The following is a 57,671-nucleotide window of genomic DNA, read 5'->3' as shown; positions in this document are numbered from 1 at the left end:
CGGTGGCGGCGCCGCCTCGGTGGATGCGCGCAAATGCCGGCGCCTGGCGCATGCCGCATTGTTATACCTGCAGGACAATCCTGCGCTGGCCGATGCGCCCTGCCGCTTCGACGTGGTCGAAGCCAGTGGCGAACCACCGCAGCTGCACTGGCTGCGGGATGCATTCCGGCTGGATGACTGCTGATGGTTTCCGTCCGCTCTGGTAGTGGCCGACCTTGGTCGGCGCTTCTGTGCCAACCAAGGTTGGCACCTACCAGAGCGCAGCTTGGCCGGCACTACCACGGTGCGTGACTGATGCCTTCGATCATCACCCATGCCGCTGTACCGCTGGCGCTGTGGTGCGCCGCTGATCGTGGCCGCATCCGGCCGCGCCTGCTCGTGGCCGGCGTGATCGCGGCGATGCTGCCCGATGCCGATGTGCTGGCCTTTGCCCTGCACATTCCCTACGCCGATGCCTTCGGCCATCGCGGTGCCAGCCATTCGTTGCTGTTTGCGTGCGTGCTGGCGGCGGTGGCCGCGGTGTTGGCGTTCCTTGGTAGCCGCCGACCTTGGTCGGCGGTTTCGTGCCAACCAAGGTTGGCACCTACCAGGGCGCGGCCAACGGTGGCATCGACCGTACAAGCGGCGGTGTTCGTCTTCGTCTGTGCCGCCAGCCATCCACTGCTCGATGCGATGACCTCCGGCGGCCTCGGCGTCGCCCTGGCCTGGCCGTGGAGCGAACACCGCTTCTTCGCACCGTGGCGACCCATCCGCGTTTCACCGTTCGCGCCGCAGTTCTTCAGCGCGCGCGGCCTGGCCACCCTGCTCTCTGAACTGCGCTGGGTGTGGCTGCCGCTGGCCACAGCCGTCGTCGCCTGGAAACTGATCCAACCCGCTCCTGCTGCCCCACGAGATCCGTCATGAGTCCTGCCCTGCCCGCCCCCCTGGTTGCCGAACTGTCCGCCCTGCTGGGCGCGGAGGGCTGGCGCATGGATGACAGCGCGCTGGAGGCCAACGCGCAGGACAACTCATGGCGCCGCCAGCGTCCGGCGGCGGTGGCGCTGCCAGCCGACATCGAACAGGTGCAGGCATTGGTGCGTGCCTGCCGCGCACACGGCGTAGCACTGGTCGCGCGCGGTGCCGGTACCGGCACTACCGGTGCCGCCGTCCCACAACCGGGCAGCATCGTGCTGTCGTTCACCCGCATGGACCGCATCGTCGAGATCCGCGCCGGTGATCGTTGCGCGGTCGTGCAGCCGGGTGTGCTCAATGGCACCCTGCAGCAGGCGCTGGCCCCGCATGGCCTGTTCTGGGCACCGGACCCTTCCAGCGCCGAGATCTGCAGCATCGGCGGCAACCTTGCCTGCAATGCCGGTGGCCCACGCGCGGTGAAGTACGGCACCAGCCGCGACAACGTGCTGGGCCTGGTGGCGGTGACCGGCACCGGAGACGTGATCCGCTGCGGTGGCGCCTACACCAAGGACGCCACCGGCTATGACCTCACGCATCTGCTGGTGGGCAGCGAAGGCACGCTGGCACTGATCGTGGAAGCTACCTTGAAACTGACCCCGCTGCCGGTCAGCCAGGCCGGCCTGCGCGTGCTGTACCGCGATGCCGATGCCGCCGCTGCGGCGGTATCGCGATTGATGTCGCAGCCGGTGGTGCCGACCCGCCTGGAGTTCATGGACGCACGCAGCCTGGAGCTGCTGCGGCTGAATGGTGCCGACGTGCCGGAGGCAGGCGCGATGCTGCTGGTCGAAGCCGATGGTGACCACGACACCCTGCCCTACCTGCTGCAGGCACTGGCCAGCGCCGCCGAAGGCGACGGCATGATCGAGCTGGACGTAGCGATGGAAGGCCGTGCACGCGACCAGCTGTGGGCGGCGCGCAAGGCACTGTCGCCTGCGCTGCGCAGTGTGGCGCCAGGCAAGATCAATGAAGACGTGGTGGTGCCGGTGTCGCGCATTCCAGACCTGGTGGCCGGCGTGCAGGCGCTGGCACGCGACTACACGCTGACCATCGTCACCTTCGGCCATGCTGGCAATGGCAACCTGCACGTCAACATCCTCTACCATCCGGACGATGCCGACGAGAACGCACGCGCGCATGCCGCGCTGCCGAAGATCTTCGAGCTGACGCTGGCGCTGGGTGGCACGTTGTCCGGCGAACACGGCATTGGCCTGGCCAAGCGCGATTTCATGGCGCAGGCGTTTACACCGGCTACGCTGGCGACGATGCGCGCGATCAAGGCCGCACTGGACCCGGACGGCATCCTCAACCCGGGCAAGGTGCTGCCGCCGGCATAGGCGCGCGCCTACCTGTAGAGCCGAGCCATGCTCGGCTCACCGCGCGCAGCGCGGGCTTCCTGCCTGCGGAACGCAGAGCAGCCGAGCATGGGCTCGGCTCTACACCGGCCTGTCGCTCGCGATATCTATCAAGGTCTGCCGGAAGCTGGGCAACAGCACGCGGTTGCCATACCCGCTCAGGTGATCGTTGTCGAAGAACAGCGGTTCACCGTCTTCCACCGCAGAACAGGTCTGCGGCCCGCACAGCAGCGGCAGCGGATCCCACACGGTCAGTGACGGGTAGCGTGCCGCCAGATCAGTCAGCAGTGCCATCTGCGGCACGCGCAGCATTTCCAGATCCGCACGCGGCATGCTCAGGCCGCCGGCACACGCTGGATTGCGGCGGTTGAACCAATCCGAACAGCGGTACGCACCCGCCTTGAACAACGGCAGCGGTGCATCCACAACCACGTGCACGCCCAGCTTCTGCAAACGCCCAAGAACACGATCAGCCTCATCGCGTGCCGCCTGCGCATGGGCCGGCGTACGCTCGGCCAGTAGTTGCTGATAGATCTGCTGTGCGTCCTGCTGCTGCCAATCGAACCCACGCAGCTCCGGCATGCGCAATGCCGCCAGCAGCACGATGTCACCCGGGCGCGCCTCGCGCTCGATGGTCGACAGCGCCTCTTCGATGAAGCCCTGGCAATCGGCCGGGCTGGCCCGCAGCAGGTTGACGAAGCTGCAGCCGCCGCGATCCTGCTGGTGCACCGCCATGCCGGTCTGCCGCGCCACCATGCTGGTCAGCGTGCGGTAGGCCGCCGCGTGCGAATCGCCCACCACGAACAGGCGCCGCCCCTCCAATGCCGGTGCACTCACCGGCTCCAGCGGGCGCCACGCCGGGTAGCGACGCGCCTGCCATGCATAGCCATCACCGGTGACGCTGAGCGAGACCTGCTCGTGGTATTCCACCGTAGCCCACGCACCCGCACCGCACAGCGCCACCACCGGCAACGCCATCGCCAGCACCTTGGCCGGCGCCAGGCGCAGCAGCGGCGCCGCACTGCGCAGCGGGCGTTCGATGAAGTGATACGACGCAGCGGATACCGCCAGCAGCAGCACCGGATACAGCCACAGCGCGGCGCCGTGCAGGCCGTAGGTCCAGCGCAGCAGCACCAGCAACGGCCAGTGCCACAGATACAGCGAATAGGACAGCCGGCCCAGATACGCCAACGGCGTGCACCCCAATGCGCGGCCAATGCGTGATGTACCCGGCGCCGACACGCTCGCCAGCAACATCAACGTGCCGGCCACGGTGGCCAATACACCCGGCACCGGCATCGCCAGCTGAGGTGCGATCACCACGCCTGAAACCAGCAACGCCAGACCGGCGCCTGCAACCGCGTCACCCCGCTGGCCGGGCACGCGCGTACGCATCCATTGGTACAGCAGCGCGCCCGCAGCCAGCTCCCAGAACCGCGCCGGCAGCAGATAGAACGCTGCCGCCGGTGCTGCCTGCGCCTGCCAGCCAGCCCACGCCAACGACAGCACGGTGAGCACCGGCAACAGCCAACGCGACCACGGCCAGCGCTCACGCCCACGCAGCCACACGAAGAACAGCAGCGGGAAGACCAGATAGAACTGTTCCTCCACGCCCAGCGTCCAGGTGTGCAGGAACGGGTTGAGTTCCGCGCCGGGCGAGAAGTAGTCGTCCTGCTGGCCAGCCAGCACGATGTTGCTGAAGCCGACCAGCGCGGCCCAGCCAGTCTGGTCGAACTGTTCATTGCGCCACGCGCGGGGAATGAACAACGCCGACAGCACGAAGGTGGCCATCAGCATCACCAGCAACGCCGGCAACAGGCGCAGCACGCGGCGGCGATAGAAGTCGAGCAGCAGCGCGCCCAGTGACGCATGGGTGCGCGAGGCCAGCGACTGGCTGATCACGAAGCCGGACACCACGAAGAACAGGTCAACGCCGGTGAAGCCACCGGGCAGCCAGGTGGCGTTGGTGTGGAAGAGGATGACCGCCAGCACCGCCAAGGCACGCAGGCCATCGATGGCGGCGTTGTGGGAGCGTTCGGAAGGGGACATGCGGGCGACCGGCAGCAGGCAATCCGGCAGCATCGCCAGCGCTTGCGCAGTCATTCAATGGACAATCGCGACAGACATAGACATCGTTCAGGTCCGGTCCCTGCTCGTCGCAGTTGTAGAGCCGAGCCATGCTCGGCTGCTCTTCGTTCAGATCGCGATGAGCCGAGCGCAGGCTCGGCTCTACAGCAGCAGCCAGGGGTCAGAGCCCATTGCCGTGGCAATGGGATCCGACCCCGCTGCACGCCCGCTTACCAAGCCATGCGCAGGCCCAGCTGGCCACCCATGTTGCGGAAGCCGTGGTCACCGCGCTGCACGCTCACGCCACCCCACGCGCCCCAGCGCTGGCCCAGCTTCAACTCAGCACCGGCCTGTACCTCATAACGGTTGCGCGGCACGTCCGCACCCAGCGTGTCACCGTTGAACTGCAACGTACTCGTGCCACTGCCGCGCAGCCAGTTCACGCCCATGTAGGGCTGCACGGTGTTACCAGCCACAGTGCCGTGACCGAACACACGCACACCGATGCGTCCGCTCAGGCCGCCGGCATCGGCGTGGTCGATCACCGTGCCGTTGGCTTCCACATGGCGGTCGGCGCGGAAATCGACATACGACAGCTGCAGCTGCGGCTGCACATACAACGCGCTGGTGGTGCCCTGCCACGCGTTGAAGGTGTAGCCGGTCTCCAGCGACGCACTGGCCATGCGCGAGTCGTAGTGCTCCGGCTCCAGGCCGATGCCCTGCACGCGGCTGTCGAAGCGGCCGTACTGAAGAGCTGCGTCCACGTACGCGCCTCGCGTGCCGTCGTCCTCCTGCAACCGGGTACCGTACACACCCAACGCGCTACCGCGCACCCGCCCCTTGGCGCTGTAACCGGTCAGCCCGGACACCACGCTGCTATCGGTGCGACCACTGCCGAGCATCACGCCGAACGCGGCATTGCCGCGGCGGAGCAGGTCGCTGCCGATCTGCAACACCGAGGTAGTGCCGTCCACCGACAGCTGACCGCCAACAGCACTGAAGTCGGCATTGCTGCGGCCCACGCGCGCCCAGGCGCTGCGGCCGTCACCCCTCGACATTGCACCGCTGCGCTCCTGCAGGCGATGGGCAAACATGTTGATGGCTGCCGACTGGTTGGCCAGGTACGCACCGGCTTCCGGGCGTAGTACCGGCGGCGGCGTGACCGGATTGCCCGGATCAAGCGGGCCGCCTTCGTCACCTTCACCCGGGTCCGGATCCGGCCCCGGATTGACCGCGCAGCCAGGGGCCGCCGGATCATCCGCACAGCGATCAAACCACTGCGAGCGCAGATACCAGTTGCCATCGGTGGGATCGGCCAGCCCGCCCTGGAACAGGAAGTACTCGTACGATCCCCCCACCGCGCGGCCCACCAGCGCGTAGCTCGCCAGTGATGCACCCTCGACCTCGATCAACGGGATGCCATCCACCGTAGGGGCGCCCACGCCACCGATGTTCTTCACCGCCACCAGCGCATCACCGGAGGTATCACCGCGTACGTGCAGGCGATCCATGCCGCTGTCATCGCCACCCAATGCGCCCTGGAACAGCAACGTCGCGCCCTCGCTGTGCAGGTCACCGTCCACGGTGAGCGTATTGAAGCGGCCACTGCCATCGGACAGCGCCACGCGGCTGTTGAGCACCCGCAGTTCGCCCACGCTGGCGTCACCGGTCAACGTCCACTGGCTGCCGCTTTCAATTGCCATCGTCTGCACCAGATTCGACGAACCCCGCCACAGCGACCCATCCGCCAGGCGCACATGCACGTCCGACTGCGGCGGCAATCCCGCATCCTCGTCTTCCGGGGTGATGACGATGTCACCCACCATCTGCGAGCGCCCTTCCAGCAGCACGTCGAAACGCCCGGCCACCGCCGCATCCAACGCCAGCGCGATGCCGTTGCCGCCGGATACCAGAGCGCCGTTGGACAAGGTCAGGCCCGGATCACGACTGCTGCGCAGCCACACACCGCCATGCTGCGCGCTGACCAGCGAGCCGCCGTCGATGCTCATCCGACCGTTGTCATTGATCACCGCCGCCCACGCGCCATCACCTTCTGTTCGCACCTGGGTGTTGGTCAACACCATCTGGCCAGCGCCACCGGCGATGACACCATGGGAGGATAGGCCCAGGGTCTGTAGACGACTGTCGGTCAACGTGACCGTGCCGCCGGTGCGCGCGATCGCTGCAGCGGATCCGTCACCTTCGGTCAACACCTGGATGTCTGCGGCGTCAATCTGCGGTCGGCGCCCCATGTCGCCCTGCGCATACACGCCATGGGCCGAACTGCCATTGGTGGAAAGACGCGTGCCAACAACCTGTGCGTGTCCACCTCGCACGTCCAGACCGAGTGCACGATCGCCCCGCGCCGCCACTGACGAATCGCGCAGCACCAACAAGGAGTCGTTGGGCATCCAGATGGCGGTGCCGTCAGAGGTTGCAAGCGTGCTCCGCTCCACCGTCACTGCGTTGCCCCGCCCATTTATATCCAGGGCAATCCGCTCGCTGCGGACGCTGCTGTCGCGCAGGACGGTTACGCCATTTTCCATGAGGCTCAGTCCCGAGTCCCCGGACAGCTCACTGCTCTGCACGGTAAGCGCACCACCGGACTGATCCACTGCACGGCTGTTCGCACCCTGCACCACGATCCGGCTATCAGAGAGATAGACGGTCCCGCCCAGCGCCACCCCTGTAGCCGATTGCCCCTGAAGGTGGACGTCCACCTGGTGCATTGCCAGCGTTGCGCCACGGTGCGCTGTCGCGGCGACTCCTGAATGCCCCACGCGGCTGATGCTCGAGTTCTGCAGCACCACATCAGCCGTTCCGGTGACCAGCACGCCATCCCTCGCATCGTCCAGGATGTCGATGTGGACGGCATCGAGCGTTGCAGTACCCGCGTTCGCGTACAGGCCGGACGTACCTGAGCGGCTCACCTGCAGCTGGCCACCCTGCATCTGCAGGCTGCCGCCGGTCAGCCGCAGGGCGTCCCCTCCGCTGCTGCGGACCTGCACGTTCCTCAACACGGCATCGGCATCCTGCACCTGCACACCGTGTGCGCTGTTGCCGGTTGTCTCGATCACAACGTCGGTGGCCTGCAGATGGGCACCTGCAGCAACCGATGCGCCGGCAGCGGATACACCGGCGGTAGTTACCATTCCGCCATCCAGCCTGATAACGCTGCCGGTCCCTTCGGCGTTCGCCGCATGCGCTGCACGTCCAATCGTAGAAAGGTTCACCGGTCCCGTGGGCAGGATGCGGCCACCGTTGATGGCGTAGAAGGCGTGCCCGGAGGGGTCGCCCGGCAGTACCGGCTCGGTGGTGTGATAGTCGCCTTCGGGGGGCGTCTGATCGTCCCCGTCGGCCACGATCTGCTGGGCGGACGCGGGAATGCCGGCAAGCAGGGCCGCCGCGAGGGCGGAAGCCAGGACATGGTGACGCAGGATGGAATTCTGCATGGGGTCGCTCCTGAAAAGAGGCGACATGCTCGATCCGCGCTTCCGGCTGCACCATCGAATGCCTTGCAACCCGCCTGCGACAGGTTGTCGCAGTGCTGGCTGGCAGCTGAAGGCACTGCAGGTGTCCAGCGCGCTTTACAACTATTTGCATGGGACGGTCGGCCCCCCTCGCAGAGACTGCCGCCAGTGGAGACACAAGGCTTCGTATTTGACCCATTTCCTCACTGCAGCTTCACATGGACGCAGCGTATAGGGCTCGATCTGAATGCGGTCGTGTGGTGTCACGTGTCTCTCCCCCCTTTTCGACACAAGGACTTCCCCATGAAACACGCCGCCGTCACCACCGCCCGCCGCCCTCCGGCGCCCCGCGTGCTGTGCCGCAGCTTGCTGCTGGCCTTGGCCTCGCTCCACACCGGTGCTGCCCTTGCCGGCAATCTGGATGGGCAGACCGCCGATGTAGGCGCCGCTGACCCGACCGAAGCGTGGACGTTGAAGAACGGATCGCTGTTGACAGTGAACGGTGGCGCGTCGCTGTACATTGAAGCTGATAACTCCACGGTCATACTCTCCAATGCTACGGTCGATGCAGGGAGCAGACAGAGTGCCGTCACTCTCTCCGGCGGCTCAACGCTGGCCGCACGATCAACCCGGTTCGCGGCGGGCATCCTTGTCACCGACAGCAGCACTGCATGGATCGAGGACAGTGAGATCATCGTGACTGCGGCAGGCTTGAGTCCCGGTGCAGCCAGCGTTGGCATCGGCCTGTCTGGGACTGCCAGCACGCTTCCCGGGGATTCCCTGACGGTGGTGCGCAATACCTACCTGCGCGTCGAGGACGTGCCGGGAACGCGGGATATCAACAGCGGCCTGGGCGTGCGCCTGATGGGCGGGGAAATCCAGCTGCAGAACTCGCGGATCGATGCAGACAACATGGCGGCATTGCTCGCAACCGCCAACGCCGGCCAGCCGCCGATTACCCTGCGCATCGACAACTCCGCGCTACGATCCCGCCGCGGTGCTGCCATCCGGGTCGCGCCACGCGAGCTTGATGCAGAGTACCGAGTCATCGTCACGAACGGCTCGCAGCTACAAGCGGGCGACGGCAATCTGCTGTTGATGCAGTCATGGAGCGGCAGCCCTGTCGCTTCTGCAATCCACACAGACTTCACCGTGGATAACGCGCGCCTGATTGGCAACGTCAACCTGGATACGACGACCGTGGCCAATGGCGTCCTCGACGTGCTCCTGCGCAACAAGGCGCAGATCGACGGCCGCTTCATCAACGTCACCTCGGCCAGCATCGACAGCGACAGCACCTGGCTGATGACCGGCGACAGCAACGTCGGCCACCTGGCGCTGGGCAGCACCGGCACCGTGGCGCTGGGCAATGGCAGCACGTTCAACACGCTCAGCGTGGACACCTTCGACGGCGCCGGCGGAACCCTGCTGTTCAACACCCAGCTGGGCGACGACGCATCGGCTACCGACAAGCTGATCATCAAGGGCGATGCCAACGGCCAGGCCAACGTGCGCGTGCTTAACGCTGGTGGTGCCGGTGCGAAGACCGACAAGGGCATCGAGTTGATCCGCGTGGGCGGCGCATCGAATGCACAGTTCGACCTGCAGGGCCGTGCGGTGGGCGGGCAATACGAGTACTTCCTGTTCAAGGATGCGACCAACGGCGGTTGGTACCTGCGTTCGGAACTGGCCGGTGCGCCGGACCCGTGTGTGATCGATCCGTCGCTGCCGGAGTGCCATCCGGTCGATCCGGTGGACCCGGTCGATCCGATCGACCCCACCCCGGTGCTGCGCCCGGAAGCTGGCGCCTACCTGGCCAACCAGTTCGCGATGGACCAGCTGCTGCGCCACGGTTGGCGCGACCGCCAGGGCGGCAGCACCTCCGCCGTTGATGGCGTGCGTGGCTGGGCACGTGTGGATGCCACGCAGAGCAAGCTGTCTGCTGTGCAGGACCAGCTGGACCTGCGCGTGGACCGCTCGCGCCTGCAGCTGGGTGCGGACATCGGCGTGTTCGACAACGGCCAGGGCCGCGTGGGCGTGATGGGCACGCTGGCCAAGTCCGATGCCACTTCGCGCTCGCAGCTGACCGGCTACAGCGCACGTGGCAAGGTCAACGGCGGCGCGCTGGGCGTGTACGGCAACTGGAGCACCGATGCACTGTATGTGGATGCCAGCGTGCAGCGCGGCCAGTTCCGCAACCGCGTGCAGGGCGAAGGCCTGGCCGGGGAACGCTACGACTCGGACATCTGGCAGAGCTCGCTGGAAGCCGGCTACCGCTTCGGCATCGGCCAGATCGGCAGCACCGCGCTGAGCCTGCAGCCGGAACTCCAGCTGGTCTACACCGACGCCAACACCGACCGTCATGAGGAAGCCAACGGCACGGTGGTGCGCAGCCTGGGCGACAGCGGCCTGTCCGGTCGCATGGGCCTGCGCCTGCGGGGTGAAGGCCGCAGTGCAGCCGGCGCATCGGTCAGCCCGTATGTGGTGGCCAACTGGTACCGCGACGGTGCCAGCAACGGCATGGCGTTCGACGATGAAGCGCTGACGGCCAGCGTGCCGCGCAACCGCTACGAGTTGAATGCCGGTGCGCGCGTAGACTTCCGTTCCGGGCTGAGTGCCTGGGGTGGGTTTGGTGTGATGCGCGGTGACCATGGGTATCGCGAAGCGACGGCCAATGTAAGTGTTGCCTATCGCTGGTAAAGGCTCACCGCGGCGGAGCCCCTTTCGCAGGAAATGGGTTCCGTCTCCATGAATACCCCGTTCCGGCCCGGTAACTGTCTCATGAAGAACACGCCAGTACTCCTGGCGGGTGCGCGTGTCCGCGCCCGCCCCACGCTTCTTGCCTGCCACCTGCTGGCGGTGCTTGTCTGCAACCCCAGCACCGCTGTTGCAAGGGAGCTGGTTGGCGAATCCGTAGAGCTGCTTCCCGGCGATCGGGTGGAAGCCTGGCAACTGCGGCGGGGTTCGCAGTTGAACGTCACTGGTGCAGAAACACTCGCCATCCAAGCATTCGACAATTCCACCATTCTCCTGTCGGACGCAACAGTGCGCCTGCCTCCATCGACCATGGAGGCCACTATATGGGTGGCGGACAATGCCTCACTCACGGCGTACCGGTCGTCGATCGTTGGCAACGGTCTATTGCTGACGGGCGAGGCGTCGGCGCGTCTGTTCAGCAGCAACGTGCAGGTCACTCGTGCCACAGGCCTGGATCCATTCAGCCCCACCTCCATCGGCATCGATCTGGAGCATCGCGCGGGCCTTATCCCGGGTGTCGAAGTTGAAATCGACGCAACCCAGGTGCGCGTCGAGCAGCCTGATCGTCCTCGCCCAGGCTACACCGGGGTCGGGGTACGCTTGGCACAGGGGCAGGTGGCGATACGCAATGGCTCCCGCATCGATGCCGACGACATCGGCATGCTTCTGTACAGTACCGGAGATGACCTGCACAGCAGCGTCGTCATTGATGATTCAACCGTCATCGGTGGTAGCGGTTCGGCGATCCGTATCGCTACGATCGGCCACGCCCCCACATTCGATATCACGGTATCGAACGGATCGCGGCTCCGGGGCGGCGATGGCCACCTCCTGCGCGTTGGCTCCTTCGTCGCAGGCGCAAGCGGCGCATCCAAGGTACGGTTCAGTGTCGACAACGCGCGCCTTTCGGGCCACGTTGCCAGCGACGATGCGAGCGCGCACCTGGGCTCGCTGGATGTGATCCTGCGCAACAAAGCGCAGATCGACGGCCGCTTCATCAACGTCACCTCGGCCAGCATCGACAGCGACAGCACCTGGCTGATGACCGGCGACAGCAATGTCGGCCACCTGGCGCTGGGCGACACCGGCACCGTGGCGCTGGGCAATGGCAGCACCTTCAACACGCTCAGCGTGGACACCTTCGACGGCGCTGGCGGCACCCTGCTGTTCAACACCCAGCTGGGCGACGACGCGTCGGCTACCGACAAGCTGATCATCAAGGGCGATGCCAACGGCCAGGCCAACGTGCGCGTGCTCAATGCCGGCGGCGCAGGCGCCAAGACCGACAAGGGCATCGAGTTGATCCGCGTCGGCGGCGCATCGAATGCACAGTTCGACCTGCAGGGCCGCGCGGTGGGTGGGCAGTACGAGTACTTCCTGTTCAAGGACGCGACCAACGGCGGTTGGTACCTTCGCTCGGAGGTTCCGGCAGGTCCGGATCCGTGCAGCACCGATCCCGCGCTGCCGGAATGCGCACCCGTGGACCCAATTGATCCGGTGGACCCGGTCGATCCCATTGACCCGATCGACCCCACGCCGGTGCTGCGCCCGGAAGCTGGCGCCTACCTGGCCAACCAGTTCGCGATGGACCAGCTGCTGCGCCACGGCGGGCGCGATCGCCAGGGCGGCAGCACCTCCGCCGTTGATGGCGTGCGTGGCTGGGCACGTGTGGATGCCACGCAGAGCAAGCTGTCGGCGGTGGAAGACCAGCTGGACCTGCGCGTGGACCGCTCGCGCCTGCAGCTGGGTGCGGACATCGGCGTGTTCGACAACGGCCAGGGCCGCGTGGGCGTGATGGGCACGCTGGCCAAGTCCGATGCCACTTCGCGCTCGCAGCTGACCGGCTACAGCGCACGCGGCAAGGTCAACGGTGGCGCGCTGGGCGTGTATGGCAACTGGAGCAATGATGCACTGTATGTGGATGCCAGCGTGCAGCGCGGCCAGTTCCGCAACCGCGTGCAGGGCGAAGGCCTGGCCGAGGAACGCTACGACTCGGACATCTGGCAGAGCTCGCTGGAAGCGGGCTACCGCATCGGCCTCGGCCAGATCGGCAGCACCGCGCTGAGCCTGCAGCCGGAACTGCAGCTGGTCTACACCGACGCCAACACCGACCGTCATGAGGAAACCAATGGCACGGTGGTGCGCAGCCTGGGCGACAGCGGCCTGTCCGGTCGTATGGGCCTGCGCCTGCAGGGCGAAGGCCGCAGTGCAGCCGGTGCGTCGGTCAGCCCGTATGTGGCGGCCAACTGGTACCGCGATGGCGCCAGCAACGGCATGGCGTTCGATGATGAAGCGCTGAAGGCCAGTGTGCCGCGCGACCGTTATGAGTTGAATGCCGGTGCGCGTGTGGACTTCCGTTCCGGGCTGAGTGCCTGGGGTGGGTTTGGCGTGATGCGCGGTGACCATGGGTATCGCGAAGCCACCGCCAATCTGAGCATGTCGTACAAGTGGTGAGGTAGTTCAAAGAGCGGCGCCGGAGAGATCCGGCGCCGTTCTGCTGTCTGTAGAGTCGAGCCATGCTCGACTGGCTCTTCTCAACGGTGGCCAACAACAGTCGAGCATGGCTCGACGCTACAGGGAATGTCGCATTCGGCACGCAACGCCATCTGCTGCCTGCCAGCGACGAAATTGCAACGTTTTCGAAGTTTCCAACAATTCTCATTGGCAGCATTGGCGCTTCATGCAAATCATGTGGCGCCACCGACAACGGGTGGCACGGGCTTCCAATCCCGTTAGGTTGATGTGTTGGTTACGCTTGCCTGTCGGCGTCGCTCTTTCCTTGTTGGGTGGCGTCGGCAGGCATTCTGTCCGCGTTTACATGGCGGGCGGTGCGTGGGGGCCTCGTGCCCGCCGGCGCTTCTACATCGACCTCCGGTATTGGAACCACACACCGTCCGCCACCCTCGCTGTTAAGCGGGGTGGCCCCTTGCCACTTGCACAAGGACGCCGCCATGACCGCTTCCCCCTACCCGCACCTGTTCGCCACCCTGGGCGACGCCGCCACGCGCCTGCCGGATGATCTGGCGCGCACGCTGGAAGACACGTTCGTTGCACTGCAGAGCGGCAACAGCGCCGGGGCCATCACGTTGCAGGCCTGCCTGCAGTACATCCGCCAGGGCGATGCGGCCGATGGCCAGCCGTGGCCGGGCAACAACCGCACGCCCGGGCAGCGCCTGGCCCTGGCGCGTATTGATCGTGCCAATGCGGGACTGAGTTTCCTGCTGGAACTGCTGCACGCCACCGAACGCGTGCGCGTGGACGGTGATATCGACCAGCAGATGGGCGATGGTGCGCGCGAGGGCTTGCTGTTGGCCTGCCGTGGGTTGGCCGAGTATGTGGATGTGCAGTTAAGGGCGGCGTAACGCTGGGCGATGCGCATGCGCGTGCGCTTCGGTAGGTGTCGACCTTGGTCGACACGGTGTTGCCATGGGCGGCTGACACATTCGTGCCACCCAAGGTTGGCACCCAGCAGGGCAGTACCGCTGCTGCTACGCGAAGTGCTGGTAGCCGCCGTCGGCGGCTTCGCCATCCACATGCACGCCCTGCCCTTCGGCGATGCGGCCGATGCGGGTGAGCGGCACGTCCAGCGATTCGGCCAGGTAGTGCAGCGCGTCGCGCTGGTCGGCGGCGGCGGTGAAGCACAGTTCGTAGTCGTCGCCACCGCGCAGTGCGCAGTCACGCGCACCGTCGCGGCCGAGCAGCTCGCGCAGCGCGTGCGAGATCGGCAGCGAATCGGCATCCACATGCGCGGCCACGTTGCTGCGCGTGGCAATGTGGCCCAGATCGGCCAGCAGGCCGTCGGATACATCCACCGCGGCATGCGCGAAGGCACGCAGGCGCAGGCCGAGGGTCACACGCGGCGTCGGCCGCAGCAGGCGCAGGCGCAGGCTTTCGTAGTCGGCCAGCAGCGTGGCGGTGGCGATGCTCAACGCACCTTGTTGCCACAGGCGCAGCGCACCGGCGGCATCGCCGAGCGTGCCGCTCACCCAGATATCGTCACCCACCTGCGCGCGATCGCGGCGCAGGGCCTGGCCACGCCCGACCTGTCCCATCGCGGTCACCGACAGCGACAGCGGGCCACGCGTGGTGTCGCCACCGATCAGCGCGATGTCGTGCTGGTCGGCCAGTGCGAAAAAGCCATCAGCGAAGGCCTCGATCCAATCTTCAGAGGCTTCTGGCAACGACAACGCCAGCGTGCACCACGCCGGGCGCGCGCCCATCGCGGCGAGGTCTGACAGGTTGACCGCCAGGGTCTTCCAGCCGATGTCGAAGGCAGGCGTTTCAACGGGAAAGTGCACGCCGCTGTTGAGCGTATCGGCGGTGACCACCAGTTGCTCATTGGCACGCGGCTGCAGCAGCGCGGCGTCGTCGCCGATGCCGAGCAGGATGTCGTCGCGCTCGAGGGTGCGGGCGCGGATGCGGTCGATGAGGGCGAATTCGGCCAGGGACATGGGGCGTTCCCGCTGTTGTACGTGCCGCGCAGTGCGCGGTGGGCGGTAGTGCCGGCCGCTGGCCGGCAACCTCAGGATCCCTGCAGCTGCCGGCCAGCGGCCGGCACTACCACAGGCGGGTCAGTGACCCGATTCGACCTTGCGCCATTCCACGGCGGCACGATCCAGCACGCCGTTGACGTAGGTGTGGCCATGCTCGGAACCGAAGCGCTTGGCCGACTCGATGGCTTCGTTGATCACCACGCGGTACGGCACGTCCAGGCGGTAACGCAGCTCGTAGGCGGCCAGGCGCAGCACCGCGCGTTCGATCGCGTCCACTTCCTCGATGCCGCGGTCCAGGTACGGGCCGAGGGCTTCGTCGATGTCGCGACGGTTGTCGAGCACGCCGTGCAGCAGCGCCTCGAAGTACGCCAGGTCGGCGATTTCGCGGGCCTGCTCGTGGGCGAACTGGGCGATCAGCGACTGGGCGTTGCCGCCGGAGATCTGCCAGGCGTAGATGGCCTGCACGGCACGACGGCGGGCGCGCGAGCGCAGCACCGGATCGACGCCATCGCGGCGGACGGGTTTACCGGAGGGCTTGCCCTGGGTGTTCTTGTTCATGGCAGCTGCTCCAGAAGATTGACCATTTCCAATGCGGCGAGTGCGACTTCCTCGCCCTTGTTGCCGTGGCTGCCTCCGGCACGTGCCTCGGCATCCTCAGCGCGTTCGACCGCCAGCACGCCGTTCAGCACCGGCACGCCGAAATCCAGCTGCACGCGCATCAGGCCTTCGGCGCAGCGGTCAGCCACGTGTTCGTAGTGGCGGGTGTCGCCACGGATCACGCAGCCCAGGGTGAGGATGGCGGCGTGTTCATGGGCGGCGGCCAGGCGCGCGGCCACCAGCGGCAGTTCCCAGGCACCCGGCACGCGGATCACGTCGATGTTGGCTTCGGTGATGCCGTTGCCGGCCAGGCTCAGGCGGGCGCCTGCGACCAGCGCGTCGGTGATGCGGGCGTTCCAGCGGCTGGCCAGGATGGCGAAGCGCGCCGATTCGGGAGTGCGAAGATCGCCTTCGTAGTGGCTCATATGCGGCTTGGGGGACTCGATAAGGGGGTAATTCTAGCGTGGATGGGCCCCGGCCGTGGCCGATGGGGGCCCGGGGGCGTGCCGACCAACGGTCGGCACCCACCGGTGGCACGGGGTCGGCACCCACCGGTGGCACAGGGTCGGCACCCACCGGTAGTGCCGGCCGCTGGCCGGCAATCCCTGGGATGCGGTTGCCGGCCAGCGGCCGGCACTACCCATTACAGGGTGACCGTCTCCACCACTTCCAGGCCATACCCGGCCAGGCCGATCTGGCGGCGCGGGGTGCCCAGCACGCGCAGCTTGCCCAGGCCCAGGTCGGACAGGATCTGCGCGCCGGCACCATTGCGGCGCCACTGGCCCACGTCCTTGTCCTTGCCCGGCACCACAGGCGCCGGCTGCTGGCGCAAGCGGGCCAGCAGGGCTTCGCCATCGCGCGGGGCCGACAGCACCACCATCACGCCCGCGCCCTCGGCATCGATCGCACGCAGGGCATCGGTGGCGGCCACGCCGAAATCATCGCGGCGCCAGTGCAGCAGGTCGGCCAGCGGGTTTTCCACCTGCACGCGCACCAGGGTCGGCGTTTCGGCATCCGGGTTGCCACGGACCAGCGCGAAGTGCAGGTCGTGGGCGATGCGGTCGCGGTAGGTCACCAGCTTGAACGGGCCGAATTCGGTATCGATCTCGCGCTCGTCCACGCGCTCGACGGTCTTTTCGGTGGCCAGGCGGTAGGCGATCAGGTCGGCGATGGAGCCCATCTTCAGGCCGTGATCGCGCGCGAACACTTCCAGCTCCGGGCGGCGCGCCATGCTGCCATCCGGGTTCAGGATCTCCACCAGCACGCCGGCCGGTTCCAGCCCGGCCAGCATGGCCAGGTCCACGCCGGCTTCGGTGTGGCCGGCGCGGGTCAGCACGCCGCCCGGCTGGGCGATCAGCGGGAAGATGTGGCCCGGCTGGTGCAGGTCCGACGGCTTGGCGTTGGGCTTCACCGCCGTGCGGATGGTGTGGGCGCGGTCGTGCGCCGAGATGCCGGTGGTGACGCCCTCGGCGGCCTCGATGCTGACCGTGAAGTTGGTCTGGAACTGCGCGGTATTGGCCTGCACCATCGGCGCCAGGCCGAGGTCGGCGGCGCGGGTGCGGGTCAGCGGCAGGCACACCAGGCCACGGCCGTGGGTGACCATGAAGTTGATGTCCGACGGCTTGACCAGTTCGGCGGCCATGATCAGGTCGCCTTCGTTCTCGCGGTCTTCGTCATCGACGATGACCACCATGCGGCCCAGGCGGATGTCTTCCAGGATTTCCGGAATCGGGGCGAAATTCATGCTGCATCTCCATGTGGGTGCTGACCGTTGGTCGGCACTCCGATCAAGCGTTCGACGTAACGGGCGACCAGGTCGATTTCAAGATTGACCGCGCTGCCCACGCCTGCGGCGGAGAAGGCGGTGTTGGCCACGGTGTGGGGGATCAGAGCGACTTCAAAGCCTTCGTCGTCCACTTCGTTGACGGTGAGACTGACGCCGTCCACGCAGATCGAGCCCTTCTTGGCGATGTAGCGGCGCAGCGAGGCCGGCGCGGCGAAACGCCAGCGCTGGGCACGTGCGTCTTCGTGGATGGACAGCACCTGGCCGAGGCCGTCGACGTGGCCGCTGACCAGATGGCCGCCGAGGCGGTCGGTCGGGCGCATGGCGCGCTCCAGGTTGATGACCGCACCCTCGCCCAGCTGGCCCAGCGTGGTCAGGCCCAGGGTCTCGGTGGAGGCATCGGCCTGGAAGCTGCTGGCGTCGAACGCGATGACGGTGAGGCAGACACCATTGATGGCAATGCTCTCGCCCATCTGCACGTTGTCGAACGGCAGATTCCCGACATTGAAGGTGAAGCGGACATCGCCGCCGATGGATTCGCGTGCGGCCAGACGGCCGACGCCTTCGATGATTCCAGTAAACAAGTAACGTTCTCCGCGAAAAGTGAGCGAAAAACGCCGCAAGGCAAACAGGCGCACGCAGGGCATGAGCCCTGTGGCACCGTCTTCTTTCATCCGGACTATGACCGTCGGCTCCGGCATTGGACCGGATCTGCTGACCCCCGGCCGTGGGCCGGGGCGCTCGCGGGCTCGTGCTTGCGCACCTACCGCCGGTGGGGAATTGCACCCCGCCCTGAAGACGTTTGTGTACCGGCGAACCGGCGTGGCTAGTGTACCAGCCCGTGCTGAACGGGGTGGGAGGCACCGGGCCCGCCCAGCCTGTGACGGCCGTCTCTCGCATTTTGTAAAACTTTCATTAAAATCCGCAGCGGACGACATGAGGTCGCCACGGGCAGCCGCGATGGCAGGCCCGCCAATGGACTGAAATTCACAGGAATTCCCATGCGCAAGATCCTGATCGTGGCCGCCCTGCTGGCCGCTGCCCCGTTCTCGGCTTCGGCCGACGCCCTGAGCTACACCTACGTGGAAGGTGGCTGGACGCAGGTCCAGGTTGACGACAACGCACTGGACGACCCGAAGGTCGACGGTGGCTACCTGCGCGGCTCGGTCGCGCTGGCCGAGCAGGTCTACGTGTTCGGTGGCTGGTCGCGCACCAGCAAGACCCGCCACTACGGCGAAGACTCGCTGAAGCTGGAACTGAACCAGCCGGAGCTGGGTATCGGCTACCACATGCCGTGGACCGACCGCCTGGACTTCACCGCCGATGCCGCGTGGGTGCGCCAGAACGCCGAATCGACCCTGCGCTATGACGGCGTGCGTTACCACGGCAAGGACCACACCAACCTGGGCCGCGTCACCATGGGTATCCGCGGCAAGCCGTCGCGCATGACCGAAGCCTGGGCCAAGGCCGGTTACATGGATGGCGGCAACAACTACAAGGGCACCTGGGTCGGCACCGTCGGCGGCCAGATCAACTTCACCAAGACCTGGGGTGTGGTGGGCGAAATCGCCGGCTACCGCGATGTCACCCAGTACTCGGTCGGCGTCCGCGCCAGCTTCTGATTGCCCGATCCTCGTCGTGCGATCGAACGGGCCCCGCAAGGGGCCCGTTTTTTTGGCCCGCGCGCACCGGCGCGTGATCACATGGCGCCATCGGTCCTGCGCAAAGATGCGCTAGGCTTGCGCGCCTCTGGAACAGGAAACACCGTCATGAAGACCCCCTTGCGTACCCTGCTGGCCAGCGCCCTGCTGGCTGCCCCGCTGCTGGCCGGCGCTGCCCCGGCCACGCTGACGCCCGAACAGGCGTTCGACCTGTATGCACGCGTGCTGCTGGAAGATGACGCTGCCGCGACCCGCACGCTCAACGATGCGCTGAAGCCGGCGTTCGACGGCCAGGACGCCGTGACCCCGAACCCGGGTGCGCTGGCCAAGGCGCTGGCCGAACCGTGGCAGGTCGTGCTTGCCAGCACCGGCGCAAAGGCCGATGCGGCCGCCACCGAAGCGCTGTATGCCAAGGCCCTGCGTGATTCGAAGTGCCGCGCCAGCAAGAGCGTGATTGAAGACAACGAGTACGTGGAAGACCAGAAGCTGGCGCGCATCACCTTCAGCTGCCAGCTGCCCGATCTGGGCAAGGTGCGCCCGCTGTTCGCCGCCAGCCTTGCATCCGACGCCAGCCCGGCCTCGCGCAAGCAGTTCACCGACGCCTACACCCAGGCGCTGCAGAGTGGTGCGCGCGTGCCGGTCAGCGGCACCTTCACCCTGTACCCGGCCAAGGACAACGGCTACTGGTACAGCGGCAACTTCGACGACCTGGTGGGCACCGTGACCGGCGCGCTGGCACCGTTCGAGGACTGGATGCAGGACGCGCAGGCGGCCAACGCACCGAAAGTGACCGGCGTACCGGGCTGCGACCTGCTGCTGCAGCAGCACCGCGCCTGCGTGGCGAAGATCGCGCCGGACCAGATCAGCGGCGTGGATGCGATGGCCGAAGAACTGAAAGCCAAGGCCCAGGTGCAGTCTGCCGATGAGATGACGCAGGAATGCAAGGCGCTGCGCCCGATCGCCGAGATGATGTGGACCGACGAGTGCGCGTGAGGTGGTTGCACTGAAACCGCTGGGGCTGGCCGCGCTGCTGCTGGCCCCCGGCAGTGCGCTGGCCGGTACCGGGGCGGCATCGCCGGCGCGGCTGTTCGATCTGCATGCACAGGTGATCGTGCACGGCGACGCCCGTGCGCAGGCGGCACTGGCCGCGCAGCTGGGTACGGATGACGCGCCGGCCTTCATTGCCGCGTTGGCTGCTGCAAGCCAGCTGGATGAAGCACCCGAGCTCGCTGGATGGCCGGCTGCTGCACAGGCCCTGCGCACGCGGCAGGCCTCGGCGCAGTGCAAGGCCGATGGCGTGCGTTGGCCGAAGGGCCATGACGGCGACGTCGCCGAAGTGGCCTATCACTGCCGGCTGCCGGATCTGTCGGGCCTGCTTCCGCTCTATCGCCAGCATCGTGTGCCCTTCAACGGGCCGCATCCGCCGCAGATGTCTGTGCCCCTGGCCGCGGCCTACACGGCGGCGATGCGCAACGCACCCGACCGCGTGCGCAGCGGCACGCTGATCTTCCAGCGCAATGGCGACCACCGCGCATGGCGCGTGCGCGACCCGGGCCCGCTGATGGCGCTGGTGGCCGACGCCTTCCTGCCGTTCTTCGAATGGAACGAGCACCTGCCGGACGATTCCGGGTAGCACTGGGCCGCATTTCGGCTCGCGGTCGCGGATGACGACTGCATCCGCACTTTCAGAACCGTTGCATGGCCCTGCGCGGCCTGCATGGTCAATGCTGTTGCCCTCTTCCACCGGGGCAGCCGCATGAAACATCGTACGACGTCGACCACGGTCATGCTGATGGCGCTGATGGCGCTGACGGCGTGCGGGCAAGCCAAAGTACCCAAGTCCAGGATTACGACCTTCTCCGTCCGCCCAGCGGTCGCTTTCGAGTCAACCCTGCTGAGCGACAGGCAGCTGGATGCGTGGATGAGCGAAGACGACGACTGCCACGCGTTCCTGATGTATCACGATCAGTGCGCCGTGTTGGTATTGCCCCATGAGTACGACGACGGTTTTACCCGTCACCAGCTGCGATTGAAGGCGAAGAAACTGCCGGGCGAGGCACTGGGCGCGTACTGCCGCAACCTGCATGCGCTGTGGAAGCAGCAGTGGAAGGGCCAGTGCCCGGTCGGCGAAGAAGACGACGAAGACGCCTGACGACACGGGCGTCGCCCCTGTTCCGCGTCATTCCATCACGGGCGCAGCAGCAGCCTGATGTCCTCGCCTACCTGGCGCTGATCGACCACGCGCAGGCGGCGCTGCTGGTCCATGGCATCGATGCCAAGGCCCGCCAGCAGCGGGCGACCGTTGTCGCCCAGCAGCGTAGGCGCCTGATACAGCAGCAGTTCGTCTACCCAGCCGCCGCGCAGCAAGGCACCGGCCAGCGTCGCGCCGGCTTCGGTATGCACTTCGTTGATGCCACGCTCGGCCAGCAGCGCCAGCACCGCGCCCAGGTCCAGTCGTCCATCAACGCTGGGCACGCTGGCAAACTCTGCGTCGGCCGCATCTGGTGCACTCACTGCAGCATCGTGCAGGTAGAGCGTCGGTGCCCCGCCCTCGCGCACGCGGCTGCACTCCAGCGAGCGCAGGCGCGAATCCAGCACCACGCGCAGTGGCGGCATCACCTCGGTATCGGCCAGGCGCACGGTCAGCATCGGGTCGTCGGCCAGCACCGTGTCGGCGCCGGTCAGGATCGCGCCCGCGCGCGCGCGCCAGTGCTGCACGTCTTCGCGCGCGGCCGGCCCGGTGATCCACTTGGAGCTGCCATCGGCCATCGCGGTACGGCCATCGAGGCTGGCGGCCAGCTTCACCCGCAACCACGGCCGGTTGCGCTCCACGCGCGACAGGAAACCCTTGTTGAGCTCGCGCGCCTGTGCGGCCATCAGCCCTTCGGCGACGTCGATGCCGGCATTGCGCAGCAGATCGAAACCACCCCCATCGACCTTCGGGAACGGATCGCGCATCGCCGCGACCACCCGCGACACGCCTGCTTCGATCAAGGCCAGCGCGCACGGCGGCGTGCGCCCGTAGTGCGCGCAGGGTTCAAGGGTGACGTAGGCGGTGGCACCGCGTGCTTCTCCGCCGGCCTCGCGCAGGGCGAACACCTCAGCGTGCGGTCCTCCGGCGCGCTGGTGCCAGCCCTGCCCGACCACGCGTTCGCCGTGGGCAATGACGCAGCCGACCATCGGGTTGGGGCGGGTGGTGTAGGCGGCACGCTCGGCCAGGCGCAGTGCGTTGGCCATGTGCAGGTGGTCGAGGACGGAGAACGGGGTGGTCATGCGGCCATGGTAGCGCCGTTGGTGTGGATCCACGCCATCAGTGCCAACCAACGGTTGGCACCCACCGAAGCAGTTATCTGTGCCAACCAACGGTTGGCACCCATCGAAGCAGTTATCTGTGCCAACCAACGGTTGGCACCCACCGAAGCAGCTATCTGTGCCAACCAACGGTTGGCACCCACCAGTGGATGTGCCATCGGTGCCAACCAAGGTTGGCACCCACCAAGGCAGAGGCGGTCAGCCCTTCTTCTTCTTGGTCAGGGCGATCACATCGCCCAGCAGCTGCAGCTGCTCGGTACTGGACGGCAGGTCGCGCTCGAGCTTCTCGATCTCCTCGCGGAAATCGGCCACGTCCTCGAAGCTGCGGTAGACCGAAGCGAAGCGCACGTAGCCCACGTGGTCGAGCTTGCGCAGTTCGTTCATCACGAACTCGCCAACCTTGATCGAGGGCACTTCGCGTTCACCGCTGATGCGCAGCTGGTGGACCACCGCACGCACCGCCGCTTCGATCTTGTCTTCGGCCACTGCACGCTTCTGCAGCGCGCGGTCGAAGCCGGCGCGGACCTTGCGCTGGTCGAACGCCTCTCGGGTGCCATCGCTCTTGACGATGGCCGGCAGCTTCAGTTCGACCGTTTCCAGGGTGCTGAAGCGCTCGCCGCAGGCTTCGCATTCACGCCGACGACGGATCGTCGCGCCGTCTTCGGAGACGCGCGAGTCGATGACCCGGGTATCGGCATGTTGGCAGAAGGGGCAATGCATGGAACGCCTGGCTCAGGGAAGTACCTATTGCCACGGTCATGGCAGCGTCGCAAAGGTACCTGAGAAGGGGCGCAGCAGCAAATGCTGTCTGCGCGCAAGCGCCTGCATTTCGGCCAATCAGAGCATCCAGTGCAGCCAGGACAACCCGCTCAACCGGGAGCAGGTGGTGCCGATGCCGCGGGTGCCCAGCGCAGCCACGCCAGGTGCCCGGCCATCACCAGCAGCGGCGGACCAAACCCGAGGAAGCCCAATGTCGAGATCTCCCCGCGCTTGAAGGTGAAGTACAGCGTGGCGGCGACCACTGCCAACGCGGCCAGCACCCCCAGCGCCAGGCCGACCCAGGCGACAACCGGCGATTGGCGCAGGCCGGCAACACCGCGCCACAGGAACAGGCCAGTCAGCCACAACCACGACAGCAGGCCGATGATTCCGGCCGACGACCACAGCAGCAACAGCGTGTGCTCGTCGCCCGCCAGGTACTTGCCATCCCATACGACCATCAACCCCAGCACGGCCCCTGTGCCGCCTGCCGCCGCGGTAGGCAGGCCCACCAGCAGGCCGGCAATGGCCATCCAGCGCTTGTGGTGACGCTCATCCATGTGTTCGATTTCCTTCCATGGGCCACGTCATGCGCGGCGTTTGATCCACACCAGCATCGCGGCCGGCACCAGCATCGACGGGCCCAGCAGCAACACTTCCAACGCCGAGCCGCCCTCCTGGAACCCGGCCCATGCGGCCAACCAGAGCACCGGCAGCGCGGCCAGGCCACCGACCAGCAGCAGCCACCACCACACCGCTCGCACCTGCAGTCCGGCCCGGCCCTGCAGCAGATACCCGGCGCTGAGCCACAGCCACGCCAGGCATCCGACGACACCCGCCAGGCCCCACGCCAGCAGCACGAGGTTGGGGTCGCTGTTGCGGCCGAAAGACTGCAGGCCAAGCACCAGGAACATCGCTGCGACGACACCGCCCATCGCCAGGCTGGGCAGGCCGAACACCACCGCCAGGGCGGTGTACAGGTACTTGAGGTGGCGCTCATCCATGCGCGGTTGCTCCGATACCGGGGTCAGAGCCCTTCCCTGCGGGAAGGGATCCGACCCCTGCTGCGATACGGGCTTCGGGGTCAGAGCCCTTCCCTGCGGGAAGGGCTCTGACCCCTGCTCCGATCAGCCGTAGACCGGGTACTTGCGGCACTGCGCGCTGACGGCGTCGCGCACGCGGGCGATGACGGCCTCATCGTTCGGTGCGTCGAGCACGTCGGCGATCCAGTTGGCCAGGTCCACGCAGTCCTGTTCGACGTAACCACGGGTGGTCACCGCCGGGGTGCCCAGGCGCAGGCCCGAGGTCACGAACGGCGAACGCGGGTCGTTCGGCACCGAGTTCTTGTTGACGGTGATGTGGGCCTTGCCCAGCGCGGCTTCCGCGTCCTTGCCGGACACGTCCTTGCCGATCATGTCGACCAGCATCAGGTGGTTCTGGGTGCCACCGGAGACGATCTTGTAACCACGCGCAATGAGCGTGTTGGCCATCGCCTGGGCGTTCTTCACCACCTGCTGCTGGTAGGCCTTGAAGCCCGGCTCCAGCGCTTCCTTGAAGGCCACGGCCTTGCCGGCGATGACGTGCATCAGCGGACCGCCCTGGATGCCCGGGAACACGATCGACTGCAGCTTCTTGACCAGGTCTTCGTCGGCGCCCTTGGCGACGATGATGCCGCCGCGCGGGCCGCGCAGGGTCTTGTGGGTGGTCGAGGTGACCACGTGGGCGTGCTCCAGCGGGCTCGGGTAGACGCCAGCGGCGACCAGGCCGGCGACGTGGGCCATGTCGACGAACAGGTAGGCACCGACCTTGTCGGCGATGGCGCGGAAGCGCGCCCAGTCGATCACCTGCGAGTAGGCCGAGAAGCCGGCCACGACCATCTTCGGCTTGTGCTCCAGGGCCAGGCGCTCGACTTCGTCGTAATCGATCAGGCCCTGGTCGTTCACACCGTACTGCACGGCGTTGAACAGCTTGCCCGAGGCGTTGACCTTGGCACCGTGGGTGAGGTGGCCGCCGTGGGCCAGGCTCATGCCGAGGATGGTGTCACCCGGCTGCAGCAGGGCGAAGTACACGGCCTGGTTGGCCTGCGAGCCGCTGTGCGGCTGCACGTTGGCGTAGTCGGCGCCGAACAGCTGCTTCAGGCGGTCGATCGCCAGCTGCTCGGCGATGTCCACGTATTCGCAGCCACCGTAGTAGCGCTTGCCCGGGTAGCCTTCGGCGTACTTGTTGGTCAGCTGGCTGCCCTGGGCTTCCATCACCGCCGGGCTGGTGTAGTTCTCGCTGGCGATCAGCTCGACGTGGTCTTCCTGGCGCTGGGTCTCAGCGGCGATGGCCTTGGCCAGTTCGGGATCGTAGGATTCGATGCGGACGTCACGCGGGAACATCGGGTACTCCAGCAGGCAGGGAAAAGGGGGTACGGCTCAGCCCCCGATTGTAGCCCCGCACCGGGCTGCCGGGGCCGAAACAGACAGGGCCGGCATCCCCGAAGGAATCCGGCCCCGTATGGTTTCGATTGATGGTGTGGGGTCAGCGCCCTTTCCGTTGGAAAGGGATCCGACCCCGGCCGCGATCCTCAGCGGCTGCTGAGCACGTACTGGGCGATCACGCCGGTGGCGATGGCGACCAGCAGCATGTTGCCGCGGTCATCGCGGATCCACTGGTGCCCATAGGGCGGGCGACGCAGGTGGTAGCGCGGGTAGTCGTTCACCACGTAGACCGGTCCGCGGTAGTAGTCGCGATAGCGATGGCCGACCTTCCAGCCGTAGCCGGGGCCATAGGCCGGGCGATAGACCACGCGCGGCGGTGCCGGGCGGTAGTAGCGGTCATGATCGCGGTGCCATTCACGGCGGTCCTGGCGGTAGTCGTGCCGGGCCTCGCGGCGGTCGCGCTCCCAGTCACGGCGATCCTGGCGCCACTCGCGGCGATCCTCGCGCCATTCACGGCGGTCATGGCCGCGGCGATGGTCGTTGTCGGCGAAGGCCGGGGCCACGGCGCCGAGCGCCAGCACAGAGGCCACGGCGCCGGCCATTACTCGATTGATGCGCATGTCAGACCTCTGCTTGGGTGGGTGGTGAGCCCATATTGCGCACCCGATCTGAACCGTTTCCGGCTGGAAACGCTTCCCGCTGCAGGACTGTGACGAAGTATTCAGCCCACGGCCAGCCCGGCGACGCCCGCCCGGCGCGGCCGGGAACCGGTTCCGGCTATAATTGGCGGTATTCCTTTTCAGTCTGTGCCCGCCGCCGCAACGGGATGTTCCCGTGACGGGCCGGGCGCAGGGCCGCGCCTACGGAGACCTCATGTCCTCGCAATACATCTACACCATGAACCGCGTGTCCAAGGTGGTCCCGCCCAAGCGGCAGATCATCAAGGACATCTCGCTGTCCTTCTTCCCGGGCGCGAAGATCGGCCTGCTGGGCCTGAACGGCGCCGGCAAGTCCACCGTGCTGAAGATCATGGCCGGCGTGGACACCGATTTCGAGGGCGAAGCCCGCCCGCAGCCGGGCATCAAGGTCGGCTACCTGGCGCAGGAACCGGAACTGGACCCGACCAAGACCGTGCGTGAAGCGGTCGAGGAAGGCGTGGGCGAAGTGCTGCAGGCCCAGGCCGCGCTGGACGCGGTGTACCTGGCCTACGCCGAGGAAGGCGCCGACTTCGACGCGCTGGCCAAGGAACAGGAGCGCCTGGAGGCGATCCTGGCCGCGGGCGACGCGCACACCCTGGAAAACCAGCTGGACGTGGCCGCCGATGCGCTGCGCCTGCCGCCGTGGGATGCCATCGTCGGCAAGCTGTCCGGTGGTGAGAAGCGCCGCGTGGCGCTGTGCCGCCTGCTGCTGCAGAAGCCGGACATGCTGCTGCTCGACGAACCGACCAACCACCTCGACGCCGAGTCGGTGGAATGGCTGGAACAGTTCCTGGCGCGCTACACCGGCACCGTGGTGGCGGTCACCCACGATCGCTACTTCCTGGACAACGCCGCCGAGTGGATCCTGGAACTGGACCGCGGCCGCGGCATTCCGTGGAAGGGCAACTACACCGACTGGCTGACCCAGAAGGATGAGCGCCTGAAGCAGGAAGACAACCAGGAAAAGGCTCGCCAGAAGGCGATCCAGAAGGAACTGGAGTGGTCGCGCCAGAACGCCAAGGGCGGCCGCACCAAGGGCAAGGCCCGTCTGGCCCGCCTGGAAGAGCTGCAGTCGGTCGATTACCAGAAGCGCAACGAGACCAATGAAATCTTCATCCCGCCGGGCGAGCGCCTGGGCAACGCGGTGATGGAGTTCAAGAACGTCTCCAAGAAGTTCGGCGACCGCCTGCTGTTCGACAACCTGAACTTCCTGGTGCCGGCCGGCGCCATCGTCGGCATCATCGGCCCGAACGGTGCCGGTAAGTCGACCCTGTTCAAGATGATCACCGGCCAGGAAAAGCCGGATACCGGCGAGATCGTGGTCGGCCCGACCGTGAAGCTGTCCTACGTGGACCAGAGCCGCGACGCGCTGGAAGGCAACCACAACGTCTTCCAGGAAATCGCTGGCGGCCTGGACATCCTCAACATCAACGGCATCGAGATCCAGTCGCGCGCCTACATCGGCCGCTTCAACTTCAAGGGCCAGGACCAGCAGAAGATGGTCGGTTCGCTGTCCGGTGGTGAGCGTGGCCGCCTGCACATGGCCAAGACCCTGCTGCAGGGTGGCAACGTGCTGCTGCTCGACGAACCGTCCAACGACCTGGACATCGAAACCCTGCGTGCGCTGGAAGATGCGCTGCTGGAGTTCCCGGGCAACACCTTCGTCATTTCGCATGACCGCTGGTTCCTGGATCGCATCGCGACCCACATCCTGGCGTTCGAAGGCGACTCGCACGTGGAGTTCTTCCAGGGCAACTACCGCGAGTACGAAGAAGACAAGCGCCGCCGCATGGGCGACGACGCTGCGCCGAAGCGCCTGCGCTTCAAGGCGCTGAAGTAAGGCAACAGGAAAGGCCGCGCTCGCGCGGCCTTTCTCATTTCGGTAGGTCGCCACCGTTGGTGGTGACGCTTTGAAGCGTACCGACCAACGGTCGGTACCCACGTTCTGCATTCGGGTAGGTCACGACCGTTGGTCGTGACGCATTATTGTCGCGAGATTCCCCCATGTCCCTGTTCGAGCGCCTGTTCCAGCTGCAGCAGCACGGCACCACCGTGCGTACCGAGCTGCTGGCCGGTGTCACCACCTTCCTGACGATGTCCTACATCGTCTTCGTGAACCCCGAGATCCTCGGCACCACCGGCATGGATGCGGGTGCGGTGTTCGTGGCCACCTGCCTGGCCGCTGCGCTGGGTTCGGCGGTGATGGCGCTGGCCGCCAATTTCCCGGTTGGCATGGCACCGGGCATGGGCCTGAACGCGTTCTTCGCGTTCACCGTGGTCGGTGCCGCCGGCCTGCCGTGGCAGCAGGCCCTGGGGGCGGTGTTCATCTCCGGCCTGGTGTTCCTGGTGCTGTCGCTGACTGGCGTGCGGGCGTGGCTGGTGTCGGGCATTCCTTCGTCGCTGCGCTCGGCGATCGTGGCCGGCATCGGCCTGTTCCTGGCGATCATCGCGCTGCAGAAATCCGGCGTGATCGTCGGCAATGAAGACACGCTGGTGGCGCTGGGCCCGTTGAACACGGCGCCGCCACTGCTGGCGCTGGCTGGTTTCCTGCTGATCGCGGTGCTGGAAGCACGCCGCATCCGCGGTGCGATCCTGATCGGCATCCTGGCGGTGACCGGCGCCGGCTGGGCGCTGGGCGACGTGCAGTACCAGGGCCTGGTCTCGCTGCCGCCGAGCCTGGCGCCCACCTTCCTGCAGCTGGACCTGCCAGGCCTGCTGCACCATGACGGCGGCGCGCCGATCGCGGTGCTGCTGCAGGTGGTGCTGGTGTTCGTGCTGGTGGAAGTGTTCGATGCCACCGGCACCCTGTACGGCGTGGTCGGCCGCGCCGGCCTGCTGAAGCTGCCGGGCGCGCAGAAGCGCTTCGGCCGCGCGTTGCTGGCCGACAGCACGGCGATCGTGGCCGGTTCGATGCTCGGCACCAGCAGCACCACGGCCTTCGCTGAAAGCGCCTCGGGCGTGCAGGTGGGTGGCCGTACCGGCCTGACCGCGCTGGTCGTATCGGCGCTGTTCCTGGCCGCGCTGCTGTTCTCGCCGCTGGCGGCGATGGTGCCCAGTTATGCCACCGCACCCGCGCTGCTGTTCGTGGCCGGCCTGATGCTGCGTGAACTGGTGGAAGTGGACTGGAGCGACCTGACCGAATCGGTGCCGGCCGCACTGTGTGCGCTGGCGATGCCGTTCACCTACTCCATTGCCAACGGCCTGGCGTTCGGCTTCATCGCCTATGCCGCGCTGAAGGCGGGCACCGGCCGCTGGCGCGAAGTGCATCCGGCGGTGTGGCTGGTGGCGGTGCTGTTCACCCTGCGCTACGCGTTGGAATAAAGGCGCACGGTGATGCCGGCCCGCGGCCGGCACTACCGGGTGGTGGTTCACCTGCCGCGCACGGTGCTCTGGGATGATGCAGGCATGGTTCGGCCCGACCTTCCCACGGATCCGTCTTCGCCGTTGCGCCGCCGGTTGCTGCGCGCGGCAGTGCTGGCACCGCTCGCCTGTACGCTCGCCACCCTGCCCGGCTGTTCGCTGCCGGTGCAGGTGGATGGCACCTTCCTGCAGCCCTGGCGCAGCCACCTGCAATGGGGCCTGGCCGACTGGCAGCGCTCGTTGAAGCTTGCCCATGCGCTGGGCTGCCGACAGCTGGTGCTGCAGTGGACCGGCATCGTCGGTGGCAGCGACGGCGACTGGTCGCTGCCGGACAGCAGCCTGCAGCAGCTGTTCACCGCCGCCAGCGAGAACAACCTCCGCATCCGCGTCGGCCTGCCCTTCCAGCAACACTGGTGGCAGGCCATTGGTGCCGACGATGCCACGCTGCAGGCCTTCCTGGCCGACAGCCTGGCGCAGGCACGCCAGTGGTTGGCACAGGCGCCCTGGGCGCAGCAACCCGCCTTCGGCGGCTGGTACCTGCCCTACGAACTGGAGCAGTACCACTGGGCCGATCCGGCACGCCAGCAGTGGCTGGCACGGTGGCTGCACGGCCTGGTGCAGGCCGCCAGTGCACGCGGCGGCGACTGCGCGATGTCCTGCTACTTCAGCCGCCTGCAGACCGACGGCAACCTGGTCACGCTGTGGCAGGCAGTGCTGGCACAGGCCGCGCTGCGGCCCATGGTGCAGGACGGCGTGGGGGTGGCCGGCGCCGGCAACGTGCAGCAGCTGCAACCGCTGCTCGATCATTTCCACGCGCACGGCATCGGCTTCGATGCGATCGTCGAACTGTTCCGCGAACTGCCCGGCAGCGCCGCCGACGGCAGCGCCTTCAAGGGCGAAACCGCCGATGCCGCGCGCATCCAGCGGCAGCTGGCGTGGGCACGCGACAGCGGTGCGCAGCACGTGCTGGTCTACGCGCTGGAGCCGTGGCTGACCCAGGACACGCCGCAGGCCGCGGCGCTGCGACGACGTTGGGGCCTGCCTCAGTAGTAGAGGATGGCGGTGGCGAACAGGCCCTTGGCGCGCTGCGTATCACCGCCACCGATCGCAAAGCGGTACTGCACGGTCAGGTCCAGGTAGGAGCGCGGCGTGTTGTAGTGGTCCTCGCGGAACCAGTAGCGCACGCCCACGCCCGGGCCCGCGCCAAGGGACCAGCTGCGCTGCGTATCGTTGAGCGCGAACGACTGCGCCGGGAACAGCGGATAGCGGATGTCGCGCACGCGCGAGCGCTGGTCCAGCCAGTCCGCCCCCACCACTACATACGGCGTGACCACCCAGTGGGTCTGCCCGGCGCCGAAACGGAAGCTGCGGCCGGCACGCAGTTCACCGGCGGCGAACCACTGCTCGCGATGCAGGCGCCCGTTGGCATCGCCGATCCGCCGTACCGGTGTGCCGTTGGCATCGAGCGCGTCAAGGATGAAGTGGGCGCTGTTGTCGTCCCAGGTGTAGCCGCCCTGCGCGTAACCGCTGACCATCCACCACTGGTTCACGTCGGTGCGCAGGTCGGTGCCGTGGTAATAGCCGTAGGTCAGGTAGGACATCCAGCCGCCGGAACCGCTGGCCAAGCGGTAGCGGGCCAGTGTGCTGGCTTCCAGTGGTGGGTTCAGGGCCAGCTGCAGGCTGCATTGCACGGCCACCGATGCGGGATAGACCGCCCGTGCGGGTGGCGCTGCCGAGGAACTGGCGGCGCTCGATGCCGGCGCTCAGGCCGGTCTGGCCGAAGGCGTAGCGCATGCCGAACGAGGCGATGGTGGACGGCCAGCCGGTGGTGGAGCGCGAATGGCTGAGACGTTCAGCGCGTGCGCGTGCATCCGGTGTCGATTCACCAGTGCACGGATCCACCGCGCGGATCGATTCGTAGGTGCCGCCCTGGTCGTACAGGGTGTTGAGCAGGCGTGCATAGAGTTCCAGCGTGCCGTGCTGGTCGTTGAAGGCCGGGGGCCGCCAGAACGCCTCCAGCGTACTGAACACCGAATCACCCGGCGTGCTGATCGCCGCGCCGCCGACATTGGTCGCGGCCTGGCGCGCACCCCGGAAACCGGCCGAGGCGATCACGCCCCACTCCCGCGAATAGTTGGCGATGGCATTGCGCACGTTGTAGCGCTGATGCTCATCCAGCGGCAGCTCACCGGCGTCGGCGCGGTCGATGGCGCTGCGCAGCAGTGACACCGCCTGTGGATGATCGCCGTTGGCCGCACTCGCGTACGCCTGGTCGAGCACCACGCTCTTCGGTGCCTTGCCGGTGGCCTCGGCGGCGCGGAAGTCGGCCAGTGCCTGCGCCGGTTCGTGCGCCTTCTGGTTGAGGTAGCCGCGCTGCATCAGCGCCTCCGCATCGTCAGGGCGCTGTGCCAGCGCCGCATCCAGGCGCTGCCGTGCTTCGTCCTGCTGGGCGCGGTTGCCCGACGCCAGCGTGGTGGTCAGCAGGCCTTGCAGCTTCGCGTCGTCCGGCGCGAGCTGCACGGCCTGCCGCGCCTCACCGATGGCCTCGGCGTAGTCCTGGCGCGCGTAGGCAGCGTAGGCACGCTGTGCGGCACCGCCATCGCCCTGCAGGTCGGCCGGCATCAGCTCGCAGCGGTTGCCGGTGTCGCCCGACTGGCAGTGCTGGAACGGCGCCGGGTAGGTCTGTGCGCTGATGCGGGGGAGCGCGCGACCGGAGCGGATCGCCCGGCCGCGCTGCTCGATGCCCTGCTGCAGCAGCTGCTGCGCGCGTGCATCGCCCGCATCCGTTGGCAATGCCGACTGCAGTGGTGCCAGCAGCGCCTCGGCGCGCGTGCGGTCGGCACTGGCCAGCGCCGCATCCACCGCCAGCAGGCGCACGTTGCGTTGCTGCGTTGTTGACCCCGGCGCAGCGAGTGCGGTGTCGAAGTCCTGATTGGCGAGCACGGTATTGCCCTGGCGCTGGCGCAGGTAGCCGCGCATCACCCGTGCATTGAGATCCTGGCCGTCGGCCTGCAACGCCTGGTCGGCACTGCGCTCGGCGTCGGCCAGCTGCCCCTGCTGCAGCTGCGCGGTAATCAGCAGCAACCGGTACGTGGCCACCTCCGGTGCCAGCTCGACAGCGGCACGTGCCTGCGCAACGGCCGCGGCATCATCCTGCGTGGACAGCGACCGATACGCCTGCTGCGCCTGCAGCAGCGCGCGCTGGCGATCCAGCGCCACGCGCCGGGCCTGCAGCGCCTCGGCATTCGGCGCGCCCAGCTGCAGTGCGGTGGCAATGGCGGCGTCGGCCTGTTCGGGCTGCTGCTGTGCCTCCAGCGCGGCCACCCACAGCAGTGCCCAGACACCCTGCGTCGGCTGCTGCCGGAAGGCCTGTTCGGCCTTGCCGGCCGCCTCTCCCATCCGCCCGGCGTCATAGGCCGCGTAGGCCTCGGTGGCCAGCGCGTAGGCCTGCTGCCTGCTGCGGTCCGCGGCACTGCCGCCCGGACGCGATGGGGATGTCGTGCGCGCACCTTCGCCGCCAGTCGCCGCGCTACGTGCAGCGATGGCAGCCGCCAGCGCCGGCAACGCCGGATCCTTCAACCCCGCATCCAGTGCACGACGTGCCTGCTGCTGCGCCTCCGCACCCCGCCCCAGTTTCTGCAGCGCATAGATCTGCAGCAGGCGCAGCCGCACCACGTCCGGGCGCAGCCGGATCGCTTCCGTGGACTGCTGGTAAGCCGCCGGGTAGTCGCCGCGCTCATAGGCAGCAAACGCCTGCTCGGCGATGCGGTAGGCCGCACCGGACAGCGGCAGTGCTGCATCGGCCTGTGCCAGCACCGGCGCGGCGGCGCTGGCCAGTGCCACGGCAATGACGGTGGACAGCAGCGTGGTCTTCATGCCGGCAAGGCTCCGGGAGGCGGCGACTGCAGCGCGGCCGCACGCCGGCGCTGTTCCTGCATGGCCTGGGCCACCGCGTCTTCGGTGGTGATGCCCTGCTTGACCAGGTAATCGCCAATGCGGCCATCGCGCTGCGGCTTGTACGCGTCCAGCGCGATCTCGAAGCGCGCGTGATCGATCAGGCGCATCTCCACCAGCAGGTCACCCAGCAAGGGCACGTTGTCCAGATGCCACTGCCGGTCGCCGCCGATCAGTCGCAGACCGGCGTTGATTTCGCTTTCGCGGGCAATGCTCTGTTCGATGTGCTCGCTGCGGGTTTCCTGCTTCAGCAGTGCCAGCGCCTCTTCGGGCAATGGGCTGGCCACGGCCAGCCGCAGGGTGCCCTGTTGGCGCGGTGGCAGCGGCAACATGCGCCATTGCACGCAGGCATCGGCACTGACCGGGAACTGGCAGGCGCGCAGGTAGTCCACGTCGATCACCGCGCGTTGCAGGTCGCCCTGGAAGGCGATCGCCTCGGCCAGCGTTTCATCATCCAGCCAGCCCTGGGTGAGCAGGATGCGGCCCAGTGGCTGCTGCCGGCCGGCATGCTGCTGGTCTAGCGCCTGCTGCAGCCGTTCCGGTTCCACCGCCTGCCAGGTGGTCAACAGCTCGCCCAGCTGCTTGCGGGTCTGCACCAGCTGCGCGGCATCCGGGAAGTCGTGCATGGTCTTGTCCCAGACCATGCGCTTGCCGAACAGCAGGTAGGCCAGGAACACCTTCCACGCGCGTGCGGTGGCCATGAAATTGATCATGTTGCCGACCACCATGCGCGGGATCGACATCAACGCATGCTCCCAGCCATACAGCCGGTTGACGAAATAGAAGCGCTGCACGACCCGGGTCGCCAGTGCCGCGGTGGTCAGCAGCGCCACGTTCATCTGCCAGGTACCGGCCTGGAACACGCTGGGGAACTGCATTGTCCATACCCCGGTCATCTTCAGCACCCAGAACAGCAGCAGCTGCAGGAAGATGAGGTAGGCGATGATGCTGACGAACGAGGTGATGATGCCCTTGCGGTCGCGCGCCAGCAGGTACTTGGTGGCCAGCGAGCCGCGCCAGCCCAGCGACTCCCAGCTCTGCAGGCCGATGCCGAGCACCCAGCGTGCCTTCTGCCGGTACGAGGCACGAAAGTTGTCGGGGAAGTATTCGCGCACGCACAGCGCCATCTGCTGGGTGCGCTCGCGTACCGGCCCCCAACCGAACCATGACGGGCGACGCACGCGGAACTGCACCGGGAAGCGGGCGAAGATCGACTGCATGCCCATCGCCGCCAGCCGCGCACCGACGTCGTAGTCCTCGGTGAGGCTGTCGGTGTTGAAGGGCTGGTTGTCGGTCTGCGCGCTCAGTGCCAGCAGCGCGCGCCGCGAGAAGCAGGTGCCGACGCCCGCCGACGGCACCATGCCGGAAACACTTTCACGCACCACCAGATCCTTGGCGTGCCATTCGGCGAACTCGTCCATGTAGACACCGGCCACCAGCTCGTACCACTCGCGGTCCAGCGAGGTGACCGGCAGCTGGATCATGTCCTTGCGCGGCAGCAGGTAGTTGTAGAAGCGCAGTTCCATCGGGTGCAGCACGTCCTCGCTGTCGTGCAGGATCACCCCGGCGAACTCGACGTCGTGGCGCTTCTCGTAATCGAAGATCGCCAGGATCAGCCAGTTCAGGCAGTCGGCCTTGCTGGTCGGACCGTCGTGCGGCACCTCCACGCGGCGCAGACGCTTGTAGCGGCGGCGCATGCGCTCGACTTCGTCGATGGTCTGCTGGTCGTTGGGATAGGTGCCGACGAACACGACGTACTCGCGGTAGTCGAGCACGTTGATCATGTTCTCCACCATCTGCGCGATGACGTCGTACTCCATCCACGCCGGCACCATGATCGCCAGCGGCTGTTCCGGCCGCTGCAGCAGGTCGTCCTGGGTCAGCGGCCGGTACGCATCGCGGCGCTTGATCGTCAGCGCGCGCCAGCTCTCGCGTAACCAGTACCAGACATCGATGAACAGGTCATCGAGGCTGGAGATCAGGATCAGCACGGCCACCGCCGCCGCCGTGGCTTCCAGGGCGGCGTAGTAGTTGGCCAGCTGGATGTTCCAGAACAGACCGTCCACGGTGGATCAGTGCCCTGCGTTGGCGGACTTGCGGCGGCGCACCTGGGTAACGCGGGCGGCCAGCAGCGCGAATACGATCACGCCGACCAGCAGCAGCAACCAGACCATGTGCCGTTCCCACTTCGATTGCGGATTGCCGTCCTGCGCGATACGCGTGCCATAGGGATCCTGGCGGTCGAATTCGCGCACGGCATCACTGCCGTCGAGCACGGCAAGATCGCCCTGCAGCAGCCGGAACGGCGCGCCGAACGACGGTGCCTGCGCACCGAGGTCGCTGTAGAGCACGCCCAGCTGGCCACCGGACGACCCCACCTGCACCACGGCAGCACGATCCAGCCCGCTGACATCCAGCAGCGGCTGCGGCGTGCCGCCGATCAGCAGGTGGCCCTCCTTCAGGCCGGCCACATCAACACCGGAGGGCGCCACGCCGAACGCCAGCCACGGCGCGCCCGGACTGACCGCGGCACCGGCATCGACCACCTTCAGTTCCGATGCCTCCGGCGACGCGCCCACCGCACTGGCCACCGCGATCACCTTGCCCAGCGAGGCCGGTGCATCCTGCAGCCAGGTGCCGGGCACGAACACCTGGTTGCCGCGCGACAGCTGGCTGCTGGCACCAACGAAGTCACTGCCCAGCGAACGCTTGGCCAGGGTCAGGTGGCTGCTGGGCAGGATCGAGACCGGGTAGCCGGTGGCCGGATCGTGGCAGTACGGCCGTGCCGGCTGGCGCAGGAAGCTGACACGGATCTCGTTGCGCGCCGACAGGGCGTAGGCCGGCACCTTGGCCACCAGCCGTTGCGGCTGGCCGTTGGCCGACAACACCTTGCCGCCCAGCAGGTAATCGTTGAAGTAGATCGTCGCCACCGCGCCCTGCCCGGCCGCGTTGGGTGCCGCCGAGACATCGATCACCACTTCCTCGGGCAGGCGCCCATCGGCCGACAGCGCGCCGAGGTCGAAGCTGGCACTGCGATCGGCGCGGGTCACCACCTCCATCGTGCCGGCGATGTTGCCGAGCCGGCTCAACAGCACCTGGTCACCGTCCAGTTTGGGTGTTCCTGCTGCGCTGACCTGCAGGCTGCGCCCCAGCGCGTAGCTGCGCCACTGTTCGGCGAACAACCCGGCAACCTTGCCTGCCGCTGCCGGGTCGACCACCAGCGTCGGACGGCCGGCAACGGCGACCACGCTGACCGAGGCGTTGGCGGCGGGCTTTTCCAGCCCGCCCATGTCCGCGCTGCGCCAGGCACCGAAGGCCGTGCCCGCATCGGCACCCGCGGCGCCGACCTGGGCAGCCAGCGCATCCAGCGCCGCGCGTACGCCGGCGCGCAGTGCGTCACTGCCGATCATCACATCGGCCGCCAGCGGCCCACTGTCACGCAGCGACAGCAGCGCGCCGACTTCGGCCAGGTCCTTGATCGCGTGCGCGCGCTCGCCCGTGGCCAGCGCGGCGTAGGCCGGCACGCCCTGCAGGCTGGCCGGGATGCTGATGCCGGCCAGGTCGACGCTGTCACCGACCTTGGGCAGCGCCACCACCTGCACCTGCTTGCCGCCGGCCTGCAACGCGGTACCGATGCGCCAGGCGGCATCATAGGTTGGCGCCTGCAGCGCCTTGCCATCCACCAGCAGGCGCACCTGCGGTGGCAGCGCGCCCCAGGCCTTGGCCACGGTATCCACGGCACGCCCGTCGAAGCGGTAGCTGAAGCGCGAATCCGGCGACAGCCGCAGCACGTTGGCCGGTGCGCTCTGGTCGGCACACTGGTAGTCAGACACGATCGACCACCAGCCGACGCCGACCCGCACGAAGCCGTTCTGGCGGGGTTCGCCATCGATGGCCAGCAGCTGGCTGGCATCGCCCTGCGCGTCGGTGATCGAGCGCGCGACGATGGGATCACCATCGACCGACCACAAGCCCGAGGTGCGCCCGGCGTGGCCGCGCACATAGCGCCCGTCCAGCTGCAGCTGCGCATCGCGGGTGGGAACGCCGGCCGGCACCGGCAGGTAGACCTCGCGCTGGCTCTCCTGCCCGCTCAATACCAGTGGCTGGCGGAAGCCGAGTTCGCGCAGGGTCATCTGCCGGTTCACCGTGCTGTCGCCACTCCATTCGGCGAACTGGCCGGCGACGCTGTCGGCGGCATGGGCTGTGCCGACCGCGCCCGACAGGACGAACGCGGCAGCGGAAGCAAACAGGGGAGAGCGGCCGGTCTGGGTCATGGCGTCACTTCATGCGGATGGAGGTGGGCGGCACCGCCACTGCGGAGACCGGGCGAGAATTCGGGAAGGGGCGCACCACGCAGGGCGGCGACGATGCGGGCGCTGGCGCGGCCATCGCCGTAGGGGCTGGCGTCGGGATCGAAGCGGGTTGGCTGCGGGGGGTGTGCCAATACCGCGTTGACCGCATCGACGATGCGCGAGGGCGTGGTACCCACCAGCGTCACCACACCGGCCTCGACCGCCTCCGGCCGTTCGGTGACGTCGCGCATCACCAGCACTGGTTTGGCCAGCGCCGGCGCTTCTTCCTGCACGCCACCGGAGTCGGTGAGGATGACGTCGGCGCGCTGCATCAGGCGCACGAAGCGCAGGTAATCCTGCGGTGGCACCAGGTGCACGTTGTCGAGGTGGCCGAGGTGGGCGTTGACCGGGCCCTGCACGTTCGGGTTGAGGTGCACCGGGTACAGCACCTGCAGGTCCGGCCGCCGCGCCAGCTCAGCCAGCGCACGGCAGATGTCCTCGAAGCCCTGGCCGAAGCTCTCGCGACGATGGCCGGTGACCAGCAGCAGGCGGCGCGCGGGGTCGAGCATGTGGAAGGGTTGGTCGGCCTGCGCGCGCAATGCCGGATCGGCATCCAGCCGCTGCACGGTCTGCTGCAGGGCATCGATGACGGTGTTGCCGGTGACCAGGATCTGCCCGCCCAGATGCTCACGGGCCAGGTTGGCGCGAGAGCCGGGAGTGGGTGCATACAGCTGATCGCCGACCACATCGATCACCCGCCGGTTCATCTCCTCCGGCCATGGCCGGTTGATGTCGCCGGTGCGCAGGCCGGCCTCGACATGGCCGATCGGGATGCGGTGGTGGAACGCGGCCAGGGCCGCGGTCATCGCCGTGGTGGTATCGCCATGCACCAGCACGTAGTCGGGGCGGACCTGCGTGTAGAGCGCGTCAAGCCGCTCGAACAGCCTGGAGCACAGGCCATTGAGGGTCTGGTTGGGCACCATGACATCCAGGTCATGGTCGGCGGTGATCTCGAACAACGACATCACCTGGTCGAGCATCGCGCGGTGCTGCCCGGTGATGCAGACCACCGATTCGATATCCGCAGCCTGTGCCAGGGCGCGCACCAGGGGTCCCATCTTGATGGCTTCCGGTCGCGTGCCGAATACCGACAGGACCTTCACCGGAGCACTCCCGAAGGCCGGCGCGGAAGGGGGCAAACAGCAGTAGCCACGTCTGGATCCTTTCGGCGTTGCCGTCCAATACCCGCAGGCAGGAGACGGTCACCTCATGAGGAAACTCCAAATTCGCGACATACATCACACTAAGGCGTCTGTATGCGCGTCGTGGCATCGATCTTCATCGTTGCAGGATCAAGACGCAGTCAACGCCGCCCGTGGAACGGGCGACGTTGCGGTGGAACGCAGCAGTGGCGCGGCCTGGAGCCGGCTTACTCGTACTGGATGGTGAACGTGGCCTGGCCGTTCGCGACACCGGCGCCGACCGTACCGGCCTGGGTCTGCACGTAGCGCGCGCGCAGCGGCAGCGCCATGACGCTGGTACCCGGCGCCGTGGTGCCGACGTTGATGGTCTGGCCGAAGCGCACTTCACGCTCGGTGCTGCCATCGCGCTGGACCATCTGGATGCCGATGCGGGTGGCGCTGTTGCTGGCCGCGCTGAGCTTCAGCACGCCCGGCATGTTCGAGCTGTCCTGGTCGGCATCAAGGCGGATGCCGATCTTGCTCTGGTAGGCGGCGACGTTGCTGCCCTGGCAGTTCAGGCGGATCTCGAAATCACGATCGACCGCGCGCGAACCGACACCGGTGAAGGTGGTGTTCGGCACGCTGCCGAAGTCGACGGCGATGTTGCGGCTGCCGGCCTGCACTTCGCAGGTCGGGCTGACCACGGTGGTGCCCGAACCCTTGAAGGTCGAGGTCAGCACCGGACGACTGGCACCATCACCGTCGAAGTAGTAGGTGGTGAAGCGGCCGTTCGGCGCGATCACACCCGAGCCGGTCTGCGCAGCGGTCTTGATCAGCTGGATGCGGAAAGTGCCGCCGATCAGCGAGATGGTGGCGTTGCCGGCAAAGTTGATGGAGTGCGGATAGTAGGTCTGGATGGCGCCGGAATCGCGGAACAGGCGGATGCCCACGCCCGGGACGTCGGTTTCATACACATTGGAGAAACCAGCGACTGGCCGCCGCTGCGCTGCGTTGACGTACTCACCGATGGAACGGCCACCGGACCAGTCGCAGCGCGCAACGCTGTTCTGCTGCGTGATCGATTCGCTGATTTCCTTGATCACGCCACCGACCGGCGTGCTGGGCAGGATCACGATCTGGCCCATGTCCATGGTCACGTCCTGCGCGGTGAACCAGCTGGACTGGATGCGGCACGACGCGCTGGCCTGCTGTGCCAGCAGCACGCCGCCCAGCAGTGCAAGGGCTGTCAGTGCCTTGCGGCCACGGGAAGAGATCATCGGCATGTTGCCTCCAGCGGGATGAAGCCGGTCTTGGACGCATCGGCGCCCGCCGGAACCTGGTAGTCGATGGTGCAGCGCTGATCGGCACCGGCGCCCCACTCCACCAGCAGGCGGCCCTGGTTCTTTTCACTGCGCACGTACAGGCGGCCGCCCTGGCTGACCATGCCGACCGGCTGGCCCTGCTCATCCTTGACCTGCGCACCGAACGGCATGCTGCGGCCATCGGGGTTGCGGACCTGGATCAGCAGCGCGTTGCCCTTGCGGGTGTCGAAGCGCAGGTAGCTGATCGCACCGGCGAACGGCGCGATCGACTGGCTGGTGCTTTCCAGCTCGACGTCGTGGGCCATGCCCTGCGGGTCGAGGGTGACGGTGTTGAGGCGGTACGGCGATACGTACGGCACCACCGCGTAGCCACGGCCATCGACGCGCAGGCCCGGGGCGTTGCTGACGATCGCATCGCGTGCGCCGGGTGCTTCGACCAGCACCATGGTGTCGCCACGCTGCGGGGTGAAGGTAAAGCCGCCCGGATGCACGACCACGCTGCCGTTGGCGCCGACCGAGGCCTGGCGGAAATCACGCGAGTGGCTGTAGGTGGCGTTCAACGCGGAGTAGCGGCTGCGGTATTCGGCATTGGCGATCGCGGTGGTGCCACCTTCGCGGGAATCGGACAGGGCTGCGCCATAGCTGAAGTTGTTGTCGACGCCGGCCGAACCGGTGATGCCGACGCGGCTGTTGTCGTAGCCGCCGCGGTCGCGCACGCCCAGATCGGCACTGAACGACACCGGGTGGGTGCCACGGCCCAGCGGCACGCTCATCGACAGCAGGTACTGGGTGTCGGAACGGCCGAGCACGCCTTCTTCGGTGCGCAGCGCCGAGAAGCCGTAGTTCACCGAGCGCCAGGCGTTGTTGTAGCCCACCTGGTACTGCTTGGAGGTGCCGGAACGATCGTAGAAGTCACGCACCGAACCGGTCACGTACAGCGCACCGCCACGGCGGCCCAGCGGCTGGTTCAGGGTCACCTGGAACTGGCTGCGCTGACGGCCACGGGTGGTCGGGTCGATGCCGCGCTTGTCCGAATCACGGCCATACAGCGCGTCCTGCAGGCTGTAGAAGCCTTCGGTCGAATAGCGGTAGGCGGCCAGGGTCAGGTTGGTACCCGTCTCGCCGATCATGTTGCTGTAGCTCAGCCGCACACTGGCGCCGGTGTGGCTGCCGTAGTGGTCGAACGAGGTACGTGCATGGGTGACGTCGGCAGCGAAGGCACCGACGCGGGTGGACAGGCCGACGCCGTACAGCAGCGACAGGTAGCCATCGCTCAGCGCGCTGCCGCCGTACAGGGTCAGCTGGTTGCCGATGCCACGCTGGTAGGTGCCCTGCACCAGCCAGGGCTCATCGGCCAGCAGCTTGTTGCGCACCTGGCCGGCGGTCAGCGCGTAACGCGACACGCCTTCGCGCAGCATCTGCGGCACCGAGCCGAACGGCACCTTGAATTCACGACGGCGGCCATCGGCCTCGATCACGCTCACTTCCAGGTCGCCGCCGTAGCCGGTCGGGTACAGGTCGTCGATGACGAAGTTGCCCGGCGAGACGGTGGAGGAGTAGATCAGCTGCTGGTTCTGGCGCACTTCGATGCGCGCGTTGGTCTCGGCGATGCCGCGCACGACCGGCGCGTAACCGCGCAGCGAGTCGGGCAGCATGCGGTCGTCGCTGGCCAGGCTGGCACCGCGGTAGCCGATCGAATCGAACAGTTCGCCGGTGGTGTAGGCCTCACCGATGGTGAGCATGCCGCGCACCTGCGGGATGCCGCGCTGCGCGTAGGTGGCGATGCTCTGCCAATGGCGTCCGTCGCCCTCGGACCAGGTCAGGTTGGAGTCGTGGCGGAACTGCCAGCCACCCAGGTTCAGGCCGGCATTGAGGCCGAGATAGGCACTGCGGTTGCGCTGGCCACCTTCGACACGGCTGTTGCTGTCGATGGCATTGAAGCTGTAGCCGACGAAGCCGGCATTGATGCCGCGGTCCCACAGCGCCGGGTTGACGTAGCCGCGTGCCTCACGGCGCAGGAACACCTGCGGGATGCTGAGGTCGTAGCGCAGGTTGCCGCTGTCGTAGACACCATAGGCATTGGCCATGCGCTGCTGCACCGGCACGCAGCTGGTCTTGTCGGTCGGCAGCGTCGGGTCCTGCTGCAGCAGCACGGCCTCGCTGTCCACGCCCATTTCTTCCAGCATCGGCAGCGGCAGGCAGGCGTCGACACGGCCCTGTGCATCGGCCTTGAACTGCAGGTCACGACGGCCCTGCCAGGCACCGTTGACGTAGACATCGACGCGGTAGTTGCCGGCCACCATCGGGTTGCCGTTGCTGAAGGCCGCCAGGTCGACCTGCTTGGCCTGGCCCGACAGGAAGCTGGAATTGAACTGGGCCGATTCCGGTGCACGCGCATTGGCCGCACCACTCTGCGCCATCAGCGCCTGTTCGCCGAGATTGGCCGGAGCAGCCAGCGCCCATCCTGGGCAGGCTGCACCAACAACCAGCAGGCAAAGCGCCTGATGGATCGACAATGTCAATCTGTTTCCGATCACACTGACATTCCTTCAATTCGCCGCACGGCGGCGGTGGCGGGATGCGCAGGCCCATGGCCCGCGCGGCGCGTTCAGCCCCCGGTGCTGCCGAGGCGGACGGTGTGCTCGACCCGGCCGCCGTAGTCGTTGATGGTGATGAAGCGCACCTGGTTGGTGCCCGCCGGTGCGGCGAACTCCAGGCTCTGCTTCGGCGCGACCATCGCGCCCTTGTCCTCGACGGCCTTTTCACTGCTGCCGGTCACGGCATGCACTTCGGCCAGAGTGACGTGGAAGGGGCTCGGGTTTTCCACCCGCAGGCGGTCGCCATTGCGGGTCCAGCGCAGCGCTGCCGGTGCGTCGTTGGCGACGCCCTTCAGGCCCTGCGGCCGGTAGAAAAGCTTCAGGCGCGAGCGGAACGCAACCTGCAGGTAATTCTGTTCACCGTTGTCGGCGTTGTCCGGCGACGGCGGCACGTCCAGCACGTTGAGCCAGAACACCGTCTCGCGATCGGTCGGCAGCTGTGCGCCGGAGAAGATCAGGCGCAGCGCCTGGCTGCGGCCCGGCTCGACGCGCGCGATGGGCGGCGTCAGCACGAACGGAGCATCGCTGGTATCGGCGGTCTGGTTGGCGTCGCCACTGTCGATCCAGGCCTGGACCAGTGCGGGCGAATCGCCCACGTTGTCGACCTGCACGGTGACTTCGCGCGCCTGTGCCGGGTAGATCACCCGCGTGCCATTGACCACCACGCCGGCCAGTGCGTTCTGGCAGAAGGGCAGCGTGAACGCTGCCAGCAGCAGCGCCCGGGGAAAGAGTGCTTTCATCGGAAGTACTACGCTCGAGGGGTGTGGCCAGGGGCCGCGGAGCACTGGCCGGCGCGTACGCCGGCCAATGCGGGTACGACTACGATCAGTTGTAGATGATCGTGTACTTGACGCTGCTGGTGACGTCGCCCGGGGTGGCGGCGGCAGTGGCGTAGTACTCAGCGTAGTAGTTCAGGTCGGCCGAGCCGTCGGTGCCGACGGTGACCCACTGCGAGTTGGTCTGGGCCAGACCAGCGCCAGCAGCCTTGATCGGCAGGAACTGGTTGTTCGAGCCCAGCAGCTGCAGCTGCACGTTGTTGGCAGCGTTGGCCGAAGCCTGGTTGACCAGACGGCCGCTGTTGAAGTCGACGGTCGAACCCGGCTCGAAGTAGGTGGCGACGTTGCCGGCGCTGCACTTGGTCAGGTTGATGGCGAACGGGGTACGGCCCGCAACGGCACCGGCGGTGGCCAGGGTGTTCTTGGACACGGTCGGCAGGTTGACGGCGAAGTCCTTGCCGCCCGGGGTCGAGATGGTGCAGGTCTTGTCGGTCACCTTGCCATTGAAGGTGATGGTGCCGTCGGCGGCGTTGGCGGCCAGCGGAGCGGCGGCCAGCATCACAGCGGCGATGAGATTGATCTTGTGCATTCGCTTTTACCTAACCCTACTGAAGAGATGAGAAGTAGAGGAGGAAGCAAGGAGCACTGCCGGGCTAACAAGACCCATCCTTGCGTCTCACCTGTGGCCGGACTCGGACATACCTTCCCCTGAATCCGTGACGCAAGTATATGCACAACTGTGATGAAAGTCTCATTATTTTTCTGAACGCCAATTCATTGACGCCCTAAATGTGACGTGATAGGCGGAATCGGGGTCAGGGGCGCGTGGAGGATTTGACGGTGGGGCGGCCAGGTCACAGACGACCGTGGATGACGCCTTGAGCGGCGCGTTCGGCAGGCGCGGAAACAGGCCCTTTTTCAGGTGGAAATCACCTTATTTGATGCGCATCACTCTTTCTTGGTGATGGCCCTAGCAGATTCGGATTTGTCCTATTAAAGGCGGATCGAACCTGTCGCTAACTAGGACACACCGAACCAGAGAACGTGTCATGAGGAATTCCATTCTGCTGTGTGTGGCCCTGATGTCCGTCAGTGCGCTGGCCCAGGCCAGCAGCGGCAGCATCCGTTTCAGCGGCCGCATCGCCGAGCCGGGCTGCACGACGAACCTGTCCCAGGGTGAGCTGAGCCTGGCGGCCTGCCCGCCGTCGGCCAAGGGCTCGACGGTGGCCGTGACGGCGCTGGCCGATGGCCAGGCCGCGACGCTGCGCGATGGCAAGCGCCAGGGCCAGAAGCTGTCGGTGTCGGCCAGCGCGATGCGTGCCGGCGATATCGCCTTCTCCGAGCGCTACAGCGTGCAGGCTTCGAAGCAGCAGCCGCTGCAGGGCGCTTACCTGGTGGTCGTCGACTACCTGTAAGCCCTGCAGGCCGGCCTTACTCCGGCTGCGGCAACTCGAAGACCTGGCGCAGGTAGGCCAGGTAACCCGGGTCGTCGCACATGCTCTTGCCCGGCGAATCGCTGAGCTTGGCCACCGGCTGGCCGTTGCAGCGGACCATCTTGATGACGATGTTGAGCGGCGTCGGGCCCAGATCATTGGTCAGGTGGGTGCCGACGCCGAATGCGACCTGGCAGCGACCGCGGAAGTAGTCGTACAGGCGCATCACCTTGGCGATGTCGAGCCCATCGCTGAACACCAGCACCTTGCTGCGCGGATCGACCCGGCGCTGCTGGAAATGCGCCAGCATGCGGTCACCCCAGTCGAACGGATCGCCGGAGTCATGGCGCACGCCGTCGAACAGCTTGCAGAAGTACATGTCGAAGTCGCGCAGGAACGCGTCCAGGCCGACCACGTCGGACAGCGCGATACCCAGATCGCCGCGATACTCGCGCGCCCACGATTCCAGTGCCGCCACCTGCGAATCACGCAGGCGCGGGCCGAGGGCCTGGAACGCCTGCAGGTACTCATGGGCCATGGTCCCGTGCGGCGTCATGCCGTACAGGCGCGCGAAGTGCACGTTGCTGGTACCGACCAGCTGCGGGCCGAGCGCGTCGCGCAGCAGCGGCAGCAGACGGGCATGCCAATCCCGCGAGTAGCGGCGGCGGCTGCCGTAGTCGGCGATGCGGCACTGTTCGAAGCCGGGGGTATCGCGCAGCAGTGCGGCCTTGGCCTGCAGGCGGCGCTCGCCCTCGGCGAAGTCGGCCGTGGTGGTGTTGCGGAACCAGACTTCGTTGATGATCGCCAGCAGCGGCACTTCGAACAGGATGGTGTGCAGCCACGGGCCGGTGATGTCCAGCTCGATCTCGCCGGGCACGGTCTTCGACGCGCGCAGCTGGATGTACTTGCGGTCGAGGTGGAACAGGCCGAGGAAATCGGCGAAGTCCGGCTTCACGAAGCGCAGGCCACGCATGTAGTCCAGCTCTGCGTCGCTGAAACGCAGGTTGCACAGGTGGTCGATTTCTTCGTCGATCTGGTCGATGTAGCTTGCCAGGTCGATACCGGGCGTACGGCACTTGAACCGGTACTGCACCTGGGCGCCGGGGTGCTGGTGGAGCACCGCCTGCATCATGGTGAACTTGTACAGGTCGGTGTCGAGCAGGGACTGGATGATAGGCATGGGGCGGATTATGCGCCCGGCGGAGTGAACCGTGGGCGCGCTCGCCTTCCGTAGAGCCGAGCCCACGCTCGGCTGGATTTGCCTGAGCCGAGCGTGGGCTCGGCTCTACAACGACCTGCGCAGCAGCCTCGGCACCAGCATCAGCGCATGCGCCCAGATCGCAGCCCATACCGCCGCGCGCACCGGCAGCGAACGCTGCCCGGCCTCGAACTTCTGGAAGTAACGCCACAGCCCCCTGTGCTTGTGCCATTCCACGAAGAACGGCCGTGAGCGGCTGGAGACACCGCGCACATGGGTGACCTGCAGGTCGTTGGCGATCGCCACCACCGCGCCGGCCTCGCGTGCGCGGCGGCACAGGTCCAGGTCCTCGGCGTGCAGGCGATAGCCCGCGTCCCAGCCGCCGATACGGTCGAACAGCGCACGCGGCATCATCAGCAGTGCGCCGGACAGCGCAGGGACCCGCTGCAGCGCCTGGTGCGGTTCACGCGGAACCGCCAGCTTCGAGCCCTTGCCGGGCGAACGCAGCATCATCAGGAAATCCGGATCGCGGCGGCGCACCGCCTCGTCGGCATGGCCATGCTCGTCCACCTGTTCAACGCCCAGCAGGCAGTCGCCCAGCGCTTCGGCGCGGGAGCGCAATTCGGCCAGCGTGTCCGGCTCGACCATCAGGTCCGGGTTGATGAAGGCCAGCCAGGGGCTGTGCGAGTCGGCCACGCCCTGGTTGTTGGCGGCGGCGAAACCGGGATTGTCCGGGTTGCCGACGAAGCGCACGCGCGGATCGTGGCTGGCATGCCGCTGCACGATGTCCAGCGTGCCATCCAGCGAACCATTGTCGATCACCCGGATCTCGGCCACATCCTGCGCCTGGCGGAGGCGTGAGAGGCAGGCATCGATGGTGCTGCCACTCTGGTAGGTGACGACGATGGCGGCAATGGCAACATTCAAACGGGTGGCTCCGGCGCGGACGGGACGAACAGGTCGCCCTGTTCCTTCGGCATTATCGCCTGCCGCATGCGCTGCTGCAGGTCGGCGCGCAGCCCGTGCAGCGGGTCGTGCATCAGGAAATCGGCCAGCCGCGGGACCCAGGCCGGCCAGCGCGCGGCCAGGGCCTCCAGATCGCCATCGCGGCTGACCGCCTCCCCTGCCCGGCTGACGAAGGCGGTCTCGCACAGCACGTTGCGCCAGCCAAGACCGGCCATGCGCAGGCTGAGGTCGACCAGCGCCGCGTTCCAGCCGGCATAGCTGTCCACGTCCAGGCCACCGGCACGACGGCGCGCGTTGCCGCGCACCAGCACCGCGTGGGTGACCGCCGATGGCAGCTCCGGGTGCAGCGTCGGCAACGTGGCGCAGGTGTGCGCCAGCAGGGCCGGGTCCTGCGGTTCGGGATTGATCTCGCCCAGCCGTGGCCACGCGGCGGTCTCGCCGGCATTGCACCAGGGGGTTGCGGTGGCGATCGCGGCATCGCGGGCGAAGGTATCCTGCAGCTGCTGCAACCAGCCGGGTGATGGCACGCTGTCCGGCGCCAGCACGGCCACGTCCAAGCCATCGCAGGCACGCAGCATCTCGTCCAGATGGGCGACTTCGCCCAGTGGCCGCGCGCGCCGGGTGTACTCGGCCTGCAGCGGCGTATGCGCCAACCAGTGTTCCACTAACGCCTGCGCGCGCGGCCCGGTCTGTGCGTCATCGGCCAACCAGACCGCGGTCCCTGGCGCCGTGCCGGCATCCAGTGCGGCCAGGCAGCGGTCGAGCGCGGCATCGTCCACGCACAGCGGCAACAACACGATCGCCCCCATCCCGCCTCCGTGGTTGTCGGTGGCCACAGCGTAGCACCGGGAGGGTATCGGCCGGGTTGCACCCGGCACCTGCGGTAGTGCCGGCCGCTGGCCGGCAGCAGCCGAAGCAGAAGCTGGGTTCCTGGGGAATGGCGGGGTGGGTCCGGTTGCGGAGGACGCCGTAAATACGTCCCTGTAGGCTCGGTCGCGCCATCCATGGCGCTCACGCCCCCGCAACCGGACCCACCCCGCCTTCGACAGATTTCTGCGATCTGCCGGCAAAGGCTGGGGTCAGATCCGTTTTCCAGAGGAAAACGGATCTGACCCCATTTCCTGATTTCGAAATCTGACAGACATTCATCCACGCATGGCGTGGATCTACGTGTCGACCAAGGTCGACACCTACCCACAGCCGCGGGAATCTGTCAGAGGTGGGGCGGTGTGGGTTGGCAGGACCGTTGGCGCCATGGATGGCGCCATCGAGCCCCCATGGACGGGTTTACGGCGTGTCCTGCCAACCCACACCGCCCCGCCATCCCACGGAATGCCCGCTGTTGCTGTTGCTTCAGCCGTTGCTTCGGCGGGTGCCGGGCGCCGCCCGGCCGTAAACCCCTTACTTCTTTGCGCGCGGCTGGTTCAGCGGCTCCATCGCGCGGAAGCGCTTGCTGTACTCGTCGGTCAGGTTGCGCGATTCCTGGCTGTTGCGGACGATGGTCGGGGTCAGCAGCACGATCACTTCCGAACGACGGCTGGTGCGGGTCTTCTGACCGAACAACGCACCGACCACCGGGATCTTGCTCAGCCCCGGGATGCCGCTGCTGCCGTCGGTGGCCGAATCGGTGATCAGGCCCGCCAGCATGATGGTGTCGCCGCTCTGCACCGCCGCTTCGGTGGACAGCTTCTTGGTCGAGATGCGCGGGTTGCAGTTGCGCTCGGTCGGGTTGCAGGCTTCCGGCACGTCCGAGGCGCTGCTGACTTCCTGCACGATGTCCAGGAACACGGTGCCGTCGCGGGTCACGCGCGGGCGCACCTTGAGGATCACGCCGGTGTCGATGTACTGCACCGAGCTGTAGGTGCTGGTGCCCACACCGGTGTTCACCGTGGTGGTGTTGATCGGCACCTTGTCGCCGACGTTGAGCGTGGCTTCGGCGTTGTTGCGCACGAACACCGATGGCGTCTGCAGCAGGCGCAGGTCGGTCACCTTGTCCAGCGCGCTGACCACGGCGGCGGCGTTGTGGCCGGTGAATGCCCAGCCCACACCGTCATTGCCGGTCACGCCACCCGCGAAGGTATTCCAGGCACCCGCAGCGGCCGGCGGCAGGGTCAGGCCGCTGAGCGCGCCGGTCAGTGTGCGACCGGCCACGGCATTGTCGAAGAACCAGTTCACGCCGTACTTCAGGTCACCGGTCAGCGCCACTTCGGCCACCTGTGCCTCGATGTGCACCTGCAGCGGCATCACGTCCAGCTTCTCGATCACCTCGCGGATCGAGCGCCAGGCCTGCGGCGTCGAGCGCACCAGCAGGGTGTTGGTTTCCTCCACCGCCGACACGCCGACGCGGTCGCCCTCCACTTCCAGGCTGACACTGACGTTGCCGGGCTGGCGCTGCGGCAGGTTCAGGCTGCCATTGCTGCTGCCACTGCCACTGGTTCCGCCCAGCGTCGAACCCAGGTTGCTGTTGGCGTTGTCCATGCCACGATCGCCGTCACCGCCCAGCTGCGACGGAATGGCGCCCGGCGCCAGCGAGGCCGGGCTGGAGCCGCCTCGGTTGCCACTGCTGGCGAAGGCCTCGCTGAGGCGCTCGGCCAGGTCGCGCGCCTTGATGTAGCGCAGCTCGTAGGAGAACAGGCGGGCGCTGCCACCAGCGGTGTCGATGCGATCCAGCCACTGCTGGATCTGGTCCAGGTAGCGCACCTGCGGCGTGATCACCAACACGGCGTTGGCATTCTCCAGCGGCAGGAAACGGAACATGCCGGCGCTGGGCGTCTTGCTCTCTTCGCCGAACACCTTTTCCAGGTCGGCCGCGACCTGCTCGGCCTTGCCCGACTGGATCGGGAACACGCCCACCGACATGCCGGACAACCAGTCGACGTCGAAGATCTCGACGGTGCGCAGGTAGTTTTCCAGTTCGGCGCGGGTACCACCCAGGGTGATCACGTTGCGGCCACTGTCCACGTTGACGATGGCGTTGGGACGCGCGTACGGCTCCAGCACCTTCTTCATCTCGGTGGCGGAGATGAACTGCAGCGGGACCACGCGGACTTCGAAGCCGCGCGCGCTGGCTGCCGGTGCCGTGCTCGGCGCGACCGTGCCGGCCAGCGCCTGGTCGGCGGCGACGATGTTGTAGCGCCCACCGCTGTAGACCATGCGCGCGTTGTTCCAGCCCAGCACCATCTCCAGCAGGTTCAGTGCCTGTGCCGGCGAGACCGGCTTGGGCGTGGCCAGGGTGACCGTGCCCTGCACGCCTGGTGCGATCACGTAGTTCTGGCCGAGCATGTCACCAAGGATGGCCTTGACCACCGCATGCAGCGATTCGCCTTCGAAGTTGAAGGTCGCCTCGCCAGTACTGGCACCGTGCAGCGCCGGTGCCGGCGCACGCGCGGCCTCGCGGTTGATCATCGTGCCGGTGCCGCGACGGATCACCGCCTGCGGAGCCCCTTGGCTTTCACGGGCGGCATCGGCAGCGACGTCGGCCGCCTGGCCGGCGTCGGCGCTGGGCGACAGGTTGCCGTTGCGCTGCACGTGCGGCGCGGACACCGTACTGCAGCCGACCAGCAGCGCGAGGGCAAAGGACCAGGGAAGAAAACGCAGGTTCATGCATTCACTCTATCGGTTGGTGCCATCGCCCGGGGGCGGCGACGGTTGTTGCTGCTGTTGCTGCAGCTGGCGGCGGCGGGCCTGGATGCGTTCGCGGATGGCCTGCATCTGCGCTTCGCTGGGACCGTTGTTGTTGGCCGGTGGTGTTTTTGCAGCGGCCGCCGCAGGCGCTGGCGCATTGCCAGCGGTCGACGGCGATGGGGTTGCCGCGGCCGGTGGCGGCGCCGGCGGAGCGCCCGCCGGGGGCGGCACAACGATCGCACCTGCAGGCGGTGCACCATTTGCACCGCGCAGCACCGTCGGCGGTTCACCGCCCTGGCCGTTGAACACCGCCAGTTCGAGGACCTGGTTGCCACCAGGGCCGATCACCGTGGCCTGGCGCGGCTGCAGCGCCACCAGCTGCCAGCCATCCACGGCTTCGCCGTTGAGGCGCAGGCGCAGCGAGCGGTTCTGTTCGGTGGTGAACGTGGCCATGCCGAAATCGCCGGTCAGCAGCACACCGGTCAGGCGCAACGCGGCGCTGGCCGCCGGTTCGCTGCCACCCAGCAGATAGGGGCGCGGCCTGCGGTCTTCGGCGAACAGCGGGCGCTCACCGATGGCGCTGTAGCTGTCGGCGCTGGCCATGCGCTCGGCCGCCAGCGGCGGCAGCGTTGGCAGCGATGGCGCGGCGTCGGCATCACCGCCGGCACCCGGCAGATGGCTGCCCAGCCCGAAGCCGGTCGCCAGCCAGACGGCGGCCGCCCAACCGGCCAGCGCCAGCAGGAAGCCGGTACGCAGGCTGATCTGCTCAAGCTTCATCGGCCACCTCCTGTCCTTCGGACGGGGGCGCCGGCTGGGGCGCAGGTGCGGCCTCGGCCGGCGACGCAGGCGGTGCCGGTGCCGGTGCCGCCGATGGTGCCGGTACCATGCCATCGGCGGCGGCGCCTGGCAGCAGGTAGCCGGCCAGCTCGAAGGACACGTCCAGGCCCAGCCCCGATTCGTTCGGCGATTGCTGGAAGCGCTGCGCGATCAGGTTGAGGTTGTCGACGAACAGGCGTGGGCTGCCGGTTTCCAGGCTGTGCAGCACGGTGGCCAGCTCGGCCACGCCGCAGCGCAGGCGCACCTGCATGGCGACGCGCACGAACTCGGCGTCGCGCCGGTTGTCGGTCAGCGGCGTGCGGTTGCTGATGGTGCAGCTGCGGTTGCCCGGGCTGGCCATCGCCACTGCATCCTGCAGCCGCGCGCCCAATGCAGCGGCGGCAGCTTCGGCAGTGGCTTCGCGCAGGAAGCCCGGCCGCTGCTGCAGTGCCTCGCGGGTAGCGCGAAGGCGCTGTTCGATCTGCGGCTGCTGCTGCAGCTGCGCCTGCACGCGCGACTCGCGTTCGCGCAGGGCGGCGACATCGGCATCGATCGCACGCAGCGGCTGGGTGAACCAGGGGTGCACCAGCAGCAGATAGGCCAGGCCCAGCACTGCCAGCAGCAGTGCCAGCGCCAGCCAGCGGTCACGGCGTGCGCTTGGCATCGGCATCGGCCGCCTCCGGGGTCGGTGCGGCGGCCGGCAACGGCTGCAGTTCGGCGGTCATGGTGAAGCGGTCGCGGCCACTGGCGGCGCCATCGGCCTGCAGCACCCCGGTCAGGTTGACCTTGCGCCACTGCGGTGCGTCCTGCAGCAGCTGCACCAGCTGCGATGCCTCGCGGCTCAGGCCGATCAGCTGCAGGTTGTTGTTCTCGATCGCCAGCTTTTCCAGGTAGGTACCTTCCGGCAGGCGCCGGGTCAGTTCGTTCCAGATCTCGACGGTACCGGCGCGCTGGCTGCGCTGCTTCTCCAGGAACGCGGCGCCATCGATCAGCGCCTGCAGCTGCGCGCGTTCGCTGGCCACGCCACGCGCACTGCGCGCGCTGCGCTCGACCTGTGCACGCAGCGCATCGGCCGCGGCCTGGCGGTTGTCGAGCAGCTGCACCGCGGCCAGTACCAGCATCACGACGGCCGCCACGGCCAGCAGCAGGTTCCAGCGCCGCATCGGGTCTGGCCGCAGTTGGCGCTGCGCGGGCGGCAGCAGGTTCACCTGCAGCACGTTGCCCTGCGCATCGATGGCATCGACGCCCGCCAGCGCATCGGCCCATGGGCCCACACCGGTGCGCCATGCTTCCAGTTGCCGCAATGGCCACGCCACCAGTTCGACCTGCAGCTGGCCTTCGCCGCCCGCGCCGAGTTCACGCACGTCATAACTGACCTGGGACGATTCGAACGGGGTCTGCCGGTCGATCTCGAAACCAACCACGGCACGCAGGCGGTCGGCCGCTGCAGCGGGCAGGCGCAGGCTACGCCGCAGGACATCCGCCGCCGGCAGCAGCCACACCCGCGGCAGCGTGCGCAGGCGAGGCTCCAGCACGCGGTCCAGGTCCGCCGGTGACAGCGGCCACGGCAAGCGCGCCACCGCTTCGCGGCGTTCGCCGGCTTCACGCCAGACCTGCAGCTGGTCGCCCTCGTGCTGCAGCAGCAGGCGTGCCTGGCCCCAGCCCAATGCCCATTGCCAGCGCACCGGCACCCAGGCCAGCAGCGACTGCCGCCACCAGCGCAGGAAACGGCCAGCGCCCGGGCCGATCCGGCCCTGCACCTGCCGCAGACTGTCCTGCCACGCCGTCATCTTGCTGTCATTCCCTGCTCCCAGCGAAGCACTGTGTAGGTCCGCCCGGGAACCCCGCCCGAGCCACTGCGTACCACTGCCTGCAACACCGACCTGCGTCCACTGCTGTCGATGGCACCGGACTCGATACTATAGGTGCCGCTGCTGCTGGCAAGCGTTGTCGTGCCACCAGCGGAATCTGCATCACGCTCCTGCTGTGCGCGCTGCGCCATCACCATGTCCGCATCCAGCCCCAGCGCGGTCAGCACCGGCGCGCTGGCGAACTGCGGATCCGGCCGTGCCTGGCGGCTGTACAGGGTCAGGTGCGGCAGCATCGCCCGGTACAGCGGTCCGCGCATGCCCAGTACCCGCTGCAGCTCGCCCAGGGTCTCGAACCGCTTGTTGCGCGGGCCGTAGGGCAATCCGGCTGCGGCGTAGTCCTGCGCTTCTGCGCCACCGCCCGGCTGCAGCAGGCTGTCCTCGTCGCGCCAGTCGATGATGGCCCCGGCCAACTGCCGGGCCTGTGCATCGTCTTCGCCAAGCGCCTTGAGGAAGGCGGTCAGCAGCGCCGCATCGGCCAGGTTCAGGTTGATCTTGCCGTTCTCGTCCAGCACCTTGATCTCGATGCTGGCGTCGTCGAACTGCCAACGGTAGGTACGGCCATCGGCACGCCAGGGCGCCCGTTGCGGATCGGCTGACAGGCGCAGCAGGGCATATTCGAGGCCGGCGCGCGCGCGTTCCTGCCCGCGTGCATCGTCATCCAGCACGCGCTGCTGCAGGTGCTCGACCCGTGCGCTCAGCGCGAACGCACCGACCAGCGCCGTCATCAACGCGATCAGCCACAGCACCAGCACCAATGCCGCCCCGCCCTGCCGGCTCATCGCGCGCCTCCACCGCCACCGGCACGCGGCGCCACCACCAGCGGCGGCCATGGCGCGCCCCGGGACGGCACGATCTGGATTTCCACCAGCATCGGCAGGCGGCGGGTGTCATCCCAGCGCGGCAGCCAGTCGGTCACCTGCCCGGTGCTGGCATCGATGCCGCGATAGCGCAGCTGCACCGACTTCAGGTTCTCCACCAGTACCTCCGGCGGGCGCGGCGGATTCTCGGCGATGCGCTCGCCTTCCTGCAGCAGTACCAGATCCAGCAGCAGGCGCTGCCGGCCATCGCGTCCGTCCACCTGCAGCGCGTGCAGGTAGGGGCCGCCACGGCCGAGGTAACCGGGCAGGTCGGCAGCGAACAACATGCGTTGCTCCTCGCCCTGGAAGAAGGAAGGTTCGCGAGTGGGGTCCGGGACCTCCAGCGGGATGCGCAGTGCGCCCGCCAACTGCCTGCGCAGCAGCGACTCGACCGCGCGCATGCGTTCGCTTTCGGCGGCAATCTGCTCACCGCGCTGGCTGACCGCCATCGCCGAGCGCACGCTGGCAAAGGCCAGTGCCAGGCCGCCGGCCAGCAGCACGGTGGCCAGCATCACTTCGACCAAGGTGAAACCTGCGGCGCGGCGCCTCACCGTGCATTCTCCAGGTCGGGCGGCAACAGGCGGAGGCTGCGCCAGCGCAGCTGCTCGCGCTCGCCGTCGCCCCAGCGTACCTGCAGCTGCAGCTCCGCCAGCCATGGGGTGCCCGGTGACGTTGCCTGCACGACGGTGCCGGCGCGTGGCTCCACCCACGGCTGAACCTGCAGTTCCCAGTGATAGCGCCCTTGTTCCCAGTCTCCCTGCTGGCTGCCCACCTGCAGCGGCGCGTCGACACCGGCCTCGGCCAGCAACGACTGTGCATGCAGCACCGCGCGCGTGCGCAGCTCGGCATCACGCACCTGCTTCGCGCCACCGGACAGGCTGCCCAGCAGCAGGGTCAACGCCAGGCCCAGCAGGGCGAAGGCGATGATCACTTCCAGCAGGGTGAAGCCACGCGCGCGCCGCTTCATTGCGCCCGCCAGGGGCCGGAGCGGACCTCGCCGGTCAGCCAGCCGACGTCGACGCGCCATTCGGCACCGTCGCGCTGCAACCGGATGCGACCACCACTGGAGCCGCCATCGGGATGGAATTCGATCACCCCCTGCCCCGGCGCGGTGGCCAGCTGTGCGGCACCTTCGAACTGCACCTGCAGCTGTGCCGGGACCTCACCGTGGCGCTGGTTGGCCCCTTCCCAGCGGCGCCGTGCCGGTTCGATCACGAAGCGCTGCGGTTCGCCGCGGGCGATTGCCTGCGCGCGCACCATGCGCAGCTGGTTGGCGATGTCCTTGCCGGCGCTGCGCAGCTGCATGCCGGCGAAACCGCGCGACAGGCCGGCGGCGGTGATCAGGCCGATCGCCGCGATCAGGGCGATCACCAGCAGCATTTCCAGCAGCGACAGTCCGGCCGCGCGCCTGCCGTGCAGGCGCGGGCGTGGCAACCGGCGCGGCAGGAAATACGTCATGCGTGGTTACGGCTGGTAGCGGATGTCAGCGTCGACGCTGCTGCCGCCGGCCTTGCCATCCTTGCCCAAGCTGACCAGCTCATACGGCTGGCCTTCGCCCGGCGCGCGGTACTCCAGCGCGTGGCCCCACGGGTCATTCAGGTCGGCCGGCTTGGCGTACGGGCCGAGCCAGCCGCCGACACCGGCAGGTGCCGTCACCAGGTCGTTGAGCGTGCCCGGCAGCTTGCCGGTGTCGATCTGGTAGTTGTCGATCTTGGACGCGACGGTCTGCACCTGCGCCTTGGCGATGTTGGCCTTGCCGCGGTCGGCGCCGCCCAGCACGCGGCTGGCGACCAGGGTCAGTACCGCGCCGATCAGCACGATGACGATGATGATTTCCAGCAGGCTCATGCCCGACTGGTTGCGCGCGGCGGTGAAGGAAAGGCGGATCGGTCGGCGACGGGCAATCATGGACGGTCCTTTCAGTTGCGGAGTGTCGGGGTTGCAGGGAGTGCCATCGTCAACCGATGGCGTTGGTCAGGTCGTACAGCGGCACCAGCACGGCCACGATCACCGCGCCGACCACCGAGGCCAGCACCAGGGTGATCGCCGGCACCATCGCCGCCAGCATGCGGTCGATGCGCCGGGCACTGTCCTGTTCGAACGTATCGGCGGCTTTCAGCAGCATGGTATCGAGCGCGCCGGATTCCTCGCCGACCTGGATCATCTGCAGGGCCAGGCGCGGGAACCGCTTGCCACGCGACAGTGCCAGCGACAGGCCGGCACCGTTCTTCACTTCATCGGCGGCCGTTTCCACGTCGGCGGCGAGTGCGCGGTTGCCCAGCACGTTGCGGGCGATGCCCAGCGCACCCAGCAGCGGCACGCCATTGCGCAGCAGCGTCCCCAGCGTACGCGCCAGCCGCGCGGTTTCCAGCTCGCCGACGAGGCGGCCGATACCACGCCGCTGCAGCAGCCAGCCATCCAGCGCCAGCCGGAACGCGGGTTGCCGCGCCTTGCGCTCGAAGAACAACGCCACCAGCGCCGGCACCACCAGCAGCAGCACCCACCAGTCGCGCACGAACAGGCCCAGCTGCAGCACGGCGTTGGTGAACCACGGCAGCGCCACGTCCAGGCTCTCGTACATCTGCGCGAACTGCGGCACCACGTAGCCAAGCAGGAACAACAGCGCGCCACCGACCACCACCAGCAGGATCGCCGGGTAGACCAGTGCGTTGATGACCTTGCCCTGCAGCGCGCGGCTGCGTTCCAGGTAGTCGGCCAGGCGCTGCAGGGTTTCATGCAGGCTGCCACCGGCCTCGCCGGCACGTACCATGTTCACGTACAGGCGCGAGAACAGCCCATGCTGGCGTTCCAGCGCGGTGGACAGCGGTGCACCTCCGCGCACTACGTCGCGGATGTCGGTGATCGCGCGGCGTGATCGTTCGTCCTCGGGCAGCCCCAGCAGGATCGACAGCGCGCGATCCAGCGGCTGGCCGGCACCGAGCAGGGTCGCCAGCTGCTGCGTGAACTGCAGCAATGCGGCACCCTGCAGCGGGCGCTGCTGCAGCAGGTTGCGCCAGCTGCTGCCACCGATCGCGCCGGCGTCGGCCAGCTGCGTCTCCATCGGCAGGTGGCCCTGGTCCTGCAGGCGCGCGATCAGCTCG

The 57,671-nt window shown here is 67.6% G+C and carries 48 protein-coding genes, 1 pseudogene and 1 riboswitch (2 of these 50 running past the window's edge); of the genes and pseudogenes, 15 read left to right on the top strand and 34 right to left on the bottom strand.

Going from position 1 to position 57,671, the window contains the following annotated elements:
• The 3 genes from AB1281_RS23385 to AB1281_RS23375 all read left to right on the top strand — a co-directional run.
• A protein-coding gene (locus AB1281_RS23385; RefSeq protein WP_430347182.1) for a YraN family protein crosses the window boundary here: on the top strand, positions 1-184 show its final stretch. It extends 185 nt beyond the left edge of the window; the window shows 184 of its 369 coding nt (coding positions 186-369); the start codon falls outside the window, past its left edge; the stop codon is at positions 182-184.
• 110 nt (positions 185-294) lie between these two features.
• Positions 295-903 (top strand): metal-dependent hydrolase, encoded by a 609-nt coding sequence (locus tag AB1281_RS23380; RefSeq protein WP_430347181.1) that lies wholly within the window; start codon positions 295-297, stop codon positions 901-903.
• The gene (locus AB1281_RS23375; RefSeq protein WP_430347180.1) at positions 900-2,285 is read left to right on the top strand and encodes an FAD-binding oxidoreductase; all 1,386 of its coding nucleotides are present in this window, start codon (positions 900-902) and stop codon (positions 2,283-2,285) included. The genes AB1281_RS23380 and AB1281_RS23375 overlap by 4 nt, the downstream gene beginning before the upstream one ends.
• Before the next feature lie 99 nt (positions 2,286-2,384).
• Here the strand turns inward: AB1281_RS23375 and AB1281_RS23370 are convergent, their stop codons facing one another.
• Positions 2,385-4,406 (bottom strand): acyltransferase family protein, encoded by a 2,022-nt coding sequence (locus AB1281_RS23370; protein ID WP_430347179.1) that lies wholly within the window; start codon positions 4,404-4,406, stop codon positions 2,385-2,387.
• Positions 4,407-4,600: 194 nt separating this feature from the next.
• A complete protein-coding gene (locus tag AB1281_RS23365; protein ID WP_430347178.1) occupies positions 4,601-7,822 on the bottom strand; it encodes an autotransporter outer membrane beta-barrel domain-containing protein in 3,222 nt (1,073 codons plus the stop codon).
• 321 nt (positions 7,823-8,143) lie between these two features.
• Between AB1281_RS23365 and AB1281_RS23360 the strand changes: the two genes are divergently transcribed.
• From AB1281_RS23360 to AB1281_RS23345, 4 genes are all read left to right on the top strand, one after another.
• The gene (locus AB1281_RS23360) at positions 8,144-10,540 is read left to right on the top strand and encodes an autotransporter outer membrane beta-barrel domain-containing protein (RefSeq protein WP_430347177.1); all 2,397 of its coding nucleotides are present in this window, start codon (positions 8,144-8,146) and stop codon (positions 10,538-10,540) included.
• A 345-nt stretch (positions 10,541-10,885) separates the two neighbouring features.
• Positions 10,886-13,051: an autotransporter outer membrane beta-barrel domain-containing protein gene (locus tag AB1281_RS23355; protein ID WP_430347176.1), complete on the top strand. Its 2,166-nt coding sequence runs from the start codon at positions 10,886-10,888 to the stop codon at positions 13,049-13,051.
• 62 nt (positions 13,052-13,113) lie between these two features.
• Positions 13,114-13,338, top strand: coding sequence for a hypothetical protein (locus AB1281_RS23350; RefSeq protein ID WP_430347175.1), 225 nt, complete (start codon positions 13,114-13,116; stop codon positions 13,336-13,338).
• Positions 13,339-13,548: 210 nt separating this feature from the next.
• The gene (locus AB1281_RS23345) at positions 13,549-13,959 is read left to right on the top strand and encodes a hypothetical protein (RefSeq protein WP_049438571.1); all 411 of its coding nucleotides are present in this window, start codon (positions 13,549-13,551) and stop codon (positions 13,957-13,959) included.
• Positions 13,960-14,085: 126 nt separating this feature from the next.
• Here the strand turns inward: AB1281_RS23345 and thiL are convergent, their stop codons facing one another.
• From thiL to AB1281_RS23320, 5 genes are all read right to left on the bottom strand, one after another.
• Positions 14,086-15,048 (bottom strand): thiamine-phosphate kinase, encoded by a 963-nt coding sequence (gene thiL / locus AB1281_RS23340; RefSeq protein ID WP_099490432.1) that lies wholly within the window; start codon positions 15,046-15,048, stop codon positions 14,086-14,088.
• Positions 15,049-15,168: 120 nt separating this feature from the next.
• Entirely contained in the window at positions 15,169-15,648 is a 480-nt protein-coding gene (gene nusB, locus AB1281_RS23335; RefSeq protein ID WP_005408062.1) for a transcription antitermination factor NusB, read from the bottom strand.
• Entirely contained in the window at positions 15,645-16,112 is a 468-nt protein-coding gene (ribH, locus tag AB1281_RS23330) for a 6,7-dimethyl-8-ribityllumazine synthase (RefSeq protein ID WP_049443133.1), read from the bottom strand. Before ribH ends, nusB begins: the two co-directional genes overlap by 4 nt.
• A gap of 218 nt (positions 16,113-16,330) precedes the next feature.
• Positions 16,331-17,431, bottom strand: a complete 1,101-nt coding sequence (gene ribB, locus AB1281_RS23325) for a 3,4-dihydroxy-2-butanone-4-phosphate synthase (RefSeq protein WP_430347174.1) — start codon at positions 17,429-17,431, stop codon at positions 16,331-16,333.
• Positions 17,428-18,054, bottom strand: coding sequence for a riboflavin synthase (locus tag AB1281_RS23320; protein WP_430347173.1), 627 nt, complete (start codon positions 18,052-18,054; stop codon positions 17,428-17,430). Before AB1281_RS23320 ends, ribB begins: the two co-directional genes overlap by 4 nt.
• 74 nt (positions 18,055-18,128) lie before the next feature.
• Positions 18,129-18,274, bottom strand: a riboswitch (FMN riboswitch).
• Positions 18,275-18,471: 197 nt separating this feature from the next.
• On the opposite strand from AB1281_RS23320, the gene AB1281_RS23315 reads away from it, so the two are divergent.
• The 4 genes from AB1281_RS23315 (at position 18,472) to AB1281_RS23300 (ending at position 21,283) form a co-directional block, all read left to right on the top strand.
• Complete coding sequence (locus tag AB1281_RS23315) at positions 18,472-19,092, top strand: hypothetical protein (protein WP_014035962.1); 621 nt, start codon at positions 18,472-18,474, stop codon at positions 19,090-19,092.
• A 147-nt stretch (positions 19,093-19,239) separates the two neighbouring features.
• On the top strand, positions 19,240-20,124 hold the full coding sequence (locus AB1281_RS23310) for a hypothetical protein (protein ID WP_430347172.1): 885 nt from the start codon (positions 19,240-19,242) through the stop codon (positions 20,122-20,124).
• A 1-nt stretch (position 20,125) separates the two neighbouring features.
• Positions 20,126-20,764, top strand: a complete 639-nt coding sequence (locus tag AB1281_RS23305) for a hypothetical protein (protein WP_430347171.1) — start codon at positions 20,126-20,128, stop codon at positions 20,762-20,764.
• 123 nt (positions 20,765-20,887) lie between these two features.
• Entirely contained in the window at positions 20,888-21,283 is a 396-nt protein-coding gene (locus tag AB1281_RS23300) for a hypothetical protein (RefSeq protein ID WP_014035959.1), read from the top strand.
• Positions 21,284-21,318: 35 nt separating this feature from the next.
• On the opposite strand, the gene ribD is transcribed toward AB1281_RS23300, so the two are convergent.
• From ribD to AB1281_RS23270, 6 genes are all read right to left on the bottom strand, one after another.
• On the bottom strand, positions 21,319-22,404 hold the full coding sequence (gene ribD / locus AB1281_RS23295) for a bifunctional diaminohydroxyphosphoribosylaminopyrimidine deaminase/5-amino-6-(5-phosphoribosylamino)uracil reductase RibD (protein WP_430347170.1): 1,086 nt from the start codon (positions 22,402-22,404) through the stop codon (positions 21,319-21,321).
• Positions 22,405-22,641: 237 nt separating this feature from the next.
• Positions 22,642-23,163 (bottom strand): transcriptional regulator NrdR, encoded by a 522-nt coding sequence (gene nrdR / locus AB1281_RS23290; RefSeq protein ID WP_010481984.1) that lies wholly within the window; start codon positions 23,161-23,163, stop codon positions 22,642-22,644.
• A 149-nt stretch (positions 23,164-23,312) separates the two neighbouring features.
• Positions 23,313-23,762 carry a hypothetical protein gene (locus tag AB1281_RS23285; RefSeq protein WP_430347169.1) on the bottom strand — a complete coding sequence of 150 codons (450 nt, stop codon included), beginning with the start codon at positions 23,760-23,762 and terminating at the stop codon, positions 23,313-23,315.
• Positions 23,763-23,789: 27 nt separating this feature from the next.
• Complete coding sequence (locus tag AB1281_RS23280) at positions 23,790-24,206, bottom strand: hypothetical protein (protein WP_430347168.1); 417 nt, start codon at positions 24,204-24,206, stop codon at positions 23,790-23,792.
• Positions 24,207-24,329: 123 nt separating this feature from the next.
• Positions 24,330-25,583, bottom strand: a complete 1,254-nt coding sequence (glyA, locus tag AB1281_RS23275; RefSeq protein ID WP_430347167.1) for a serine hydroxymethyltransferase — start codon at positions 25,581-25,583, stop codon at positions 24,330-24,332.
• Between the two features lie 188 nt (positions 25,584-25,771).
• Positions 25,772-26,245, bottom strand: coding sequence for an RcnB family protein (locus tag AB1281_RS23270; RefSeq protein ID WP_430347166.1), 474 nt, complete (start codon positions 26,243-26,245; stop codon positions 25,772-25,774).
• Between the two features lie 253 nt (positions 26,246-26,498).
• Between AB1281_RS23270 and ettA the strand changes: the two genes are divergently transcribed.
• The 3 genes from ettA to AB1281_RS23255 all read left to right on the top strand — a co-directional run bounded on the left by ettA (position 26,499) and on the right by AB1281_RS23255 (position 30,733).
• A complete protein-coding gene (ettA, locus tag AB1281_RS23265; protein WP_014035954.1) occupies positions 26,499-28,163 on the top strand; it encodes an energy-dependent translational throttle protein EttA in 1,665 nt (554 codons plus the stop codon).
• Positions 28,164-28,327: 164 nt separating this feature from the next.
• Complete coding sequence (locus AB1281_RS23260) at positions 28,328-29,644, top strand: NCS2 family permease (protein WP_005408048.1); 1,317 nt, start codon at positions 28,328-28,330, stop codon at positions 29,642-29,644.
• Positions 29,645-29,728: 84 nt separating this feature from the next.
• Entirely contained in the window at positions 29,729-30,733 is a 1,005-nt protein-coding gene (locus AB1281_RS23255) for a DUF4434 domain-containing protein (protein ID WP_430347235.1), read from the top strand.
• On the opposite strand, the pseudogene AB1281_RS23250 reads toward AB1281_RS23255, so the two are convergent.
• From AB1281_RS23250 to AB1281_RS23215, 8 genes and pseudogenes are all read right to left on the bottom strand, one after another.
• Positions 30,727-33,559, bottom strand: a pseudogene (locus AB1281_RS23250) (NfrA family protein). The gene AB1281_RS23255 and the pseudogene AB1281_RS23250 sit on opposite strands and share 7 nt — an antisense overlap.
• A complete protein-coding gene (locus AB1281_RS23245) occupies positions 33,556-35,703 on the bottom strand; it encodes a glycosyl transferase family protein (protein ID WP_430347165.1) in 2,148 nt (715 codons plus the stop codon). Before AB1281_RS23245 ends, AB1281_RS23250 begins: the two are co-directional and overlap by 4 nt.
• A 6-nt stretch (positions 35,704-35,709) precedes the next feature.
• Positions 35,710-37,911: a hypothetical protein gene (locus AB1281_RS23240; protein ID WP_430347164.1), complete on the bottom strand. Its 2,202-nt coding sequence runs from the start codon at positions 37,909-37,911 to the stop codon at positions 35,710-35,712.
• On the bottom strand, positions 37,908-39,092 hold the full coding sequence (wecB, locus tag AB1281_RS23235) for a non-hydrolyzing UDP-N-acetylglucosamine 2-epimerase (protein WP_430347163.1): 1,185 nt from the start codon (positions 39,090-39,092) through the stop codon (positions 37,908-37,910). Before wecB ends, AB1281_RS23240 begins: the two co-directional genes overlap by 4 nt.
• A gap of 266 nt (positions 39,093-39,358) precedes the next feature.
• Positions 39,359-40,393 (bottom strand): fimbrial protein, encoded by a 1,035-nt coding sequence (locus AB1281_RS23230; RefSeq protein WP_119007450.1) that lies wholly within the window; start codon positions 40,391-40,393, stop codon positions 39,359-39,361.
• Positions 40,384-42,948: a fimbria/pilus outer membrane usher protein gene (locus tag AB1281_RS23225; RefSeq protein ID WP_430347234.1), complete on the bottom strand. Its 2,565-nt coding sequence runs from the start codon at positions 42,946-42,948 to the stop codon at positions 40,384-40,386. Before AB1281_RS23225 ends, AB1281_RS23230 begins: the two co-directional genes overlap by 10 nt.
• A 92-nt stretch (positions 42,949-43,040) precedes the next feature.
• Positions 43,041-43,769: a fimbrial biogenesis chaperone gene (locus tag AB1281_RS23220; protein WP_430347162.1), complete on the bottom strand. Its 729-nt coding sequence runs from the start codon at positions 43,767-43,769 to the stop codon at positions 43,041-43,043.
• An 85-nt stretch (positions 43,770-43,854) separates the two neighbouring features.
• Complete coding sequence (locus AB1281_RS23215; protein ID WP_188487722.1) at positions 43,855-44,394, bottom strand: fimbrial protein; 540 nt, start codon at positions 44,392-44,394, stop codon at positions 43,855-43,857.
• A gap of 460 nt (positions 44,395-44,854) precedes the next feature.
• Between AB1281_RS23215 and AB1281_RS23210 the strand changes: the two genes are divergently transcribed.
• The gene (locus tag AB1281_RS23210) at positions 44,855-45,220 is read left to right on the top strand and encodes a hypothetical protein (RefSeq protein ID WP_014645902.1); all 366 of its coding nucleotides are present in this window, start codon (positions 44,855-44,857) and stop codon (positions 45,218-45,220) included.
• A 16-nt stretch (positions 45,221-45,236) separates the two neighbouring features.
• Here AB1281_RS23210 and pncB read toward each other — a convergent pair whose 3' ends face one another.
• The 13 genes from pncB to xpsF form a co-directional block, all read right to left on the bottom strand.
• Positions 45,237-46,418, bottom strand: a complete 1,182-nt coding sequence (gene pncB, locus AB1281_RS23205; protein WP_430347161.1) for a nicotinate phosphoribosyltransferase — start codon at positions 46,416-46,418, stop codon at positions 45,237-45,239.
• Between the two features lie 105 nt (positions 46,419-46,523).
• Positions 46,524-47,363 (bottom strand): glycosyltransferase family 2 protein, encoded by an 840-nt coding sequence (locus tag AB1281_RS23200; RefSeq protein ID WP_135966743.1) that lies wholly within the window; start codon positions 47,361-47,363, stop codon positions 46,524-46,526.
• Complete coding sequence (locus AB1281_RS23195) at positions 47,360-48,211, bottom strand: glycosyltransferase family 2 protein (RefSeq protein WP_430347160.1); 852 nt, start codon at positions 48,209-48,211, stop codon at positions 47,360-47,362. Before AB1281_RS23195 ends, AB1281_RS23200 begins: the two co-directional genes overlap by 4 nt.
• Positions 48,212-48,803: 592 nt before the next feature.
• Positions 48,804-51,005: a type II secretion system secretin GspD gene (gene gspD, locus AB1281_RS23190; RefSeq protein WP_430347159.1), complete on the bottom strand. Its 2,202-nt coding sequence runs from the start codon at positions 51,003-51,005 to the stop codon at positions 48,804-48,806.
• Between the two features lie 9 nt (positions 51,006-51,014).
• The gene (locus AB1281_RS23185; protein ID WP_430347158.1) at positions 51,015-51,803 is read right to left on the bottom strand and encodes a hypothetical protein; all 789 of its coding nucleotides are present in this window, start codon (positions 51,801-51,803) and stop codon (positions 51,015-51,017) included.
• A complete protein-coding gene (gene gspM, locus AB1281_RS23180; protein ID WP_430347157.1) occupies positions 51,793-52,512 on the bottom strand; it encodes a type II secretion system protein GspM in 720 nt (239 codons plus the stop codon). The genes AB1281_RS23185 and gspM overlap by 11 nt, the downstream gene beginning before the upstream one ends.
• Positions 52,487-53,632, bottom strand: a complete 1,146-nt coding sequence (locus AB1281_RS23175; RefSeq protein WP_430347156.1) for a PilN domain-containing protein — start codon at positions 53,630-53,632, stop codon at positions 52,487-52,489. Before AB1281_RS23175 ends, gspM begins: the two co-directional genes overlap by 26 nt.
• Positions 53,629-54,492, bottom strand: coding sequence for a general secretion pathway protein GspK (locus AB1281_RS23170; RefSeq protein WP_430347155.1), 864 nt, complete (start codon positions 54,490-54,492; stop codon positions 53,629-53,631). The genes AB1281_RS23175 and AB1281_RS23170 overlap by 4 nt, the downstream gene beginning before the upstream one ends.
• Complete coding sequence (locus AB1281_RS23165; protein WP_430347154.1) at positions 54,489-55,121, bottom strand: type II secretion system protein J; 633 nt, start codon at positions 55,119-55,121, stop codon at positions 54,489-54,491. Before AB1281_RS23165 ends, AB1281_RS23170 begins: the two co-directional genes overlap by 4 nt.
• Entirely contained in the window at positions 55,118-55,537 is a 420-nt protein-coding gene (gene xpsI / locus AB1281_RS23160; protein ID WP_430347153.1) for a type II secretion system protein XpsI, read from the bottom strand. Before xpsI ends, AB1281_RS23165 begins: the two co-directional genes overlap by 4 nt.
• Positions 55,534-56,028: a type II secretion system protein XpsH gene (gene xpsH / locus AB1281_RS23155; RefSeq protein ID WP_119007459.1), complete on the bottom strand. Its 495-nt coding sequence runs from the start codon at positions 56,026-56,028 to the stop codon at positions 55,534-55,536. Before xpsH ends, xpsI begins: the two co-directional genes overlap by 4 nt.
• Before the next feature lie 6 nt (positions 56,029-56,034).
• Positions 56,035-56,478 carry a type II secretion system major pseudopilin GspG gene (gene gspG, locus AB1281_RS23150; protein ID WP_014035933.1) on the bottom strand — a complete coding sequence of 148 codons (444 nt, stop codon included), beginning with the start codon at positions 56,476-56,478 and terminating at the stop codon, positions 56,035-56,037.
• Between the two features lie 49 nt (positions 56,479-56,527).
• Positions 56,528-57,671 carry the 3' portion of a type II secretion system protein XpsF gene (gene xpsF, locus AB1281_RS23145; RefSeq protein ID WP_164114728.1) on the bottom strand. Its footprint extends 77 nt past the window's final position, so only the last 1,144 of its 1,221 coding nucleotides appear in the window; the start codon falls outside the window, past its right edge; it ends in the stop codon at positions 56,528-56,530.

Origin of the sequence: Stenotrophomonas sp. NRRL B-14846, from assembly GCF_050473585.1 — a bacterium.
Classification (GTDB): Bacteria; Pseudomonadota; Gammaproteobacteria; order Xanthomonadales; family Xanthomonadaceae; genus Stenotrophomonas.
The sequence above is the reverse complement of the archived record's forward strand: the minus strand, read 5'-3'. Positions and strand labels throughout refer to the sequence as shown.

Bases quoted from the DNA above. Each gene is read 5' to 3' on its own strand.
- AB1281_RS23380 (WP_430347181.1), top strand. From the start codon at position 295: ATGCCTTCGATCATCACCCATGCCGCTGTACCGCTGGCGCTGTGGTGC.
- AB1281_RS23375 (WP_430347180.1), top strand. From the start codon at position 900: ATGAGTCCTGCCCTGCCCGCCCCCCTGGTTGCCGAACTGTCCGCCCTG.
- AB1281_RS23370 (WP_430347179.1), bottom strand. From the start codon at position 4,406: ATGACTGCGCAAGCGCTGGCGATGCTGCCGGATTGCCTGCTGCCGGTC.
- AB1281_RS23365 (WP_430347178.1), bottom strand. From the start codon at position 7,822: ATGCAGAATTCCATCCTGCGTCACCATGTCCTGGCTTCCGCCCTCGCG.
- AB1281_RS23360 (WP_430347177.1), top strand. From the start codon at position 8,144: ATGAAACACGCCGCCGTCACCACCGCCCGCCGCCCTCCGGCGCCCCGC.
- AB1281_RS23350 (WP_430347175.1), top strand. From the start codon at position 13,114: ATGCTCGACTGGCTCTTCTCAACGGTGGCCAACAACAGTCGAGCATGG.
- AB1281_RS23345 (WP_049438571.1), top strand. From the start codon at position 13,549: ATGACCGCTTCCCCCTACCCGCACCTGTTCGCCACCCTGGGCGACGCC.
- thiL (WP_099490432.1), bottom strand. From the start codon at position 15,048: ATGTCCCTGGCCGAATTCGCCCTCATCGACCGCATCCGCGCCCGCACC.
- nusB (WP_005408062.1), bottom strand. From the start codon at position 15,648: ATGAACAAGAACACCCAGGGCAAGCCCTCCGGTAAACCCGTCCGCCGC.
- ribH (WP_049443133.1), bottom strand. From the start codon at position 16,112: ATGAGCCACTACGAAGGCGATCTTCGCACTCCCGAATCGGCGCGCTTC.
- ribB (WP_430347174.1), bottom strand. From the start codon at position 17,431: ATGAATTTCGCCCCGATTCCGGAAATCCTGGAAGACATCCGCCTGGGC.
- AB1281_RS23315 (WP_014035962.1), top strand. From the start codon at position 18,472: ATGCGCAAGATCCTGATCGTGGCCGCCCTGCTGGCCGCTGCCCCGTTC.
- AB1281_RS23310 (WP_430347172.1), top strand. From the start codon at position 19,240: ATGAAGACCCCCTTGCGTACCCTGCTGGCCAGCGCCCTGCTGGCTGCC.
- AB1281_RS23300 (WP_014035959.1), top strand. From the start codon at position 20,888: ATGAAACATCGTACGACGTCGACCACGGTCATGCTGATGGCGCTGATG.
- ribD (WP_430347170.1), bottom strand. From the start codon at position 22,404: ATGACCACCCCGTTCTCCGTCCTCGACCACCTGCACATGGCCAACGCA.
- nrdR (WP_010481984.1), bottom strand. From the start codon at position 23,163: ATGCATTGCCCCTTCTGCCAACATGCCGATACCCGGGTCATCGACTCG.
- AB1281_RS23285 (WP_430347169.1), bottom strand. From the start codon at position 23,762: ATGGATGAGCGTCACCACAAGCGCTGGATGGCCATTGCCGGCCTGCTG.
- AB1281_RS23280 (WP_430347168.1), bottom strand. From the start codon at position 24,206: ATGGATGAGCGCCACCTCAAGTACCTGTACACCGCCCTGGCGGTGGTG.
- glyA (WP_430347167.1), bottom strand. From the start codon at position 25,583: ATGTTCCCGCGTGACGTCCGCATCGAATCCTACGATCCCGAACTGGCC.
- AB1281_RS23270 (WP_430347166.1), bottom strand. From the start codon at position 26,245: ATGCGCATCAATCGAGTAATGGCCGGCGCCGTGGCCTCTGTGCTGGCG.
- ettA (WP_014035954.1), top strand. From the start codon at position 26,499: ATGTCCTCGCAATACATCTACACCATGAACCGCGTGTCCAAGGTGGTC.
- AB1281_RS23260 (WP_005408048.1), top strand. From the start codon at position 28,328: ATGTCCCTGTTCGAGCGCCTGTTCCAGCTGCAGCAGCACGGCACCACC.
- AB1281_RS23255 (WP_430347235.1), top strand. From the start codon at position 29,729: ATGGTTCGGCCCGACCTTCCCACGGATCCGTCTTCGCCGTTGCGCCGC.
- AB1281_RS23240 (WP_430347164.1), bottom strand. From the start codon at position 37,911: ATGACCCAGACCGGCCGCTCTCCCCTGTTTGCTTCCGCTGCCGCGTTC.
- AB1281_RS23230 (WP_119007450.1), bottom strand. From the start codon at position 40,393: ATGCCGATGATCTCTTCCCGTGGCCGCAAGGCACTGACAGCCCTTGCA.
- AB1281_RS23220 (WP_430347162.1), bottom strand. From the start codon at position 43,769: ATGAAAGCACTCTTTCCCCGGGCGCTGCTGCTGGCAGCGTTCACGCTG.
- AB1281_RS23215 (WP_188487722.1), bottom strand. From the start codon at position 44,394: ATGCACAAGATCAATCTCATCGCCGCTGTGATGCTGGCCGCCGCTCCG.
- AB1281_RS23210 (WP_014645902.1), top strand. From the start codon at position 44,855: ATGAGGAATTCCATTCTGCTGTGTGTGGCCCTGATGTCCGTCAGTGCG.
- pncB (WP_430347161.1), bottom strand. From the start codon at position 46,418: ATGCCTATCATCCAGTCCCTGCTCGACACCGACCTGTACAAGTTCACC.
- AB1281_RS23195 (WP_430347160.1), bottom strand. From the start codon at position 48,211: ATGGGGGCGATCGTGTTGTTGCCGCTGTGCGTGGACGATGCCGCGCTC.
- gspD (WP_430347159.1), bottom strand. From the start codon at position 51,005: ATGAACCTGCGTTTTCTTCCCTGGTCCTTTGCCCTCGCGCTGCTGGTC.
- AB1281_RS23185 (WP_430347158.1), bottom strand. From the start codon at position 51,803: ATGAAGCTTGAGCAGATCAGCCTGCGTACCGGCTTCCTGCTGGCGCTG.
- gspM (WP_430347157.1), bottom strand. From the start codon at position 52,512: ATGCCGATGCCAAGCGCACGCCGTGACCGCTGGCTGGCGCTGGCACTG.
- AB1281_RS23175 (WP_430347156.1), bottom strand. From the start codon at position 53,632: ATGACGGCGTGGCAGGACAGTCTGCGGCAGGTGCAGGGCCGGATCGGC.
- AB1281_RS23170 (WP_430347155.1), bottom strand. From the start codon at position 54,492: ATGAGCCGGCAGGGCGGGGCGGCATTGGTGCTGGTGCTGTGGCTGATC.
- xpsI (WP_430347153.1), bottom strand. From the start codon at position 55,537: ATGAAGCGGCGCGCGCGTGGCTTCACCCTGCTGGAAGTGATCATCGCC.
- xpsH (WP_119007459.1), bottom strand. From the start codon at position 56,028: ATGACGTATTTCCTGCCGCGCCGGTTGCCACGCCCGCGCCTGCACGGC.
- gspG (WP_014035933.1), bottom strand. From the start codon at position 56,478: ATGATTGCCCGTCGCCGACCGATCCGCCTTTCCTTCACCGCCGCGCGC.